This window comes from Gorillibacterium timonense (assembly GCF_001457415.1).
GTDB classification, from domain to species: Bacteria; Bacillota; Bacilli; order Paenibacillales; family NBRC-103111; genus Gorillibacterium; species Gorillibacterium timonense.
Window position 1 is genome coordinate 304,946 of sequence record NZ_LN881720.1, and the last position, 45,076, is coordinate 350,021.

Consider the following 45,076-nt stretch of genomic DNA (forward strand, 5'->3'; position numbering starts at 1 on the left):
CGCAGTCGCCAGTGATGACCGCGAACCACTGGCGCTGGGCAGCGTACTCGAGACGCCCGAGCGTTTCCTCAAGGATGACCGACTCATACAGCTCACTTGTCGGTACGTCCCGAGAGAATGGCGAACGGCCAAGGCTGTAGAAGGACTCAAACATGGCCGTCCTCCTTGTTCACCCGGCGGTAAGCTACAGCCGGAGCTTGCTGTGCCTTACGATCCCGGCTGCGTTCTTCTGCTGCCGTGAGCAGCCTTGATGCATCTGCCGGTAATGGACCCAGATGCTCCGGCAGCGGAGGCCGTTTGCCTGCCCGTTCGCCGATGACGAGTTCTCGGACGCGCCGTGGCGCATGTCCTTCGTACTCCATGATGAGCTCCGTAATGTCCGCCGGGTCGAACACCACATCCACCGTGCAGCCTATGAATGGCAAGCCAACCTCGTATTTGCGATCCATGAAGCTGATGCAGCCGGACTTGTCTACCTTGCGCGTCTCGCAGTGCAGGAAGGCATGGGCGAGCTCGTCCGGATCCACGAACCGGAGAGGCTTCTTGTCGCTGCGGTAGGCCGTTTCCGGGCTGCGCTTATTCTCCAGCGCGGAATGCGGTTTGTTCTGGTAACACTCCGACAGCCACACCGTAAACAGCTCATTCAGCCGTTCCAGTGTATTCGGTTTCTCCAGCGCTGACTCACTCAAGAACGCATCAACCACACGATTGAAACGCTCGACCTTGCCCGTGGCTTCCGGTGAGTAAGGCTTTGCAAACAAAAGCCGGATGCCAAGCTTGGAACACGCACGCGTCATCCATTTGGTTCGGTATTGCTTCCCATTGTCGAAGTACACGGACTCGGGGACGCCGAACTTCTGAATGGCTTGGCGGAAGCAGTCCTCTACGATGGTCTTGTCCATGACCGGGTAGAACTCACCGTGCAAGACAAACCGTGTCGCATCGTCGACAAACGTCACCAGGAACACTTGCTTCATGGCACCATTCGGACCGATGGGCAAGTACGGACCGTACTTGATGTCTGAGTGCCACAGACGATTGCGGTGCCGCTGTTGGAACCGCCTTGCAGCAACACCGGATTCCGTATACATGCGCATGTGACGTGTGCTGTAGCCGCGCTCCGCCAGTCTCTCTTGCAGCGTACTGCGCTTGATCTCCCCGGGCCTGATGCGACCTTCCCATTCGAGGATCTGAATGAGCTGCGCGACGCTTCGACTGGGCACCTCACGGCGCAGCAGGATCGCCTGCTCCAGCACTTCTGTCGGGATGGTTGTCTCTGACGGCTGGCGACCTTTGCTCTTGGGTTTTAGACCACCGAACCCGTCTTGGCAGTACTTCGCCAGATACCGGCGCAGCGTCCGCTCGGAGAGTCCCGTCTGTTCACAAATCCGTTCCTTGATTTCTCTAGCCTTGGCCGGGTCGAGCCCTTCTGCCAGCAGCGGAGACAGCAGTTGGACGCGCTCCGACGCGATGGCCTCGGCTTTCTTCTGATCTTTCATCTATTCTGCACCTCGCTTGGTAGACTTCGAGATGAGTCTACCGCAGAGCAAGGGTGGACAAGAATGCAGAACGGGTATGTACCCACAAATTTGAATTGACGACGGGGCGGACAATTCGTGCCAGCCAGCCGGGGGCGTCCCCGACGTAGTGTCCGATACAATGATGTGCAGACTGCGAAGGGACGGACAGCTTCTCCACAGGGTTCGGACGAAAGCGAATGGCGATGGATCTTAAGGCACCGAGCAAGTACGCGGACTGCTCTTGAAACCAGTTCTTCCAGCGCTGCAAAGTCGCGTCGTCTGCCGCGACCATGGATAACGCCACCGGCTCTGAAATGACTTGTTCCACACATGCCGATTCGTAACGCTTGTACGGCACCACACAATCCGGGAGTTCATGGTGAATCTTCCGGCACTGTGTACAACGCAGCCGGCGGATGACGAGCAAGCGGCGTTCTCCGTCCTCACTCGCTAGCTTCCGCTTCCGGCTTCCAATAACGCTAAGCTCTTCTCCACAGCAGGGAGAGGGAACCACTTCTGCACATCTAACGAAAAACGCCGGGCGACTTTTCATCCAACTCATACTTTGATACAATGACCATGTTGTTTGGGGGATGCATCCCGTGAGCCTGTTGCTGCAGGCCCACATCCATGGGAGGCATCCTTTTCCTTTTCTGGCGTGCCCAGCAAAGCACGCATCTTCTAGCCGGTGAAAGACCGGTCGCGGGAGGGGCCAAGCCCCCGCGTAGCTAGGGTGCCTGCGCATGGCGAAATCTGTGCGTAGAAGCGCATCGACGAAAGTACCTGTCAGAGACAGGGCGAGCAACAGACCAGGCCGTAACATGAAGTGAATCTTGCCGCGTCGACAAAAAGGCCTCACAAGAGGGAAAAGAGGAAGCCGAGCCTTGCAGAATTGGGCGAAGGCCATGGAAGCTGTTAGGACCTTGGAGCGACAGCGAAGAATCCTCCGGCGTAAAGGGAGCGGCATGGACTGAAAGAGGATGCAGTGAACTGGGGAGACCCTCCCCTGCACGAAGTTTTTTTTCGTAACGAGATGCTCTATAAGCCAAAAGGCGAAATGAGCCATCAGCAGGAAGGGAGTCCGAGGGGCTCATACTACCGAGGAGCGCAGGACAACACAACCTGCGGGAGGGAAGGAGCCCTGCTTTGTTCAAGCTTTTGGAGGAGGTACGAGTCAGTGAATGCCAAACGGCTAACGACACCAAAGGAAAACGTTCAACAACTCCGAGAAAAGCTAGGTCATGCGGCCAAGACAAGCAAGAGCAGAAGATTCCATGCGCTGTACGACAAGGTAAGTCGGGAGGATGTGCTGTGGGAAGCATGGCGATGTGTACGAGGCAACAAAGGAGCGGCAGGCGTGGATGGCGAGACGCTCGCGGATATCGAGAAGAAGGGTGAAGCCTTGTTCATCGAGGAATGCCGGGAACGATTGATACAGAAGCGGTACCGCCCCCAACCCGTACGACGCCACTATATCCCGAAGAAGGATGGACGAAAGCGTCCGCTGGGCATCCCGACGATTCAAGACCGCGTTGTACAGATGGCAGTAAAACTGGTGATCGAACCGATCTACGAAGCGGATTTTCAAGAAAGTTCCTTCGGCTTCCGCCCGAAGCGCAGTGCGAAAGGGGCGCTGGAGCGAATCCGGAAAGCATGCAACCGCAAAGGCAATTGGGTGGTCGATGTGGACATCCAAGGGTACTTCGACAACATCAACCAAGAGAAGCTGATGAAGCTGGTAGAAATGCGAATCAGCGACAGACGCGTACTCAAGCTAATCCGCCAGTGGCTCGGAGCCGGGGTGCTGGAGGAAGGGAAGGTCAGGAGGAGCGATCTCGGAACGCCACAGGGCGGCGTGATCTCACCTCTGCTTGCCAACATCTATCTGAACTACTTCGACCAGTTGTGGGAGAAGCATGGGAAGACGGTTGGAGAACTGACGCGGTATGCCGACGACTTTGTCGTGGTGTGCAAGACAAGGAAGGATGCCATCCATGCTCATAAGTTGATACAGGCGATCATGGAGCGGCTGGAATTGACGCTGCACCCGGAGAAGACGCGGATCGTGGGGCTGTGGACGGGGGAAGAAGGATTCGACTTCCTCGGCATGCACCACCGGAAGACGAAGGCGGAAACAGGACGAAGCCAAGTGTACTACACGACCCAGCAATGGCTCTGCAAGAAAGCAGAGCAGCATATCCGGGAAGTGGTGAAAGAACGACTGGCGCCGCCAAGCATGCGGCATGTCTCGTTCGAAGAACACGTGAAGTGGCTCAATCCGAAAATCCAAGGCTGGAAGAACTACTATGCGACCCCATACAGCAGCAGATGGATGGCCAAGCTAGATTGGTATATCCGACAACGGCTAACGAAATGGTATGCAAAGAAGCGTCAGCGAAATCGCTGGCGCAGCTCCGGCACCGAAGTGAGGTTTCACTGCCAACTGCATGGACTCAAGACACTCGTGTAAGTTGCATGCCCATGAATGACGAACATCGGAAAGCCGTATGAGGGAAAACCTCACGTACGGTTTGATGAGGAGGGGCTGAAGAAAAAAAACTCAGCCCTTCACTCTAGTGATACGGTCATTATATTCAGCAACTCTCGGACAGGCAATCCCACCAGCAATTGGACGTTATCTTTCAGCGGTAACATTATGACGCAGAAACCGGCTGGTATTACAACGGCTATCAATATTACGATTCGATCTCCAATCAATATATCACGGGAATTGAAACCACCGATGCGGCGACGAACCTCAAATTGTTTTCGGCTAAGGGTCAACAAATCTCTCCATTTGTCACCCAGGATATGGTCATCCAGATTACAAATTGGAAGAACACCCTGATGAGTGATGCAAACTTCGGAAAGTCGATCTCGTATTCTTCCGGATGGTATAATAGCTTGTCCGATGTTGAAGTCCTGACCCGACTGCTATACGGAGAAAATACGGTGAACGTCTCTGATCAAAATGCTGTGGCCTGGGTGGTGATCAATCGGAAGAGCAACGGCTCATTCGGAGGAAGCACCTATCGGGGAGTCGCCACCAGCTCCGGCGCGTTCGAGCCTATCACTGGAGGATCAAGCGGAACGACAAATGCCCGTGTTCCCGACAAAAGCTCGGCCAGATGGAGCAATGCGGTGTGGAATGCTTGCACACTTCTCTCCACATCCAGTGCATCCGATTATGCTTCGCTGGTCTCCAAGCCTGCAGGAATCTCCAGCCAATTGTATTTCGTAGGCTTGACCTACTTCCTCTTGCCAGGGAATGGTGCGGATACTTCACCCGCCGGCAGCGGCTTGCGTTACAGCTTTAATGGAGGAAGCAGCTACGTGGCCATCAAGGATGTTGTGATTGTGTTCGATTCCACATCGTCTTTGCAGAATCCGTCCTCCATTGCTACCATAACCAGCAACAGCAACCTGGACACCAACAGTGAGAGAAGCACCCATAATATTTTCTATAACCTAAAATAACCAAGCTCATGTCTTCCACATGGCGGAGGAGAAACGAATATGACAAGAAGCAAAGGGTGGATCCTCCTGTTGACGGCGGTACTCTTGCTGATGGGAGGATGCGCCACGACTACCAAGACTGGGGTCGGGATCACGACGACTGCCGTATCAAGCGAGCTTAAAGCTACCGACCTAGGCGCTGCCGCCGAAGCTGAACTCCCTGCCGGATACACCTTGGCCAAAATCCGAACCGCTCTGGAGGACTACATCAATCTGCGGTTATGGTTATACCCGGATCGAACGGAAGGCAAAGGAACTAACGAGTTTGAGCCCTATATCGGACAGGATCTTGAATTTGAGCTCAGGCTCTATACCGGTTCTGACGGACAGAAACGGATTTATGCACATGCGGATAAGGGAAAGAGTCTGGTGACGTTCACTCTGATGGACGGAATCGTTTATGCCAATGGCAAGGTAACCGAGGAGGAGAGCGGAGCGGATTGGCCGGGCCAGGACTTCCAGGCAAAGGGTACCCTCACCCAGCACATATCCGAACCGCATAAACCGGATTATGGCTCCACTCCGCACAAGGATAAAATGATCGCCGCAGCAAAGGAATATGCAAAAAGGATATGTGAAGACCTCAATGCCTCGAGTGAGCGGGACCAATGGAATAAAGCAGAGGTGTACATTCAAGACTTCTATGAATATGAAACTGGCACCGCTCTTTGGATAGTGCGGTCCGACGATTATGCCTGGTACAGCCCGTTATCATTTGAAGAGAGCGGAGATACCATCAAGGCCGTTGGAGTAAAGGGGTTTGAAGTAAAGAACATCCACGGCTTAGCTGCAGATCAACTCGAACGGTTCATGTTCGACCGGGCGGTTAGCGATTCGATCACGCACTATAGGTGCAGCGAGGGGAAGCTTAAGGAGATGACGAACCCGTAAAAGGAAAGCTCTGCCGCTAGGCAAAATAGGTGGTTGCTGCGGGTCGGCGGGATGGCATCAAAGAAAAGATAGAGAGCGAATCAAGCAGGGAAGGGCCCTTTGCTTGGTTCGCTCCTTTTTGTGGTCGTTCGCTGTCTTCATTAACAGAAGCTTCGAAGGAGGAGGGGCCAGCTCCTTTACTCCATGCTATCCTTCTTGTCGTTTGCCTTTTTGATTATGGTGACAATGAGCGAGATGAGCAGGGCGACAGCGGAGACAAGAAAGAGAATGAGCGCCGAGTTGTCGTTCGTCTCTGTCCCGGTGGCTGGGGTCGTACGTCCAAAGAGACGATAGGCGGCTATCGCAAGAACGACGGAAAATACGATTGCGAGGATCGCAGAAACGGTGGTTTTCCTGCCATGAGCCTTTGGAGGCAGATAGGCATCAGCTGCTATCGTTCGAATCAGGTAGATCCCCATGCAGGCTGTAATGATGACCAAACTATTTGCTGGATAGGGAAGCCAGTGAATTCCCGACCCGTAGAGGCCGGAATCTAGAAAAAGAGCATAGAACATCAGCATGAACATTTGATTGCCAATGCTATTACGCCTTTCTTTTTGACGTTCATCCAGTCCGTTATTCTTGCTCTTCATGCTCATCATCCTCCCAAAAAAGTTGGTCAAGGGTTTTACCCAGAGCCTGACAAATGGAAATGCATAGGTTGATTGAGGGGTTATAGTCGCCTTTTTCAATGGCGTTTATGGTTTGGCGGGCAACTCCGACTGCATCTGCAAGGTCTTTTTGCGTCATGTCCTTTGCCGCTCGTGCAGCTTTTATTCGTAAATTCTTTCCGATCGTTACCACCTCCTATATAAAAAGTACCATAACCCAGTCACTATGTCAATTATATAAGACATAAATGTGTGTATATAAGACATTGTCCTTGCGCTAATTCGACGTTGGGTCGATTGTAAATCCATGGTGGAGACCGGTTACATAGATCAAGGCAACCAGGGAGTATGTTACTTTCGACGGATCGTATGAACCATCAGGCACCCATTTACCAGGTTATGTCATGAGATTTCTGTCCTTATCTGGTACACTAGTCCTGCTGGAAATAGACGGATCACGTATCGTACATCCAGACATTACACCAAAGGAGTTTGTCCTCTTTGAAAAAGCTGCTTTTGACTTGCATCGCCTTCATCCTTATATCGGCGGTCTGGGTAACGCCCGCTCTTGCCGGGTTTAAGGATGTGGATGGTAACCGCCAGTATAATTGGGCCAAGCCGTCCATTGACGAAATGAGCCGGCGCGGCATTCTGAACGGATTTCCCGACGGGACCTTTCGGCCCGGTCAACCTGTTACCAAAGCGCAATTTACGGTGATGGTATACCGCCTCTTCCCGCTGCTTCGCAACCCCGAGCCCGCAACCATTCCTGGGGTGCCGAAGAACCATTGGGCCAGCAAGGAATTCGCCGAGCTGTACAGCACCACTTGGCCGATCTATGCGGCGGATGTCCAAGATTTCTGGAACGAAAGCTATACCTATAAACCGGAGAAGAACATGACCCGTTGGGAAGTGCTCATGACGCTGGACGCTCTATTCAGCAAGATCGAGGGTCCCTTAGAGCCGGAGGATTCGGCCTTGGCGAAGGAACTGGCCAAGGTGAAGGACATTCCACAACGGGAGTTTCTCTCCTACGAGAGCTTCGAAAAAAGCGGCTTACCCCTTTCCTTGATGTCGCCTAAGCTCGCCTTGATCCGTGAGAAGGGGGAGGTTTGGTGGGCCAGCGATCTAGACTATGTGAAAGCTAGTGCCCTCTACCGCTTCAGCAAGCTCGGAATTATTACGCCGGATGCCAAGGGATACTTCTACCCGGATCGGTCCGTAACGCGGGCGGAGATCGTCACCATTCTGAACCGGATGCTGATGGCAGCCGGTGAAGACTATGCTTACGTGAAGCCAACAGAGCCGGAAGAACCGATGTCTTATCAGACATTGGACGCCGGCGGAGAAACGGGGTTCGGCGCCAACCTCTTCAACGGTGGTCCGGACACCAATATTGTTCTGGCCCCTGCACCCGAATGGAGCACGAATCCGGGCCAGGTTGTGACGAAGGCAGCCATTCGGATTGAGGCGCGTCAGGTCATGGACATCTATATAACGATCAATGGGCAGACCGTGAAATACACGTACGAGCAATTCGCAAATAACGCTCAGGTCGAATTTGATGTAACGGGCGTAAAGAGCTTCCACGTCCGAGGAGAAGCGCGCTACCCCGAGCGAATGACGGAAGAAACTGATAATGAAGTGATGATTTACGTGAAGGATGCGAACGCACCTTGGTTTGAATGGGATGAATGAAAGGAAGAGCGGCCGAAGGGCTGCTTTTTTTTGGTGGGAGAGGATGAAGGAATAGGAATAGGGGATAACATATAATTTCGATCATGTGGTAAAGTAGTGGAAAATGAATCGGTGAGCCATCACATTGAAGTGAGCTTGATCCTGCTTTTGCTCTTCATGAATTTGCTCGCATTTTATGGCGCACCGCGTTTGTTATTCCTGGGAACCTCTGTTGCATCGGGAATGTTGATCCTCTATAAGTTTGGTGTTACTTATCAGATCAAGGATGATAAATTAAGCAAGTGGGTTTACAAGATGAGATGGTTTGAGATCGAAATAAGCGAGATTGAACTCATTGAGTTTTATCGTTATCGTGAAATGGGGACAATCCGAATTGCCAGCCGTGATGAGGATGAATACCGCTTATTGTTAAAGAACAGAGAAGTGATAAGGATCCCGCATTCCTATATGAACAAGAAGAAAACGGTTGGAGAATACCTGTGCAAGCGCTATAAGCGGAAGAAGAAAGAAACCAAGATCGTGGTCAATTTTTTGGGGAATCCTCGAAATGAAAGTGATGACAAGTAACAATTCATCGCTGTGATTAGACAGGAGAATGAGGTTGTTACGTGAATGGGGAAGGAGTGGCCGAGAGGCTGCTCTTTTTTTGCTGAAAGGATTTGAGGGTTTTGTCTCTGGATTGTCAGATGTATAATAATGGAATACGATTCAAGGGGGCAAATCCGTTGTTTCTTTACCTTGAGCTTGCAGAATGGGAAGTCATTATGAGTCAAGAACAATCGGATTATCGAGGCATCCCCATCCTAAAAACCGAATTCACACTAGCGTTTATCCAACCCTATTTAAATCAATTTGGTGTCAGAGGCACAAACACGCTGGCTGTTTTGGAGAAGGTTCCTTGGAAAGAAGGACAATGGTGGCCAAGGATATTATACTTCCCTAAAGGGTTTGATGAGGATGTGGAAACCCTGGGGAAAACGATCCCGTATGAAAGCTTTTTTTATGTGTATTATCGAACGTTTCATTGCTTTGATTGCGGTCTAGATCTCGATGCTTTCTGTTTTGATCGGGACGCCTATGTCTTTCATGATGCAGAATTAGAAGCAGCTCATCAAACCTTGAGATTCAAGAACGAATGTCCAAGGTGCAAAGGAGATATGAGAAGTCCGGGTCTTATCGAAATCATTAAGACTACTGCGCTGGGTTCATGTCTACCCACTTTGAAGAGCCTCCGGTAATGTTATAGATCAACCAGGGAGAATTCGTATCGGATGTCAACTGGACAAGGGTATACACTTCATAGCGGGGAGCATCGATCGGTAAGGCATCTCGCGGTTTTTCCTTCCAATCCCCTTGATACTCAACCAGAAACGTTCGGTAGTCCCAATAAGGCACACGTTCATCCATTTGATACTGTCCTTCGGTGCTTTCGGTCTTATCCCACATGCGAAGGTTGGTTTTACTCCTCAACAAGCTTTCTGGAACAGGGCCTCTTCGGTAATTCGGATTCTCTTGTCCACCCATAAGGAGCTCGGCAGCTTTATCGAATTTTTTCTCATTGGACAGTTGAGTAAAACGATTAATCACAGATGCATCTGGTCGAGAAGGGTCAACTGGGACAAGGTCACTTGTTAATGCTGAAAAGTATGGCATCAACCAATCCGATATGCTTTTGTCGGGGGTAAACCAAACCGATTCGCCCCCTGTTCCCGTGATGTTCTCGTACAATCCACGCGATCCTTTAAACTTGAAATAACAAGTCGAATAAGAGGTCCCTTCCCGAAACGTCACCCGGTAATCAGGATCGAACATACTCGTTTTCTCATCGACCTGTTCTTTTTGAATCGAGATGGACTTTGCCTCCTCTATCCACTTTTGAATTTCTTCAGGCTTCCGCAGATAGGTTTGTCGTTTCTCATGACCGGAGGCGATTTGAATATTGCCCGATTTAGCAAGGGAGTTGCGATACTGCTGTTGTTCAGATAGGCAAATACGCACCCTCGATATAGAAAACGCCGTTTGTCGATGACTGGTCCAAGCTGGGCTTTTCAAGCACATTTCTATGGATAAGCTCTTCCGTTACATATCCAGCAACGTTATGGACAAAGCACGAGACCCATTGATTGATTTGACTGTCCAGGCGTTTTGGAACAAAAGACTTGAAGCTCTTGTGGATGCTCAGAATCAAATCCGTAATTAGCTTGGTGATGGTCTCATCCTCTAATCGGAACAGTCCAGAAAATTCCGTAAACTGCTCTTGTAAAAAGCAAGCAAAGTTCAGCTTGTAGGTGTCGCCCGACTTTATGATTAGATTAGTTTGCAGAAGCCGAATGACGTCATCTTCGGACAGCAATCCGTCGGGAATCCAACCATTTGTACATTTTGGCGGAAGTTTATGCGCGTCTGCAGCAAGCCGTCGTGTTCCTTCGTTATCATATAGGTCAGTAAAATACTTGACGGTATGATAGTAGTAGATCAATCCCTTTTCGGCGTCTGTAACATTGCAACCGCTAGCGTATTCACTGCTTCTGTCGCGTTCATCTTGAGATTCCTCGACGATCGGAGCAAATTCTTTTTCCAAACGCTCTTTGTCTCCAAGTCGCAGAACAATAAAATTCGTCCCATATTTGCTACCGGTTTGTTCCATTGCATCCCCGTAAAGCAGATGAGGAAGCGCATCCTCGATGTACATCGTCGGAAGACCCGTTTTCAGGCTAATTTCTTCGATCGTAAGCGGTTTCATAAGCCGCCTCACAAATGGCGCGCGCGACCTGATTGTTCAGATAAGCACTTGCGTTCATGGAGCCGTTGCATGCGGTCGTTTCCCAGTTTATTCTAGTATAAACCTTATCCATTCGATTGCCTCCAATCCGTTCTCTGATTTTATTTCGGCTGACGTTCAGCCTCCATTTTACGGTGCTTTCGGGCAGAGAATATTTGTCGGAAAGACGCTTTACCGGCATTTCCCCGATATAATAGTCCACTAGAATGTTTTTATATTCGGAGGAAAGGGTGTGCAGAGAGTTAAACACCCTCTCGTATTCATCGGTGATGGTCAGCGCGTCAACAACACCATAATCAACCTCAATGGCAAACAGTTGGTCAGCGGAGCACACTTCGGCACGTGTCTTCTGGGCTTGGGCTTTACACCATCGTGCATATCGGTTATGAGCGATTCGCCAAACCCATGCTTCAAGCGATTCAATCTTGTATTTGGCTATACCGTCAAGGATGTGCACCATTATTTCGCTTGCAAGATCTTCCGCTTCATAACGGGAATGAATTCGTTTCAAACAAAAGAGATAGACGGGCTCGATAAATTTTACAATGGTGAACCGACAAAAGAAGATGGATTCTGAGCCAAGTAACTAATACGAAGGGAGACACACTCGTAATGGTAAGGTTAGAGAAAATAACACGCGACAATTATAGAGAATGTCTGGATTTAAAGGTGAAAGAAGATCAACATAATTTTGTTTCACCCAACGTGCTTTCGCTGGCAAAAGCATATGTTTATTATGATAAAGTGATGCCATTTGCCATTTATGCGGATCACCTAATGGTGGGATTTATCATGCTTCGATTTAATGAAGAATACAACCATTATTTCATATGGCAATTTATGATCGATGAGAGGTATCAATCGAAAGGATACGGGAGCAAAGCGCTTGGATTAGCAATTGAGTGGGTCAAAAAAGAAAGCGACTGCAGTGAAATTGTAACCACGTACATAGTCGGCAATGAAAATGTTAGGGAGCTCTATCTAAAACACGGGTTTCAGCAAATGGGTGAAATGGCGGATGACGAAATCGATATGGTTTTATCGATATAACCATCATGGATCCTGCAATTATGGAGTTGGCAGAAAATCGGATGAAATCGAGTAGGCCATTGTTGGAGGAGGATCGTACTACATGGATGTAATATTTCCATTAGAAGCGTCTGTATTATCATCACATGCACTTGGTACCTATATGACAGGACAATATTTCCCTGGCGCCACGCTAACATGTCGGTTGTTTTATAGAAGCTTGCATGATACATACAAGGTAGTAACAGACCATAAAGAGTATTTCTTTAAGGTATACCGTCAAGGGATAAGAAGCAGGGAAGAAATTCAAACCGAGATTGATTTGCTTCATCATCTTAAATCATCAGGTATTGAAACCGTAATCCCGGTTGCAAAATGGGACGGAACGTACATTTCAGATTTCCATACGGGAAATGGAATGAGGTACGGCGTTTTATACACCTCAGTCGGGAAATACGAGTTTACTCACCTAGAGGAAACGGTTGAAGTTAACGAAAGATTAGGCAAGTATATTGCTTCTATACATCGTGCTTGGGATGATTTCGAGTTTGGTATTAATCGATGGAGGTTAGACGCCCATTCATTTATCGATCGTTCTATGAACGCGATAAGAGAGTTTTCTACTGTTCATGAATTTGACGTCCATTTTTTAGAGGAAGTCGCAAAGGGTGTAAAAAAGAAGCTAGAAAGTCTAAGTACCGAAAGACCGCAATATGGTGTGTGCCATGGCGATATTTATAGTGGAAATATACGAGTCGATGATAACCATCAGCCTATCCTGATTGATTTTGATTTTTGTGGGATTGGATGGAGGGCCTATGATATCTCCATGTACGCTTTCCCGTTTGGCATGGGAAGTGATGTAACCAAATTGAAGGAGAGGGAGCAGCGTAAGAATCAATTTCTTAATGGATATAACAAGGTGAGAGCAATGAGCGGCAATGAAGTTGATTCGATTGCCCTTTTTATTCCGTTCAGGAGAATCTTTAATATAGGCACTCTATATATTTCTTATTTCCCAACTACTTGGGGAGATTATGCCGTCCTAAGAAATGTTGATGATGATATTGCTTTGCTGAAAAAATGGTTGGAAATAAACCCTGTACTTTAAGAGGAACCATCGGCAAGTTAGTAATCATCGAAGGGACACAATTGATCACCCGCTTAGGTACTTTTGACGTTGATGATCTTCTTTTAAATACATTAGGAGCGTTCATTGGATTTGGGCTGACAAGGGTTTTAGTAAAGACACTTCAGAAGAGATAATCGAATGGCAGGTTACCGGAATCAGATCACATCATTTGCAGGGCGGTGCAGGGATGTCAGACAATTGGAATACATACTTTACTTTCCTGGATGAAAAGCCAGCTTCCTTCTTGTTGGATATGGAGCCTTGGGCAGATGGTGCAAATGAGGGGCTCGTCCATTTGTTCCGGCTGAGCGTCACATTAAATGAACCGAACGCGGATGGACTTACCTGTGAAAAAGAAGCAGCTGTTTTGTATGAGATTGAGGATTCTATCCTGGATTCCTTGGATCATCATTATCTGTATGTCGGACGGATCACCGCGCATGGCAAGAGAGATTTCTTTTACTATACGGATTCTGCAGATGGAAGGGAATTGGAGAGTCTTGCCGAGACACTCGTCAAAACATATAAGTACAGCCTTACCCGTATTGAGGAACAGGAGCCAAGATCCTTCTATCATGAGGTTCTCTACCCCGATACAACCGATCGGCATCGAATGGCGAACAGACAGTTGGTAGATAAATTAATCGAGCTTGGAGACAATCTAGAAAGATCCCGACCTGTGAATCACTGGATTTATTTCAGCTCGGAGGAGTCCTGTGGTCTCTTCAAAGAGAAGGTTCAAAAAGCCGGATTTCACATTGAAGATCAGGTTGCCCAAGAAGATAAGTACTCGTTAAGAATTTCTAGAAATGATTTCGTTCAACTGGATTTCATCAATGAAGTAACGGACTTCTTGATAGGTGCGGCGGAAGAATTTCATGGTGATTATGATGGCTGGGAAACGAAGGTCATCAAAGGACCGGAAGGGTTAGCGAGTAAGCTGAAGGGGCTTTTTAAGCCAAAGAAATAGCCGAAATCGGGTAGGAAGGAGGAACCATGAAGCCAAAAGGGAAAATCATCTTTTTGAATGGAACTTCAAGCTCGGGGAAAACGACTCTTTCCTTGAACCTAAAAGAACTGCTAGATGAACCGTATGTGCACTATTCCGTAGATAAGTTCGACGCGGGGATATTCGGAATGTTTTATTCAACTTTTTCGTCAGAGCTTGATGGAACCAAGGTACCACTAGATTTCAACGAAGGAAAGCGCCTCATGAGAAACCCAATGACGGACTTTTATCATCAGACGATAAGTGTTCTTTCAGACTTGGGGATCAACCTTATTGTGGATCATATCTTCGGCAATAAGCAGTGGAGAGAGCAATGCGTCAGGTTGCTTCGCGATAAGCCCGTATTCTTTATTAAAGTTTCTTGCAACCTGGAGGAGCTGGAGAGAAGGGAACGGGATAGAAAGGACCGCACGCTCGGTAAGGCGAAAGGTCAGATCAATAGCATCCATGAGGATTGCATCTATGAGGATTGCATCTATGATCTCGTCGTACATACAGATCAACACACGTCTCAAGAGTGCGCGCTCCAGATCAAAAGCTATATGGAACGGACAGATTCAGGCCATGCTTGTAAAGAAATGATGGAGATCATTCAACATACAGGAGGATGAACTATGCTTCAATCGATTGTACATATTGCTTTGGTCGTGGAGGATTATGATGAGGCCATTGAGTTCTATACGAAGAAGCTCCATTTCACTTTGGTGGAGGACACTTATCAGCCCGAGCAGGACAAGCGGTGGGTGGTTGTGGCTCCCCCGGGATCGGTCGGGACGACCATCCTATTGGCTCGCGCCAGCAAACCGGAGCAAGAGCCTTTCATCGGGAACCAGTCGGGCGGGCGCGTTTTCCTTTTTCTCAATACGGATGATTTCTGGCGGGACTATCACGACATGGTGGCGAAAGGCATCGAATTTGTTCGAGAGCCGAAGGAACAACCCTACGGGATGGTCGCTGTCTTCAAGGACTTGTATGGGAACCAGTGGGACCTGCTTCAACTGAATGAGGACCACCCGATCGCGTTAAGAACGAAGTAATTCGCTGTATCCTTAGATGTTCGAGCCGATAGGCTAAGCATCTTACAAGAAGATCTCTATGAATAGGACTAGACGAGAGAGAGGAATGACCATGCAGGAATCGGACGTTATCCTAGAGCAGCTTAATCGCAGCTATCCCCTCAAGTTCGATGACATCGTCTTTCAGCGCGAGGGGGGCTGCCGTTCTTATGTCGTGTTCAGCGGGACCGAGAGGTATTTTCTAAAGGTGGTCTCGCCTGTTTTTCAAGATACGGTGAAACAGTCGCTTGATATTCTGATCTATCTTGCTCAGCACGACCTTTCGGTGCCGCCGGTCCTTCATTGTAATAACGGCTTGCCGTACCTGGAATCGAACGAGTCTGATGAAAGCCGACTCTTTGTCTTGTTTGGCTATGTGGACGGAAGAGAACCGGAAGCGGGCGAGGGTTTAGAGGAGATCGGCAGTTTAGTCGGGAGGCTTCATGATGCTATGGGAGGTTACCCCGGGAAGCTGACGGAGCGCGATAAGCCCTTTTTCATTGACCGCTACCTGAACATTTTGTTGCAAAAGAAGTACCCGGATTCCAAGCTGGCCAGATTCCGCGAATACGGCGATGAGCTGTGGGAGAAGGTGAAGGGCCTGCCTCGTGGGTATTCTCACGGAGATCTGCATCGGGGGAATTTGCTGCGTACGCTCAAGGGAAACGATGTTCTTCTTGATTTCGATACTTCATGCTGGGCCTATCCTAGCTTTGACATCGCGACGTTTTGCGACGAAACCGACTATTTCCAGTTTGACCCGGAAGGCTATAAAAGAACGACAGAGGCCTTGGAGCGGTTTCTCCGTGGCTATTCGAAGCAGCGAAGCCTCACGGACGCCGAGCTCCGCTCGTTTCCGGACTGGATTGCCATCCGGCATTATCAGCTTCAGGCGACCATTATCGAATTGTTCGGTCTGGACTGTGTGGATGAGGCTTTCCTGGATGGGCAGCTCGATTGGCTGATGAGATGGAGAGAGCAGTGTGGTTCTTGTTAATCGGAAGACGTTCGACACCCGTGTGCCAGAGAGCATGCGGGTTTTTTTTCTTTGAAGTGATGCCAAAGTCATCCAGTATTATGCTATATTTGAGCATATGGTCCCAGATTATAGAAGAGTGTGTAAGAAAATGTCGCTAAAAGACGGAGGATCACATGGCCAGAACGTATTATGCAGAAGGCAGACAAGTAGCAAAAGCGGTAACCGGTATCTCTTCTTGGTGGAATGGGAATTTACTTTGCGATACCAGGATTGCATTGGGGTTTTTTCTTCGGCATCCTGTTCGGTTCCGTGCTCATTGGTGAGATCTGTGGGAGTCGATGGACGACCAAACGACGCCAAGCCAAGAAAGCGGGCGGTTCTTCGGCAGCAGGAAGCCGTCCTCCCACTACAGCAGTCAAAACGAAAGGAAACCCCCGTACTAGTGCAACCCGGACAACCACTCGTAAGCTCACGGATGCGGAAATCCTAAAAGCCGATGTGCAGACCTTATCCGGCACTGACTTCGAACGGCTCATGGAGCTTTACTATATCGATCAGGGCTATACGGTACAACGTATCGGTGGGGCAGGTGATCATGAAGTGGACCTGATTCTGAAAGGAAAAGAAGGTTATAAGATCGCCGTCCAATGCAAAAGGTGGAAGCAAGATGTCGGTAACGACATTGTCTTGCGACTTAAGGCAGGCTAACAAGTGCATGGCTGCTATGACGCCTGGATCGTGACAACAAGCAACTTCACCAGAGCAGCCAAGGAAGCTGCGGAACGGCTGAATATCAAGCTGATCAACGGGCTGATCCTGGATGATAAGCTGAAAAGGTGGAAGAGCAAGAAGCTGGTGAGTAAGAGGTAGGGGTTGAAGTGATAGTTCGGAACATAAATTGGAGGTTTTTAAATGGAATTAAATTCAGAGATGATTAAGGTAACATCAGAATTAGCAAGTCATATTGGAAAGAAAAGCGTTGAAGCAATATTTGATAAAATACGAGCTGTTAAACAGAAGGGTAATCAGGGAGAAATCATTAGTAGTCTTGAAGAAATTATAAACGAGTTGATATCGGATAAAAATCAACTTATTCAAATAACTCAAGCCTATGAAGAAAAACTAATTGCGCAGAGGATTTCAGAAGAAGACATAGATTATATTACTAACAGTGTTATTCCAATATTGGAAACCCTCATTCAACAGAGCGGTAATGAAGATATTGATAAAATGAGGCAAAGCATTGATATGTTTAAACCGATCTTATCAAAAGAGACTTTAAATATATTGCAAATACTAGGTTTTAACTTTAAACAAGCTATAGGATTACCATTAACAAAGCTAATTGAAGCTCTAATATCATCTAAAATTCCTCCTAGTGGTGACAAAACCGTTGAACTGCAAATGTTAGTTGAACAAAGACAGATAGAATATTTAAAGGTTGCACAAAATGAGGAGACCTATCAAAGGATATTAAGAATTTACGGTCACAATAGTTAGAACCTCAGAGAGACTACAATCACATTAATACTTTGTCACTGACAACACTCTAAGATCTGTAAGGAAAAGCGCAGTAGACAATCCACAATACAGGTCATGAAGGGACAAAAAAATGAATGAGAAAGAAATATTCAAAATACTTGATTATATTTTGTTGATAAATTTAAGAAGTTAAATTTATACATTGTTCCGAAATACAGATAAAGAAGGAGGCTTTACCAATGATTAAAAAGCTCAAGCTGCTCATCATCTGCTCCCTGCTCGCTCTTTCCTTCGTCCAGCCAGTCTCTGCAGAAGGCGAGACGGTTACCGTCAAAGTGAAGCTGACGAATGTGGAGCTGGTCGAGAGCAAAGGTATGGCCAGCAACTGGAAAACGGAGATCTATGTAAATGAGAAGTCGATCAAAGAGGGTAACACGGTGAAGTTGACGCTCAAATCGACGGATAGCGTGAAGCTAAAGGCCGTAGCCAAAGAACAGGATAAACAGCCGTCTAGCGGATCGAAAACCAGCTCGGTGAAATTGTCGTCCTTCAAGGAGAAGACGAACGAGACGCTCAACTTCAGGGTTTCCAAGGGCACGAATTCAGACAAATATGCCAAATGGAAGGTTAAGTTTACGATTGTAAAGTCGTCAAGCTGATGTTCCCCATCCCATTCAGATGAATAGCGGATTGTGATCGATAAGGAGGAATGGCAATGCCAATCAGGCTAGGGGCGAAGGTCGCCGAGGGCGGTTGTTCAGAAGTGTTCGAATGGGAAGGCCCTGACAAAATCATTAAGCTGGCCAAACCCAACACAGACGATGAAGCGATGCGAAGAGAATACCGAAACACCCTCACGGCATGGGAATGCGGACTTCCTGTCCCGCGGCCCTATGAATGGACTAAGGTTGAAGGGCGCACAGGGATTGTTTTTGAGCAGATTAAGGGGGAGACGTTAGGGGATCGATTTATGGGGCAGTTGCAGCATCTGTCCGACGAAGCCTCGGAGGAGGGTGGCGAGGATATTCGGTTGACCGCGCGCATTCTATACGCCATACATAGCCAAGCCGCTTCCGACCATCCGCTGCCATCGCAAAAAGAGAGCTTTAAGCAGAGCATCCGGTATATCGGTCATTTGACCTCAGAGGAGAAGGAAGCGGTGATTGCTGCACTTGACCGGTTACCGGCTAAGCACGTGATCTGCCATGGCGATCCCAATCCCGGCAATATCATGGTAAAAGACGATGGGGAAGCGATCATCCTCGACTGGATGAATGCGGCTTCGGGCAATCCGGAAGGAGATATGGCCGAATACATCATCATGATTCGGTATGCCGTATTGCCCGATGATCTGCCTGACGAAATTCGAGAAGGCTTTGATTCCATACGAGAAGCGGTCATTGATATTTTCATGGACGAGTACACGAAGCTGTCGGGAATCACCTACGATGAGGTCCATCCCTGGATTGCCCCGGTAGCTGCGAGAAAGCTGTCGGCCGATGCAATTTCAGAGGAAGAGAAGGGCAGGCTGCTTCAGTTTATTAGGCAAAACCTATAGAGAGAGGCTCATGTCCCTCTCTTCTTTTTATGTAGGGAGCATACGCCGCGCTGGTTATCCGTTCGTTTATCGATTCTTTTGATAGATTCCCTCTGCGGTGACATTGTGCCCATAGATAGAGTCCCCGACTTCGACAATCTCAAAGGTGCCGTCCTGATAGAAATAAAAGGTCATCTCGTAGTCGTTCTCCTCATCCCGATACACGGCGGATTGGCCGCTTTCGGTTATGACTGCCTGTTCGTCTTCAAGTTTCCCCAGGCTCATATTTCCGAGTTTAAGCTCTTCTTCGCCTCCGTTAACGTGATAGCCATCGAATGCAAAGGAAACCTGGCTGTCGGTGACGGCTTTGATGGTGATCATCCCGGATTCGTAGTCAGAAGAACCTTCTCGTGTATAAGTCCCGACAAAGCTTGTGATGTCAACGGGCTCTGCCAGCTTGAGCACCTGCTTCACAGTGAGGGTGCGAGTTGTGGCGGAATGAGCGATCCGGTTCTCCAGTTCGGTATCCTCTACGAAGTTCCCCCATGAGTCATTCTTGAAAATGAAAGCCTTCGAGAAGGGCTCCATCCCCTGCGGACCTGCGCCTGTGACAAAATCAGCGATGACGATAATATCCGTATAGCCTGATTTAAGGCTGTGGGGGTCGATGTCGACAAAGGCTATCGCCTCAAACGAGTTCAACATGGGATACCGTTCCTCCCCCTCCGGCTTCAGCACTTGAATCTTATCCCCTCCCGATACGATCAGGACAAAGGGAGGCAGGCCCTCATCTACGGACGATATAGTTGCCGGAGTGATGGTCAGCTTGCCCATTCCTTCAAACTCTCTCACAAAGACATGCTTTGCCTCCACCATATATCCTTGCTGAATGTAACCGTCGATTACCGATTCCAGATCCGCTGGAGATGTGGTCGGATCACCAACAGGCGAGGCAACCGGGGGAGTTGTTGCAGGGGACGCCAAATCACTTTTCTCGGGAGAAGCTTCGATCGGAGAAGAAGAAACGGAAGGGGCGGTGCTTGCGGATTGGGTTGGTTGGGCCGTGGGTCCTTCCCCTTCTCCGCTGGTCTCCTTGCAAGCCGTAGCCACGGTTAAGATAAGCAACAGCAAGCACAGAAGCTTAAATTTGAATGGATTCATCCTGTGGGCTCCTTTCCTTTGGGCCTTTTCTATTATTCGGGAAGCTGCGCAAAACTTGAACGTCCTCGCCGCACCTGGGACATTTATTCTGGAAACCCCATTATTTTCCTCGTTTTAATAGTATAATCGGGAAAGATGACTCAGACAACATAAGCAAGCTAAGAGCTATCTAAGACGGAGAGAAAAGATCGAACGATCAACATAGTCAATCCCCATTAAGGTGCTGATACTCCTCGGTTGGGTAGTAGGAAACTACTTGTTGATCAAAGTGGATTGAACAATAACTCGTGAATATATCAACGTTAGGTGAAATGGTCGCAAGGGAATGAATAATCATGATCAAGGACTTTATGCAGTCAAAAGAAGCTCTTTTGAAAAAATTGGATTCAGTAGTTTTTTATATGGATACATTCTCATCAAACTATACAGAAATCGTAGAAAGACGACTGCTGAATTTTGCCTATCTATTAAATGAACTAGCGGATAGATCCGAATCCATATCAGATAACACGAACATGAATACCGATTTTGTAAAATCCATCCTCAAAGAGGGGGGAGATTTTAAAGACTATGAAGATATGGTATTGGATGAATCAAATAAAATAAATGCTTCATTTTCTCGTATGGGAGATGAAATACAGCATTCGATTAATGAAATGAATAGCTTCTTAGAACCGCAAGAAGCATTGCCAATATACGCAATCCAAAACACATCTATTTTTGTTTATATTTTTTCGATTTATGAGAGTTTTTTAAATGGCGATAGTGATGAGTTAGTTTATAAAACCATAAATGTTTACAAAAACGATAATTTCAACAGTGATGAGTGGAAAAGATGGGCAAGGAAAGCTCATAAGTTCAGAGACATAAGAAATACCTTGGTCCATAAAGATGTTGGTCTGAAGGTAACAAGAAAAAATATCCATGAACTAATCGACAACATTAAGGATTTCCTAAATCTTTATAGTATGAAGTATGTACCTTGATGGAAATTGAAATAGATCTCAAAATTACTTATATTGGAAGTGTGTGAACTTCGGAGAGTATATGGACCTATACATACCCCATCATGAATTTCCCAGGAGGATATATGAACACTTATCTGTACATGGTCAGACACGGTGAATCGCTGAAAACGGAAGGAAACGAGAGAACGCGAGGACTTACGGACAAGGGATGGGCCGATGTTGACCGAATCACGAACCTATTGAAAGAGGAAGGAATCGATGCGTTCGTTTCGAGCCCGTATCGAAGGGCCGTTCTGACCATTGAAGGCTTAGCCCAGTCCCTTGGCAAGGAAATCACTGTTTATGAAGAGTTAAGAGAATTGAATTTTATTAGTGAAAACCAGGGCATCGCCGATCAGGACATTTATCCCACTCTTCAGAAGATGTTCGCTGACCCGAGCTATTCATTGCCGGGAGGGGAATCCAACGCGGCTTGCCTGGAACGATCCGTCGCGGCGCTCAAAGATATTTTGCAGAAGCACAAGGGGCAGAAGATCGTAGTTGGAACGCATGGCTTGATCATGACGCTCATGATGGGGCATTTCGACAGTCAGTACGGCCTGGATTTCTTGCTGCAGATATCCAAGCCCGATGTGTACAGGCTGGAATTCAAAGAGGATATGTTCATCGGCGCAACGAGATTATGGAAGGTTTAGCTCCGTTTTTCCCGCATTCCCGCAGGGCCAGCAATGGTCCTGCTTTTCTTTTTAATTCCGCGGAATCAGCTTGCTGTACTGCTTGGAGAGAAACTGCAGATAGGTCGTCAGCGCCTTTCGGCTAAAATAAGCAATGATACCCAAAAAGGCTGTAACCACGAGGGAATAGGGAATGCTCCAGTTTAGGGGCACATCGTTCTCGCCTGTGAAGCTCATGCTGATCCAGGGGACGCCTAAGGAGCGCAGAATGCCGGCGATCGGGGTGATCACCGCGACAAAGCCGAACCCGTAAGCGATGGTTGCGAGTAGAGGGACAACTATGGCACTCAGCAGGCCCGTTGTGCTGTAGAAGCTAAGCATGAGCCAAATTCTCCTCAGAGAAAACGTCAACCCATCCTTCGTGAGATAATCACTTTGATAAGCCTTTGCCAGCTTGCGAGGGTCCCCTAGTCGGAGCAGAATCGCCCTTTCCGACAAGCCGCCGGTCATCCCATCCTCGATGGCGTCTTCGATCTCCCGTATGGCATCAAGCCGCTCCTCTTGCGGCAAATGGCGCAGCTGGGTGCTGAACATATCCAGATACGCTCGCTTGTTCCATTCCATTTCCTTCTCCTCCTAGTGCTATTGATTCAATTCCTCAATCGCCTGCGTGACCTTTTCCCATTCCGTAGACATGGAATCGAGCAGCTCGCGCCCGCTTTCCGTCAAGGTGTAGTACTTGCGCGGTGGGCCTGCTTCGGATTCCTTCCAATAGGAATCAATGCACTTTTCTTTGAGCAGCCTGCGCAAGAGAGGGTACAGTGTGCCTTCCGTAACGGCGAGAAATTCCCATCGGTTCAACGTGGTGACCAACTCGTATCCGTAGCGTGGCTGTGACCCGATCAAGCGAAGGATGCAAAATTCCAGAAGTCCCCGGCGAACCTGAGACTTCCATTCGGACATATCCATGAATTCCCACCTCTCGCGATTAATGTACCACAAAGTACCTTGCGGCGTACAGTACTATTTTTTGTTCATTTGCCTACTCCTTTCGGAAGGAATGGCTTCTGACATTTCCTCTCACGGCGTCTCTCCGTTCTCAATGTGATGCGAACGAATATTCTGTATCTGGATATGTTTGTATGATAAGCTGGATAAGGGTGATATGAGATGGGGAAAGTGAAAATCTACCGAAACGTTGCCAAGTTGAAGAGCATTGACTTGTTTTATTTCGATACAAAAACCGAGGGACCGACTATTCTATGCCTACATGGAAGAATGGGGAGGGCGGAAACCTGGTATGACTTTATCCAACGCTACGGCGAACAGTACCGAATTATCGCACCGGATCAAAGAGGGCACGGATTGAGCGGGAAGCCGATATCGAAATATACGGCCGAAGAAATGGCGGAGGATATGCTTGACCTTTTAACTTTCATTAAAGATCGATTCCGCTCTAGTCGTAGGTCATTCTATGGGTGGACGAGTGGCTGGACACTTAACGGCGTTATATCCCAAGCTCGTCAAAGCATTGGCTATCCTCGACAAATCCGCTTCCGGACCTGCCGAACCAAACCAATTGCCGTTAGATCAAATCCCTACCGTTGACCCGGTGACAAAAGATTGGCCGATGCCATTCTCCAGCTTAAGCGAAGCGGCAGCATTTCTCCGGCAAACGATGGATTCCGATTTGAGTTATCAATACTTCATGAATAGCTTGGTCGAAACGGTAGAGGGATATCAGATGATGTTCAGCTCACAGGCGATAGCCGCCAACATGGCATATGAGGAAAACTGGTTTCATCTCTTGCCGAACCTCACATGTCCCGTATTGGTCCTCCGAGCCAAAGGCAACGATGCGGTATCGGACGAGGATTTCCTGAGAATGCAATCTCTACTCCCGAACTGCCTCGCCCGCGAGGTAGATCATCCCGACCATAACGTACATTTGGGGAACAAGGAAGAGTTTTACCGTTATTTTGATGAATTTATCATGACGCTTTGAGGATCCAATTGCTTCGCCGTTCAGGGTGATTGGTTTTCTGTGATAGGGGCAGGCGCCTCTCGTTTAGAAGTCTCTCATGAGGGCAAGACTGGAAGGAGAGAGACTTAGAGGAGGCGGCAGAGATGAAACAGATCATCCTGATTACGGACGGATGCTCCAATGTGGGGGTCAGTCCGGTCGTGGCGGCGGCGCATGCGCTGTCGGAGGGAATTACGGTGAACGTGGTCGGCGTAGTCGACCAAGGCGAGATCGGGGAGCTCGGCTCGGAGGAGATCCGCGAGATTGCCCGGGCGGGAGGAGGCCTCTCGCGCATGGTCGGTTCGGCAAGTTTGTCGCAGACGGTGCAGATGATGACGCGCAAGACCGTCTCGCATACCATCCGCCAGGTGGTCGGCGCAGAGCTGAAGGCGATCATGGGGCAGGAGTCAATGGAGCTGACCGACCTTCCGCCGGACAAAAGAGCGCAGGTCGTGCGCGTGATCGATGAGATGGAGGAGACGGCTGCGCTCGAGGTGGCGCTCCTGGTCGATGCCAGCGCCAGCATGAAGCCGAAGCTGGCTGCCGTGCGCGAAGCGGTGCGTGATCTGATGAAAAGCCTGGAGGCGCGCTCCGGTGCGAGCCGGCTTGCGGTTTTGCGCTTTCCCGGAGCGTCCGGGGAAGAGGTTCGCGTCGAGCAGGCTTGGTCGGGTCGTCTTGCAAAAGTGGGAGAGTTATTTTATAACATTAACATGAAGGGTACGACTCCTACGGGGCCAGCGATCCTCCAAACTGTGAAGTATTTCGCGGGGGAGGGCAAGAGCGGCGGGCTGTTGACGGAGAAAACCACAGGGACTACCGCCGAACGCCGGCAGACGAAGGACGGGATTTGGAGTGACTACGTCGTATAAGCCTGAACCGGCCGCAGGGAGCGTCCTGACGGGCAAGTGGAAGGGACGCTCCTACCGCGTGCTCGGCAAGCTGGGTGAGGGAGCGAACGGAGCTGTATATCTGGTAGGCCGCGAAGGCCGGCGGTATGCGCTCAAGATCGGACTCGACCCGGCCGATGTGCAATCCGAAGTGAACGCGCTTTCCGCGATCACCGCCGGGCAAGGACCGCTTGCCGGGTTTCTTGTCGATACGGATGATTTTGTATGGAGAGGCGCGAGCTATTCCTTTTATGTGATGAAATATGTGGAGGGGCGCCAATCGGCGTTGTTCCTTGAGAAGGAGGGTCCCGAGTGGCTCAGCGTCATCGGGCTCAAGCTTCTTGTTCAATTGACCCATCTGCATGAGCGGGGATGGGTGTTCGGCGATCTGAAGACGGAGAATGTGCTCGTCTCCTCTTACGGAGAAGCCCAGCTCGTCGACTTCGGCGGCTTGTCGCCGGTCGGACGCTCGGTCAAGCAGTTCACGGAGATCTACGACCGCAGCTATTGGAATGCGGGGACGCGGACAGCGGACTCCGGCTATGATTTATTCGCGTTCGGGGTGCTCTGTCTGCGTCTGCTCGACGTGGGAGAGGATTGCTTCCGACGAGACTTGCTGCCACAAAACCGCAGCCCCGAGCTGCTGGTGAAGGCTGCTGAAGCTTCGCCGGCTTGCCGCGCTTATTTGCCATGCCTCCGCCGTTTGCTGACCGGAGGCTATTTGTCCAGCCGCGAAGCTTACGAGGACTGGCGGGCGATGGTCTATTCGCGCCGCGCCCGTCCGGCCAAGAAGAAATCGGCGCTCGGCAGAGGCTTCAAGGCGGGAATTGCGGTCTCCGCGATTCTATTTCTGTCCGTCGTGTATTTATATATACGAGACTTGCTGTAGGGGGAGTTCGGGAGCGGCTTCGTCGAACGAGCTCCCGATGGTGAAGTCTCGCGGAAATGGGGAAACGATTGGATGCTGTACCGGCAGGTGGAAGAACAAATCCGCGAGGAGGGGCTCCTTGCTCCAGGCGATTCGGTGGTCGTCGCGGTATCGGGAGGGCCAGATTCCATGGCCCTGCTGCATCTACTCTCGCGTTTCGCGCCAGGGCTGCAGCTTAAGCTGACGGTCGCCCATGTCAACCATGGGTTCCGCGGAGAGGAATCGGATGAAGAAGAGCGCATGGTGGAAGCTTACACCCGCAAGCTCGGGCTTCCCTTCCGGGTCGCTCATCTCGATATGCCCGCCTACATACGCGACACCGGGATGAACGGGCAGGCTGCTTCCCGAGAGCAACGCCGCGCGTTTCTGATCGAAGCCGCCGCCGGATGCGGCGCAGCCAAGGTGGCGCTCGCCCACCATGCGGGGGATCAGGCGGAGACGGTGCTCATGCGCTTCCTGCGCGGAGCGGGCCCAACCGGGCTGTCGGGCATCGCTGCGGAACGAACTTTTGCAAATGTGGAACTTATCCGCCCCCTCCTTCGTATAAACAAGGAAGCTCTTGTCGGCTATTGCGAAGCGGAGGGGATTCCTTACCGGATCGACAGCAGCAACGGCAAGCGCACCTACACCCGAAACCGGATTCGGCTCGATGTCATGCCCCTCCTGCGGGAATACAATCCACGGTTGGAGGAAACGCTGGGCCGCTTGGCGGATGTGATGCAGGCGGAGAATGCTTACCTGACCGAGGCGGCGGCGGCCGCCTTTTCCTCGCTCGTTCGCCCGCTGGACGGTGGTTTTGCCTTTTCGCGCAAGGCCTTTGCGGGGCTCCATCTCGCTTTACAAAGGCGGTTGATTAAACTACTATTAGATTATCTTGCCACCGGAACGGATCAGCAGGACGACTTCGGCTACTCCCTAACGGAGATTGTGCGCTCTGCCGTGCTCCGCGAGGGGCCGCCGAATTTCACCCTCGATCTTGCGGGAAACCTGCAGTTTTGCCGGGAATACGACCTTGTGAAGATCGCTTCACCCGATAAGCCGCTTCCTTTCCTTCATTATATAGCGGAGAAGGATGCAGGTTCTCTTTCGCTACCGCTGGAAGGCTTGGACAGGGCGCTCGGCGGGTTCACCGCGACAGAGCGAAGCGATATTCCGGATGAGGGCCGAAATGGTCGGGATTACGCCGTATTCGACTGGGAGACTCTTTGTTTTCCGCTCACCGTAAGGTCCCGCAGGGAAGGCGACCGCATGAACGTCATGGGACTAAAGGGCGTCAAAAAAGTAAAAGATATCTTCATTGACGAAAAGATCCCCGCAAGCAAGCGGGAAATCTGGCCGATTGTGGCCGACGGGAACGGCCGGATTCTGTGGCTTCCCGGCATTCGCCAAGCAGCGCATTCCGTTGTGACGGAGAAGACAGGGATCTTCTTCTGCATGACGTTTACCGGGCCGCAATTGTGAATACGGTCCGAATGCATACCAGCATCGATTCATAGGATAATTGTGGGAGGGGCAACTGTTGCAGAACGACATTAAGGAAGTCATGTACAGCGAGGAACAGATTCAAGCGAAGATCCGAGAACTGGGAGAACAGATCAGCCGCGAATACGAGGGGAAAAATCTGTTTGTGATTTGCGTCCTGAAGGGCGCGTTCATTTTTATGGCCGATCTGGTCAAAACGATCACCATTCCGCTTGAGCTCGATTTTATGGCGGTTTCAAGCTACGGCGCATCCACCCGTTCATCGGGGGTCGTCAAGATTATCAAGGATTTGGACGTGCCGGTGGAAGGCCGCGACGTTCTGATCGTGGAGGACATCATCGACAGCGGTATGACGCTCAGCTACCTGATCGACTTGCTCGAAGGCCGCGACGCCAAATCGGTGAAGGTGGTCGCCCTCTTCGACAAGCCGGCGCGCCGCACGGTGCCGTTGGAGCCGGATTACCGCGGCTTTGAAATTCCCGACGAATTCGTCGTCGGCTATGGCCTCGATTATGCGGAGAAGTACCGCAACCTTCCGTACGTAGGGATCTTGAAGGAAGCCATCTATTCGGAATAACAGCAGGCGCTATTATAACGTTAGGATTCATTCCTGCCGCGTCTTTCCAGGCATCCCGGTTCAGTTGAGAAGCCAAAAGGCGCTGTGGTAAAATAAAACAAGCATGAGAGGAGGTTGGGGATGAATCGAATCCTCCGCAGTACCGGGTTTTATCTGCTTATTATTTTGGTCATTATCGGAATCGTGCGCGTCATTGCAACCCAGAACGAGATCGAAGTGGCGAAGTCATACAGCGATTTCCGGAATGAACTGCAAAATATAGCCGACGAGAAGAAAGCCAACGATATCGAAAAGATCAGCGTGCAGCCTGACGGTAACATGTACGCCATTCGCGGACAGTACAAAGACGGCAAAACGTTCCGTACGGTTGCCCCGCCAACAGCAGATACCGATAAGCTGATCGATGCCGCTCAGCTGCAAGCCGAAGACCAGAACGTCAAGATTGAGATCAAATACGAGAAGCAACGGGAAGCCAGCATTTGGCTGACCTTCCTCACTTCGCTTTTCCCGCTTATCATCATCTTCATCCTGTTCTTCTTTATGATGAATCAGGCGCAAGGCGGCGGTGGCAAGGTCATGAACTTCGGCAAGAGCCGCGCCCGCCTCTATAATGAAGAGAAGAAACGGGTCACGTTCGAGGATGTGGCCGGTGCGGACGAAGAGAAGCAAGAGCTCGTGGAAGTCGTGGAATTCCTCAAGGACCCGCGCAAATTCGCAGCCGTTGGCGCTCGTATTCCGAAGGGCGTGCTGCTTGTCGGACCTCCGGGTACCGGTAAAACTCTGCTCGCCCGTGCGGTAGCCGGCGAAGCCGGTGTTCCCTTCTTCAGCATCTCCGGTTCCGACTTCGTGGAAATGTTCGTCGGGGTCGGCGCATCTCGTGTTCGCGACTTGTTCGAGAACGCCAAGAAGAACGCCCCCTGCATCATCTTCATCGACGAAATCGACGCCGTCGGACGGCAGCGCGGAGCAGGACTCGGCGGCGGTCACGACGAACGCGAACAGACGCTTAACCAATTGCTCGTCGAGATGGACGGCTTTGGCGCGAACGAAGGCATTATCATCGTCGCAGCCACCAACCGTCCGGATATTCTTGACCCGGCGCTTCTTCGTCCCGGACGCTTCGACCGGCAGATTACGGTAGACCGTCCCGATGTGAAGGGCCGCGAAGCCGTGCTCAAGGTCCATGCCCGCAACAAACCGCTTGCCAAGGACGTCCGTCTGGACACCCTGGCTCGTTATACGACCGGCTTCACTGGAGCCGATCTCGAGAACCTGCTGAACGAATCGGCGCTCATCGCCGCTCGCCGCAACCGCAAGGATATCTCCATGGCGGAAGTGGAAGAAGCGTATGACCGCGTAATCGTCGGGACGCAGAAGAAAAGCCGCGTCATCAGCGAGCGCGACAAGCGTACCGTCGCCTTCCATGAAGCGGGTCACGCCATCATCGGCTATTACGAGCGCAATGCTCATATGATCCACAAGGTGACCATCGTTCCCCGGGGGCGTGCAGGCGGCTACGTCATGATGCTTCCGAAGGATGCGGAGGATCCGCTCGTGGTGACCAAGTCCGAGCTGCTCGACCAGGTCACCGGCCTGCTTGCCGGGCGGGTGTCGGAAGAGCTGTTTATCGGCGAGATCGGCACCGGCGCTTACGATGACTTCCGGAAGGCGACGGACATCGTCCGCCGGATGATCGTCGACTACGGCATGAGCGAGAAGCTCGGGCCGATGCAGTTCGGCCATTCTCAAGGAGGCCAGGTCTTCCTGGGCCGCGATCTCGGCCACGAGCAGAACTACAGCGACGCGATCGCCTACGAGATCGACCAGGAAATGCAGCAGATGATCCGCCGCTGCTACGAGCGGGCACGCGAGCTTCTGCAGATGCATTCCGACAAGGTTCACTTGGTGGCAAATACGCTGCTTCGTCGGGAAACCCTTGATAAGGACCAGATCATTCAACTCATCGAGCAGGGTCATATCGAAGGAGACGAAGGCCGCGATGCGGAGGAAACTCCCACCGCCGCTCCGAGCTTTGCCGAGGATGTCAAAGTCAACATCCAAAGCCAAGACCAGGACAACAGCGCCAATAAGCTCGGCGATATCGCCCGAGGCACGGGAAGCCCATCGTCTGCCGATGGCGACAACGAGCCGACCGACAAGTAAGAATCGTACGTACCCATTACCAGCAAAGCCGGGCTCCCCTGCGGAGTTCCGGCTTTTCTTGGCAGAAAGCCCGCAAGAGCGACGTCATCAAGCGCCGACTTCGTTTCGCATATCCTCACCACGGAGTAAGCGGCAAGTTGGACTTTTTGTGCTTCTGTGTGATTTAGATCACTGAAAACCTCCTAAAAGCGGCTGCTTCTCGTTGACACCCGCCTTAAGTTTTTGTAAATTAGGTTTAAATTGATATCCCGGGGGATGGTCTTATGGAAGCTCTCGCACTAGAACGCAAGGAACAGCAGAATCGGGAGCTTAAAGAGCGGATTCTGCGGTTGAAGGAAGAGAAGAATGCCATTATCCTTGCCCATTACTATCAGCGGGATGAAGTTCAAGAGATTGCCGATTTTCGCGGAGACTCGTTCCTGCTCGCCCAGAAGGCGGCCAGCACAGACGCTGATGTCATCGTATTTTGCGGTGTGCATTTCATGGGGGAAAGCGCCAAGATTCTCGCCCCGAACAAGACGGTCGTCATCCCCGATGAACGCGCGGGCTGTCCGATGGCCGATATGGTCAATGTCGACGGCTTGAAGGCGCTGAAGCAACAGCATCCGAACGCGGCGGTTGTCGCATACATTAATACCTCTGCCGATGTGAAGGCGGAGACGGATATTTGCTGTACATCGGCAAATGCGGTCAAGGTGGTCAATTCGGTAGATGCCGACGAGATCATCTGGGTGCCGGATAAGAACCTGGGCAACTATGTCTCCAAATTCACAACCAAGAAGATGATTCTCTGGGAAGGCTACTGCAACACCCATGATATGCTGACCGTAAGGGATGTCATGGAAATGCGCGAAAAGTTCCCGAACGCGGAATTCGTCGTTCACCCGGAATGCCGTCCTGAGGTCGTCAAGCTGGGCGATTTCGTCGGAAGCACGACGGCGATCTTGAAGTACTGCAAGGAATCCGCCACGAAGCAGTTCATCGTCGGCACGGAGGACGGAGTCGGCTATCAGCTCCGGCTCGACAGCCCGGACAAGGAGTTCCACTTCGCTACGAAGTACCTGGTCTGCCCCAACATGAAGGTGAACAACCTGAAGAAGGTGGCCCAGTGCCTGGAAACCCTGTCCCCGCAAATCTATGTACCGCCGCAGGTGGCGGATAAAGCCAGACAATCTCTCGAGCGCATGCTGCAGGTGAAGTAGCATGCGCTGCTTCATGTCCCCGGTCCCGGGACGTAAAGCGGAATGGATGAAGTCGGACGAGGAATAGGAACAAGCAAATACATGTCATTCTACTATAGTAAAGACAGGTGAAGGCAATGATTCCACGTTATTTGACGGATGTTTCCTGGCAGGACTTGCCCCGGTATGAATTCGAGACGATCATCATCGGCTCCGGCGTGGCCGGGCTGTACACGGCGATCAAGGCGGCCAAGACCGGCAAGGTGCTGATGATCACCAAGAAGGCTTTGGACGAGAGCAATACCCGCTACGCCCAAGGCGGCATTGCAGCGGTGATCGCCGATGAGGATTCGCCGGATTTCCATCTGCAGGATACGCTGATGGCGGGCGCGGGCCTCTGCGACGAGGACGCGGTCGATGTGCTCGTGCATGAAGGACCGGCCCGGGTGAATGAATTGATCCGACTCGGGACCGAGTTCGATCTCGAGGACGGCGTGCTTGCGCTTACTCGGGAGGGGGCGCATAGTCAGCGGCGGATTCTTCATGCCCATGGCGATTCCACTGGGGCCGAAATCGTCCGGGCTCTTGCTCAACAAGCGTTGGAACAGCCAAACCTGGAGATTTGGAACAACCATTTTGCGATCGATCTGCTGACGTCAAACGGCGAATGCTTAGGCGCGCTGGTTCAGCGGCCGGACGGCAGCCGGGTCGCCGTGTTCGGCAAAGCCACCATTCTGTGCTCCGGCGGCGCGGGTCAGCTGTACCGCTATACGACCAACCCCGAAATCGCTACAGCCGACGGCATCGCGATAGCTTATCGGGCGGGGGCTGAAGTTCGCGACATGGAGTTCGTGCAGTTCCACCCGACCTCTCTCTGTTATCCAGGCGCTCCCCGATTTCTCATCTCCGAGGCCGTGCGCGGAGAAGGAGCGGTGCTGCGCAACAGCACCGGCGAACGCTTTATGGAGAACTATCACCCGCTGCTCGAGCTCGCTCCGCGCGATGTCGTGGCCCGGGCGATTGTAAGCGAGATGGAACGGACCAAGTCTACCTTCGTCTACCTCGATATTACTCACGAACCGCGCGAGAAGGTGCTGCATCGGTTCCCGATGATCTATGAAACCTGCCTGCATTACGGACTCGATCTTACTGCGGACTGGATTCCGGTCGCCCCGGCTGCCCACTATATGATGGGTGGGGTCAAGACGGGACTGGATGGGGAGACTTCGCTTAAGCGCTTGTTCGCTTGCGGTGAGGTGTCCTCGACCGGGGTGCATGGAGCGAACCGGCTCGCCAGCAACTCTCTCTCGGAAGCGCTCGTCTTTGGCAGGCGGATCATCAAGAAGCTCGCGGAGCTGCCGGAGCTTGATCTCGACAGCCTGCAGGTGGGTTCGTCCGATCAGGTTGCGCTTGCTCTGCGCAAGGACATCCCCATGACTCCGGTCGTGGAGAAGCGGCTGAAGCTGCAAAAGGTGATGCTCCGCCACGTCGGACTCGTCCGCTCGGACGAGGGGCTGGAGCGAGGGATCGACGAGCTGCGACGGCTGATGTCCCTCTTCGAATCCCGCTTGACCAAGCGCGAGGAATACGAATTCGCCAACATGTTGACGGTTTCCCTGCTGGTCGCGGTTGCCGCGCGGATGCGCCAGGAAAGCCGAGGAGGCCATTTCCGCAGCGATTATCCGGCTTCGAACGAAGAATGGCGCCGTCACATTGTCTTTCACCGGGAAAGCGGTACGGTCACGGAGACAGTCCGCCGAATGCCAGTGGAGCACGGCCAGGAAGAGGCAGCAGCCTCTAAGGGCTGAAGCTTCTAGCGCTTATCCAGCGAGCGAAACATTTGCAGCGCGTGACGAATCGACAGTGGCCGCATGCGCGGCAAAGCCAAGATGAAACCAACCGATGCAGGAGTGAAACCGATCATGCACCCTACCGTAATGGAACTGAATAAGAGCAAGCTCGCGGAGTCCATCCGCTGTTGGTTAGATGAAGATATCGGCACCGGCGACGTCACGACGCTGTCCACCATTCCGGCGGACAGCGTCTCGTCCGGTATCATTCACGTGAAGGAAGACGGCATTCTGGCCGGTCTTCCGATTGCCGAGGAGGTATTCCGCGTCGTTGATCCGCGACTCACCTTCGAGCCTCGCGCCGTCGAGGGCGGTCCGCTGCGCAAGGGCGATCTCATCGCCGTCGTGAGCGGCAGCACCCGCAGCATCCTGCTCGGGGAGCGGCTTGCGCTCAATCTGCTGCAGCGTTTGTCCGGCATCGCCACCCGCACTCGCGGATTCGTCGATGCGCTGGATGGCCTTCCCACGCGGCTCGTGGATACGCGCAAGACGACACCCGGCCACCGGATGCTGGAGAAGTATGCGGTTCGGGTCGGCGGCGGCCATAACCACCGCTTCGGGTTGTACGATGCGGTGATGATCAAGGACAACCACATCAAGGGAGCGGGCGGCATCACCCGGGCTGTGCAGGCGGCTCGCGAGCAGATCCCACACACGATGAAGATCGAGGTGGAGGTCGAGAGCTTCGGCGAGCTGGAGGAAGCTCTAACCGCCGGAGCCGACATCATCATGCTCGACAACATGAGCGTCGAAGACATGACGGTTGCGGTTCGGCAGGTGAAGGCGGCGGCTCCGCATATCGTGGTGGAGGCTTCCGGCAACGTCAGCCTCGATACCGTTCGGGCGATCGCTTCGTCCGGGGTCGATGTCATCTCTGTCGGACGGCTGACCTATTCCGTGCATGCGCTCGACATCAGCCTGGATCTAAACGAACGAAAGGGGAGCCTTTCGTGATTCTTGTCATCGACGTAGGCAATACCAACATTGTTCTCGGGATCTACCGGGGCAAGGAACTTCTGTACCATTACCGGATCAGTACGGATCGCTCCTCCACCACGGACGAATATGGAATGATGGTGCACAGTCTCTTTCAGCACGCTGGCATTCGGATGGAAGACATAGAAGGGGTCATCATCTCCTCGGTCGTTCCTCCACTTATGCATGTGCTGGAAAACCTGTGCGTGAAGTACATCAAACGCACCCCGCTCGTCGTCGGCCCCGGCCTGAAGACCGGGCTGAACATCCGCTACGAGAATCCCCGCGAGGTGGGCGCCGACCGTATCGTGAATGCCGTCGCCGGCATTGAATTGTACGGAGCGCCGCTGATCATCGTGGATTTCGGAACCGCCACGACCTTCGATTACATCGACGAGCAAGCCCGCTACCTGGGCGGGGCGATCGCGCCGGGGATCGGCATCTCAACGGAGGCGCTCTATCAGCGCGCTGCGAAGCTTCCCCGCATCGAGCTGGCCCGTCCCAAGAGCGTGGTTGGACGCAACCCGGTGACGTCGATGCAGGCGGGAATCATCTTTGGGTTTGCCGGGCAGGTGGATGGGATCGTCGAGCGGATTCGCGAGGAATTCAACACGGACCCGCAGGTCATCGCCACCGGCGGGCTTGCCAAGATGATCGCTTCGGAATCGCGCACCATCCAGGTCGTGAATCCGCTGCTGACACTCGAAGGGCTGCGGCTTATCTACGAGCGCAATGGGTAAAGCTAGAGAGAAAGACATTCAAGGGGAGTGACCTTACTTACTATGAAGGACGAATTGATTCGAGCAACAGCAAAGGACGGCAAGTTTCGCGCATTTGCCGTTCACACCACAGCACTGACGGAAGAGCTGCGCCGTCGCCATTCGACGACACCGACCGCTACGGCGGCACTTGGACGGACCCTGGCAGCCGGCGCCATGATCGGCGCCATGATGAAAGGCGAGGAAAAGCTGACCATTCAAATTAAAGGCGGAGGCCCAATCGGGCAGATCGTCGTCGACGCCAACGCCAAGGGAGAAGTGCGCGGGTATGTCGATAACCCGGCCGTCGACCTGCCGCTGAACGAAAAGGGCAAGCTCGATGTAAGCGGAGCGGTCGGAACGGACGGCTTCATCTATATCATCCGGGATCTTGGCATGAAGGAGCCGTACCTCGGCAGCACTCCGATCGTTTCGGGCGAGCTGGCGGAGGATTTCACGTATTATTTTGCCAAGTCGGAGCAAACTCCCTCTGTGGTGGCGCTGGGCGTGCTTGTCGATAAGGACTACACGGTCAAAGCGGCAGGCGGCTTCATCGTTCAACTGCTGCCGGGAGTAAGCGAAGATGAGATCGCACAGCTGGAGGAGAAGCTGAGCAAGATCACTTCCGTAACTTCGCTGCTGGAAAGCGGCGCAACCTTGGAGGACATTCTCGCGTCTATTCTAGAGGATGTCCGTATTCTGGACCGAATGGATGTGTCGTTCCGCTGTAAATGTTCGCGGGAGCGGGTTGAACGCACCTTGATCAGCCTGGGGCGCGAGGAGCTGACCTCCATCTTAGAGGAAGACGGAAAAATTGATCTCGTCTGTCATTTCTGTAACGAAACGTATCATTTTACCGATAAAGAAATTGAGGGCGTTATAACCAAGATCGATTCTTAAAGAGAACAACGGAAGCCTGGGCCAAGGGCGAAGAGGGAATCCGAGGGGATAGAGATGAGAAATGTTAAGCTGCTGTGGGGGATTATCGTATTATTGACGGGAGTCGGGCTGGTGCTGTTCCGGATTGCCATAACCGAGCCGCATGCGTCGGTGCCGGATCCCTCCGCCAGCAGTGGAGAAGAGAGCCGAATCGTCGCCAAGATCGGTGACAAGGTCATCACCTCCGAGATGGTTCGGCAGAAGGTATACAGCAAGTATGGGCTGGAAGTACTGAATCAGATGGTGGATCATCTCGCCATCCAGCTTGAGGCCGATGACCGGGGACTGCGAGTCGAGGAGAAGGAGATCGCCGCGGAGCTCACACGCATGCAGCAGGGATACGGCAGCGAGGAGCAATTTTATCAGTCGATGAAGGAGCAGGTCGGCATGACCCGCGAGGAGCTTCATGAAGATGTTTACTTCAAGCTGCTGGTGGAAAAAGCCGCAACCTCCGACATCGTGGTAGGAGAAAACGAGATCAGCGATTACATCAAGCAGAACCCCGAGGAATTCGCCGATACCGAGCAGCTGCATCTGCAGTTCATCCTCAACGAAACGTTGGAGCAGGCCAATCGCACGTACCAGCTGGCAACAGCCGGGGGCGACTTCGCTACCCTTGCCCGCGAGCGCTCCTTGGATATCAACACGGCGAGCGAAGGAGGCGATCTCGGCTGGATTGAAGAGAACGATCCGTTCGTTTCGCCGAATATCCTGAAGACGGCTAAGGAGCTGACGGTCGGCGAGATCGGACAGCCCGTTCAGACGGAGTCCGGCTATGCCGTGGTAAAGCTGCTCGACCGCAAGGAAGACAAGAAGAGCGACCCGGAAGCGATTCGGGAAAGCGTCCGCAAGCAGTTGGCCTTGCAGAAGGCTCCGGCTATCAAGGATTACATTTTGGCCCTGCGCGATAAATGGAAGGCGTCGCTGATTGGAGCCGACAGCGAATTTGGAGCTTCCCCGACTCCAAGTCCGAGTCCGGCTTCCGGGCAATAACAGGGAATACGAGGATTCCGGCGGAACCGATTCGCTTCGGAATCCTTTTCATATTCCAGTTGACAAGGAAGAATGGGATTGGTAAGATGATAGCATAATACCAACCGGATTAGTCGGAAATATGAACGGAACATTTAGAGGAGGTTTTATCCATGGCCAAAATCGTAGACAGCGTTACCGAATTGATCGGCGGAACTCCGCTTGTACGGCTGAATCGCGTTGTGCCTGAGGACAGCGCAGAAATTTACGTGAAGCTCGAATACCAAAACCCGGGCTCCAGCGTCAAGGACCGGATCGCCATCAGCATGGTAGAGGTCGCCGAGCAAGAAGGGAAGCTGAAACCCGGAGATACCATCATCGAACCGACGAGCGGGAACACCGGGATCGGTTTGGCCATGGTAGCCGCAGCGAAGGGCTATAAAGCCATTCTTGTCATGCCGGAAACGATGAGCATTGAACGGCGCAACCTGCTTCGCGCTTATGGAGCCGAGCTCGTGCTGACTCCGGGAGCGGAAGGCATGAAGGGCGCCATCAAGAAGGCGGAGGAGCTGCAGGCTGAGAATCCGACCTACTTCATTCCGCAGCAGTTCAAGAATCAAGCGAACGTGAAGATTCATCGCGAGACGACGGGTCCGGAGATCGTCGAAGCCATCAACTCCAAGGACGGCAAGCTGGATGCGTTCATCGCCGGGATCGGAACCGGCGGCACCATCACCGGTGTCGGTGAAGTGCTGAAGAAGAACTTCCCGGACATCGAGATTTACGCGGTCGAGCCAGCGGCTTCCCCGGTGCTCTCCGGAGGCAAGCCCGGTCCCCACAAGATTCAAGGCATTGGCGCCGGCTTCGTTCCGGATATCCTCAACACGGAGATCTACAAAGAGATCATTCCGGTAGAGAATGACGAAGCCTTCGAGACCGCTCGCCGCGTAGCGCGCGAAGAAGGCATCCTCGGAGGTATTTCCTCCGGTGCTGCGATCTTCGCCGCCCTGAAAGTGGCGAAGAAGCTGGGCAAGGGCAAGCGCGTCATTGCCGTTTTGCCGAGCAACGGCGAACGCTACTTGAGCACGCCGCTCTACCAATTTGACGAGCAATAAGAGCTTTCTTGACCATGTGAGCGATTAACGACAGCCCCTTCCTGGAGGGGCTGTCTTGTTGTGTTTCCGGCGGCAGGATTGACGGGGAGCGCAAGATATCCTTAAATAGAGGGAAGATAGTCGGCCGCATGAGGCGGAACGCACGGCCGGATTCAAAGACAAAGGAGTGATTTGCCGTGATTCTGGTCATCGATAATTACGACTCGTTTACGTACAACCTGGTTCAGTATTTAGGCGAGCTGGGCGAGGCTGTCGAGGTTCGTCGCAACAATGACATTACCCTTGCCGGAATCGAAGAGCTTGCCCCGGACCGGATTTTGCTGTCACCCGGGCCGTGCACTCCGAATGAAGCCGGGATATGCCTCGATCTGATCGAGCATTTTAAGGAGAAGCTGCCGATCCTCGGAGTCTGCCTCGGCCATCAGGCGATCGGCCAAGCCTTCGGCGGCGAGGTCGTACGCGCCGAGCGGCTGATGCACGGCAAAACCTCAGCCATCTATCACGATGGCAGGACGCTGTTTGCCGAAATCGAGTCGCCTTTCACGGCAACGCGCTATCACTCTCTGCTCGTCCGCCGGGAGACGCTTCCCGACTGCCTGGAAGTGAGCGCCTGGACGGAAGAGGGAGAGATCATGGGCCTTCGGCATAAGGACTATGCCATCGAGGGCGTACAGTTCCATCCGGAATCTATTCTGACCGATCATGGCCGGAAGCTGCTGCTTCATTTCTTGGAGATGCAGCCGGGTCGCGTGGTCGGGTAACAGTCTGCTGACAAGGAAGTGCTTGTCTTTATGAAACACAATGAACCTTATTCTGTGTGGCTAATGGGGGGAGCTGATCGGCGTAGCCTGACCGACCGGCGAAGTCTGGACTGCCGCGGACTCACGCTTGAACTGGGCGCAAAAACGCAGATTATGGGTATTTTAAATGTAACGCCGGATTCCTTCTCTGACGGAGGACGCTATACGGACCTCGAAGCCGCGGTGGAGCATGTCAAAGCGATGGTAGCGGCTGGAGCCGACCTCATCGACATCGGGGGCGAATCGACGCGTCCGGGCTCCGTGCATGTCCCGGAGGAGGAAGAGATCCGTCGAGTTATCCCCATTATTGAAGCGCTGCGGGAGGCGGTGTCCGTCCCGCTGTCCATCGATACGTACAAGCCGGGAACTGCGAAGCGGGCTCTGGAAGCGGGCGCTCACCTGCTGAACGATATCTGGGGCTGCCGCCGAGACTCGCGGATGGGTGAATTGGCAGCGGAATACGGGTGCCCGATCATTCTCATGCACAACCGCCCGGAGCCGGTCTATGCCGACTTCCTGGCCGATGTCGTCTCCGATCTGGAAGAAAGCGTACGGATCGCTAAGCGGGCGGGCGTACGTGACGAGCAGATCATCCTCGATCCCGGAATCGGCTTCGCCAAATCTCAGGAGCAGAACCTTCAGCTTCTCGGGAACCTGAAGCGATTGACCGCGCTAGGCTACCCGGTTCTGCTGGCGGCATCGCGCAAACGCACGCTGCGCAATGTGCTCGACCTGCCTGCGGACGATGTGATCGAGGGAACGGTAGCCACGACGGTGCTCGGCATCGCCCAGGGCTGCGAGCTGGTGCGGGTGCACGACATCAAGGAGAATGCGCGGGCGGCGCGAATGGCGGATGCCATCGTTCGCTGCGGCGCTTGACGGGGGACTGCCGCATGGATAAAATGACGCTTAACCGAATGGAATTCTTCGCGTATCACGGAGTTTATGCCGAGGAAAATAAACTAGGGCAGCACTATTATGTCGATCTGGAGCTCTTGCTCCCGCTGTCCCGCGCCGGCTTCGGCGACGAGCTGACCGAGACGATCAATTATGCTGAGCTGTACGCCCGGGTGAGAACCATTGTCGTTGAACGGACGTTTCGGCTGATTGAGGCTTTGGCGGAGCACATCGCGCAGGATTTGCTCGGCTTTTACCCGGAGCTTCAAGAAGTTCTGGTGCGGGTGACGAAGCCCCATCCGCCATTTGAGATTCATTTCGCGGGTGTGAGCGTGGAGATTCGGCGCAGCCGTCCGGTCGAGGTTTATGTGGGGCTTGGCTCGAACCTGGGCGAGCGGCACGAGCTGTTGGCCGAAGCCATTCGGCTTTTGTCGGAGCATCCGCGAATTAAGCTGCTTCGGCAAAGCCGTCTGTATGAGACGGAGCCAGTTGGGTTCGTCGAACAGGGGAAATTCCTCAATCAGGCAGCGGCCTTCGCCACCGACCTCCCTCCGGAGGAATTGCTCGTCGAGCTGCAGCGAGTCGAGAACCGGCTCGGCCGGGTTCGAGACAAGCGCTGGGGCCCGCGAACCGTCGATCTTGATCTGCTGCTCTACGGGCAAGTCGAGCTGCGCCTTCCCCGCTTGACGGTTCCTCACCCTCGCCTTGCAGAGCGGGCTTTCGTATTGGTTCCGCTCGCCGAAATCGCCACGGACGACGCCGTGCCGGGCCTGAGCTCGCTGTCTGCCCGAATCGAAGCCATGCCGGCAAGAAATGAGGTTGTGCCATGGACACGCTAAAAATCGCGCTGCGCATCCGCGCCTTCCGTAAGCTGAAAGGGCTGACGCAGCTGGAACTGGCTGAGCGCATGGGGGTTTCCGTATCGGTTCTCGGTTCATTGGAGCGAGGAACACGCAAGGTGGACGGGAAGCTGATCCGTCGAATTGCCGAAGTGTTGGATGTGAAGGAAGAAGAGCTGCTGGATGTCGGTCAGGAGAGACGCGCTTAACGCCGTTTGAAGTGAATATGCCTTTTTGAGAAAGCCAACGCTTTATAGGCGCATTATCGATTTACATGGTTTAGGGTTTGCCATAGAAAGGAGCTTTATATGCTGAAAATAGGGAATGTAGCCGCCCCGAACAACGTTGTGCTGGCCCCGATGGCTGGCGTCTGCAACCCCGCCTTCCGGCTCATCGCCAAGGAATTCGGCACCGGGCTTGTCTGCGCCGAAATGGTGAGCGACAAGGCCATCATGAACGGCAACAAGCGAACGATGGAGATGCTGTACGTGGACGAGCGCGAGAAGCCGCTCAGCCTGCAGATCTTCGGAGGCGATATCGAGACGCTGGTCGAGGCGGCCAAAGTGGTTGATCAGCAGACCAACGCCGACATCATCGACATCAACATGGGCTGCCCGGTGCCCAAGGTCACAAAGAGCGACGCGGGCGCCCGCTGGCTGCTCGCTCCGGATAAGATTGAACAAATGGTGGCGGAGGTTGTTGCCGCTGTCTCCAAGCCGGTTACGGTGAAGATGCGGATCGGCTGGGATGACGAGCATATCTACGCCTTGCAAAACGCAAAAGCTGTCGAAAACGGGGGAGGGTCCGCCGTCTCCGTCCACGGGCGCACCCGGGTACAGATGTATAGCGGTACCGCCAATTGGGATATGATTAGAGAAGTCAAGCAAGCGGTGGGCATTCCCGTCATCGGCAACGGCGATGTCTTCACGCCGGAGGACGCCAAGCGGATGCTCGAAACGACCGGCTGCGACGGCGTGATGATCGGCAGGGGAGCGCTCGGCAATCCTTGGATGCTGTACCGGACCGTGCGCTATCTGACGGAAGGGGTGCTCTCTCCAGAGCCCTCAGCGGAAGAAAAGATTCGCATCGCCATCCTCCACATGGACCGCTTGATCGCGCTCAAGGGAGAGACGGTCGCCGTCAAAGAGATGCGCAAGCATCTGGCTTGGTACTTGAAGGGGCTTACCGGCGCCGCCCGCGTGAAGGATGCCATCATGGAGATGGTGGGCCGCGACGAGATCGTGCGTTCGCTGACGGAATTTGTCGATAAGCTTGCTTCCGGTGAAGGGGAAGAGGAGCCTTCCGCCGAACTGACGGTCCACTAAAGGCGCGCTGATGTCTTTATAACCGCTGGTTAACCCTATTTTGGCTGCGATTGACAATTAGTTGGGGTTGCAATATAATCAGTCGTAAACTTGAAACCAACGCCATTGTCATGACGTAGTAACGTACACCATATAGTAATGAGGAAGCCGCGGAGCTTATACGCCTCTGCGGCGACTTTTATTGAATTCACACGACAGGAGATTTGTTGGAATGAGCGAAAAAGAAACGATTCTGACTCAGGAAGGTCTGAAACGGCTGGAGGAAGAGCTGGAAAACCTCAAGTCGGTCAAACGCCGCGAGGTCGCGGAACGGATCAAGATCGCCATCGGCTACGGGGACATCAGCGAAAACTCCGAGTATGACGATGCCAAGAACGAACAGGCATTTATCGAAGGCCGTATCCTGCAGCTGGAGAAGCTGCTGCGTAACGCGCGGATCATCAACAGCGAAGAAGTGGACATCAACACGGTGAGCATCGGCTCGATCGTGACCTTGAAGGATCTGGAATACGGGGATACGGTGGAATATACGATTGTCGGGACGGCGGAGTCAGATCCCTTCGAGAATAAAATTTCCAACGAAAGCCCTGTAGGTCGTTCCATTCTCGGCCAGAAGAAGGGCTCCACGGTTGAAGTCAGCGTCCCCGCCGGTATTATCCAATATCAGATCATCGATATTAAGAAGTAATCTTCTCTTCAGACGGCAGGCACGATCCATCCATAGCAGAACGGGAAAGCTTCCTGGTAAAGGAAGCTTTTTTCTGAACGATGGGTATTGAACGATGGAAGAACCGGAATGATTGGAATGGTCGGAATGCGAGAAGCTGCTGTGTGAATCGGCACGCTTATCGTCATGAGGAAACGGGCGCATCCCTTATCTTTATGGAGGGAATAGCGGTGCCGTTTCTTCTTGTTCCACCACCCATGAGCAGAAGCGCAATTTCACGGTCTTTTCGGGAAAAATGCTTTTGTTTGCGGGTATTTATGAGTACAATGAAGAAATGGATTCAAAAAGGTGAAGGAGATTGTGCGATGAGTCAGGAACTCGAACTAAATGATTTGCTGGTGATCCGCCGGGACAAGCTGAACGACTTGAGAAACCTCGGTATCGATCCCTTTGGACACAAATTTGTGCGAACTCACGCGGCGAAGGATATTTTGAACACTTATGATGCCATGGACAAGGACGAGCTTGAGGCGCTTGCCCCGACCGTCAGCATCGCCGGGCGCATCATGCAGAAGCGGAGCATGGGGAAAGCATCTTTTGCCCATATTCAAGACTTGACCGGCAAAATTCAAATCTACGTGCGCAAGGATTCCGTCGAGGAGGCGCAATACGAAGCCTTCGATCTTCTCGATATCGGCGATATCATTGGGGTGACGGGTGAAGTCTTCAAGACCAAAACCGGAGAAACGACCGTCAAAGCGACGAGCTTGGACGTTCTTACCAAATCGCTCTACCCGCTTCCGGACAAGTTCCACGGCCTGAAGGACGTCGAGCTTCGCTATCGTCAGCGCTATGTGGATTTGATCATGAGCCAGAGCGTCAAAGAGACGTTCATCACTCGCTCGAAGATCATTCAATCCATCCGCCGTTACCTGGATACTCAGGGCTATCTGGAAGTGGAGACCCCGACGCTCCACGCCATCGCAGGCGGAGCCGCGGCTCGTCCGTTTGTCACTCACCACAATGCGCTCGATATGCCGCTGTTTATGCGGATCGCCATTGAGCTTCATCTGAAGCGCCTCATTGTAGGCGGCATGGAAAAAGTCTATGAGATCGGCCGCGTCTACCGCAACGAGGGGACTTCCACCCGGCATAACCCGGAGTTTACCCTTCTCGAGCTGTATGAGGCTTATGCCGATTACAAGGATATCATGAACCTGACCGAGAACCTATTCGTGCATGTTGCCCGCGAGGTACTCGGCAAGACCGAAATTGAATATCAAGGCCAAACCATCGATCTGGCAAAGCCGTGGCGCCGTGTGTCCATGGTCGAAGCGATCAAGGAAGTCGTTGGCGTTGACTTCCTCGTGGATATGTCTGACGAGGAAGCGATCCGACTCGCCAAGGAGCATAAGGTTCCAGTGGAGCCGGGCATGACGTTCGGCCATATCGTCAACCAATTCTTCGAGAGGTTCGTCGAAGAGACGTTGATCGAGCCGACCTTCATCACCGGTCACCCGGTTGCCATTTCACCGCTTGCCAAGAAGAACGCCGAAGATCCGCGCTTTACGGATCGCTTCGAGCTGTTCATCGTGGCGCGGGAGCATGCCAATGCCTTCACCGAGCTGAACGACCCGATCGATCAACGCGAACGGTTTGAGGCTCAGCTCCATGAGCGCGAGCTCGGCAACGACGAAGCTCATATGATGGATGAAGACTTTGTACGTGCGCTGGAATACGGGATGCCGCCGACGGGCGGGCTTGGCATCGGCATCGACCGCATGGTCATGCTGCTTACCGACGCAGCCTCTATTCGCGACGTCCTGCTGTTCCCGCTGATGAGGGAACGGTAAGGCTCATTTGCCTTTTAAACAAGAAGCCCGCTGCGGCTTCTTGTTTTTTTATCCCCTTTGCTGGGACGAGGTGGGAGGCAGCTATGGCTCCTTCAAAGGGGGGGGGAGGCCTCCTGAGGCCATTCTGAGCTTTTTTAAATTTCCTCTTGCATTCCCTCAACGATCTGTGGTACATTAGTTCTCGCCGCTCCGAAGGCTAACACCGGACGAGCAGTGCAGAGCGGTTCCGAGCTTCCTGGAAAAACTTGAGGGTTGCAACGAAGAAGGCCGCTGTGCTATAGTATGAGAGTCGCACTGAACGCGATGAATGCCCTTTGAAAACTGAACAACGAGTGGTAAGGACGCGACTTTCGGACTTCGGTTCGGAAGGAGCACAAACAAACACGCAAGTGTTAAAGAATGAGCTTAATGAAACGATCTATAAACTTTTATGGAGAGTTTGATCCTGGCTCAGGACGAACGCTGGCGGCGTGCCTAATACATGCAAGTCGAGCGGAGTTTACTGGAATCTTCGGATGAAGGTAAGCTTAGCGGCGGACGGGTGAGTAACACGTAGGCAACCTGCCCTCAAGACTGGGATAACCTCCGGAAACGGAAGCTAAGACCGGATACGTTCTTTCTGCCGCATGGTGGGGAGAAGAAAAGCGGAGCAATCTGCTACTTGAGGATGGGCCTGCGGCGCATTAGCTAGTAGGTGAGGTAACGGCTCACCTAGGCGACGATGCGTAGCCGACCTGAGAGGGTGAACGGCCACACTGGGAC

Annotated in this window: 48 protein-coding genes, 1 rRNA gene and 3 pseudogenes (1 of these 52 only partly in view); 41 read left to right on the top strand and 11 right to left on the bottom strand. The window is 52.4% G+C overall.

All coding sequences use genetic code 11. The features are described from left to right. The 3 genes in view from BN2684_RS01885 to BN2684_RS25215 are tightly spaced (at most 37 nt apart) and all read right to left on the bottom strand, a layout consistent with a single transcriptional unit that may run on beyond the window. Positions 1-154: the start of an ExeA family protein gene (locus BN2684_RS01885; protein ID WP_058300472.1), read on the bottom strand. The gene continues 647 nt to the left of window position 1, outside the view; only the first 154 of its 801 coding nucleotides appear in the window; the start codon lies at positions 152-154; its stop codon lies off the left edge, out of view. Next, entirely contained in the window at positions 147-1,499 is a 1,353-nt protein-coding gene (locus BN2684_RS01890) for a DDE-type integrase/transposase/recombinase (RefSeq protein ID WP_058300473.1), read from the bottom strand. Before BN2684_RS01890 ends, BN2684_RS01885 begins: the two co-directional genes overlap by 8 nt. 37 nt (positions 1,500-1,536) lie before the next feature. Beyond that, positions 1,537-2,586 (bottom strand): DUF6431 domain-containing protein, encoded by a 1,050-nt coding sequence (locus BN2684_RS25215; RefSeq protein WP_316245494.1) that lies wholly within the window; start codon positions 2,584-2,586, stop codon positions 1,537-1,539. Positions 2,587-2,697: 111 nt separating this feature from the next. Between BN2684_RS25215 and ltrA the strand changes: the two genes are divergently transcribed. From ltrA to BN2684_RS01915, 3 genes are all read left to right on the top strand, one after another. Next, positions 2,698-3,990 carry a group II intron reverse transcriptase/maturase gene (gene ltrA / locus BN2684_RS01900; protein WP_058300475.1) on the top strand — a complete coding sequence of 431 codons (1,293 nt, stop codon included), beginning with the start codon at positions 2,698-2,700 and terminating at the stop codon, positions 3,988-3,990. 377 nt (positions 3,991-4,367) lie between these two features. Further along, positions 4,368-4,997 (top strand): cell wall hydrolase, encoded by a 630-nt coding sequence (locus tag BN2684_RS01910; protein WP_058300477.1) that lies wholly within the window; start codon positions 4,368-4,370, stop codon positions 4,995-4,997. Positions 4,998-5,036: 39 nt separating this feature from the next. Then, positions 5,037-5,927 carry a hypothetical protein gene (locus tag BN2684_RS01915; RefSeq protein WP_058300478.1) on the top strand — a complete coding sequence of 297 codons (891 nt, stop codon included), beginning with the start codon at positions 5,037-5,039 and terminating at the stop codon, positions 5,925-5,927. Between the two features lie 176 nt (positions 5,928-6,103). Here BN2684_RS01915 and BN2684_RS01920 read toward each other — a convergent pair whose 3' ends face one another. Together BN2684_RS01920 and BN2684_RS23745 are read right to left on the bottom strand one after the other, a co-directional pair. Then, entirely contained in the window at positions 6,104-6,559 is a 456-nt protein-coding gene (locus BN2684_RS01920) for a DUF6773 family protein (RefSeq protein WP_058300479.1), read from the bottom strand. Further along, positions 6,543-6,761 (bottom strand): helix-turn-helix transcriptional regulator, encoded by a 219-nt coding sequence (locus BN2684_RS23745; protein ID WP_082651697.1) that lies wholly within the window; start codon positions 6,759-6,761, stop codon positions 6,543-6,545. Before BN2684_RS23745 ends, BN2684_RS01920 begins: the two co-directional genes overlap by 17 nt. 317 nt (positions 6,762-7,078) lie before the next feature. Between BN2684_RS23745 and BN2684_RS01925 the strand changes: the two genes are divergently transcribed. From BN2684_RS01925 to BN2684_RS01935, 3 genes are all read left to right on the top strand, one after another. Further along, positions 7,079-8,275 carry an S-layer homology domain-containing protein gene (locus BN2684_RS01925; RefSeq protein ID WP_058300480.1) on the top strand — a complete coding sequence of 399 codons (1,197 nt, stop codon included), beginning with the start codon at positions 7,079-7,081 and terminating at the stop codon, positions 8,273-8,275. Between the two features lie 96 nt (positions 8,276-8,371). Further along, complete coding sequence (locus BN2684_RS01930) at positions 8,372-8,842, top strand: hypothetical protein (RefSeq protein ID WP_058300481.1); 471 nt, start codon at positions 8,372-8,374, stop codon at positions 8,840-8,842. 158 nt (positions 8,843-9,000) lie between these two features. Beyond that, positions 9,001-9,513: a hypothetical protein gene (locus BN2684_RS01935; protein ID WP_058300482.1), complete on the top strand. Its 513-nt coding sequence runs from the start codon at positions 9,001-9,003 to the stop codon at positions 9,511-9,513. On the opposite strand, the gene BN2684_RS24390 is transcribed toward BN2684_RS01935, so the two are convergent. The 3 genes from BN2684_RS24390 to BN2684_RS01945 are packed head-to-tail and all read right to left on the bottom strand — an operon-like array spanning position 9,467 to position 11,625. Continuing rightward, on the bottom strand, positions 9,467-10,333 hold the full coding sequence (locus BN2684_RS24390) for a hypothetical protein (protein WP_159065747.1): 867 nt from the start codon (positions 10,331-10,333) through the stop codon (positions 9,467-9,469). The genes BN2684_RS01935 and BN2684_RS24390 overlap by 47 nt on opposite strands. Next, on the bottom strand, positions 10,254-11,018 hold the full coding sequence (locus BN2684_RS01940) for a hypothetical protein (RefSeq protein WP_058300483.1): 765 nt from the start codon (positions 11,016-11,018) through the stop codon (positions 10,254-10,256). The genes BN2684_RS24390 and BN2684_RS01940 overlap by 80 nt, the downstream gene beginning before the upstream one ends. Continuing rightward, the gene (locus BN2684_RS01945) at positions 10,990-11,625 is read right to left on the bottom strand and encodes a sigma-70 family RNA polymerase sigma factor (protein WP_082651687.1); all 636 of its coding nucleotides are present in this window, start codon (positions 11,623-11,625) and stop codon (positions 10,990-10,992) included. The genes BN2684_RS01940 and BN2684_RS01945 overlap by 29 nt, the downstream gene beginning before the upstream one ends. A gap of 44 nt (positions 11,626-11,669) precedes the next feature. Between BN2684_RS01945 and BN2684_RS01950 the strand changes: the two genes are divergently transcribed. From BN2684_RS01950 to BN2684_RS01995, 11 genes and pseudogenes are all read left to right on the top strand, one after another. Further along, positions 11,670-12,107: a GNAT family N-acetyltransferase gene (locus BN2684_RS01950; protein ID WP_058300485.1), complete on the top strand. Its 438-nt coding sequence runs from the start codon at positions 11,670-11,672 to the stop codon at positions 12,105-12,107. A gap of 82 nt (positions 12,108-12,189) precedes the next feature. Further along, complete coding sequence (locus tag BN2684_RS01955) at positions 12,190-13,197, top strand: phosphotransferase enzyme family protein (RefSeq protein WP_058300486.1); 1,008 nt, start codon at positions 12,190-12,192, stop codon at positions 13,195-13,197. 26 nt (positions 13,198-13,223) lie between these two features. Further along, a pseudogene (locus tag BN2684_RS25305) lies at positions 13,224-13,322 on the top strand (VanZ family protein); the annotation flags it as partial. A gap of 83 nt (positions 13,323-13,405) precedes the next feature. After that, positions 13,406-14,188 carry a DUF695 domain-containing protein gene (locus BN2684_RS01960; protein ID WP_058300487.1) on the top strand — a complete coding sequence of 261 codons (783 nt, stop codon included), beginning with the start codon at positions 13,406-13,408 and terminating at the stop codon, positions 14,186-14,188. 26 nt (positions 14,189-14,214) lie between these two features. Beyond that, positions 14,215-14,838, top strand: coding sequence for a phosphotransferase-like protein (locus BN2684_RS01965; protein ID WP_058300488.1), 624 nt, complete (start codon positions 14,215-14,217; stop codon positions 14,836-14,838). Between the two features lie 3 nt (positions 14,839-14,841). After that, the gene (locus tag BN2684_RS01970; RefSeq protein ID WP_058300489.1) at positions 14,842-15,264 is read left to right on the top strand and encodes a VOC family protein; all 423 of its coding nucleotides are present in this window, start codon (positions 14,842-14,844) and stop codon (positions 15,262-15,264) included. Positions 15,265-15,355: 91 nt separating this feature from the next. After that, on the top strand, positions 15,356-16,279 hold the full coding sequence (locus tag BN2684_RS23755) for a phosphotransferase enzyme family protein (protein WP_082651689.1): 924 nt from the start codon (positions 15,356-15,358) through the stop codon (positions 16,277-16,279). Between the two features lie 225 nt (positions 16,280-16,504). Further along, a pseudogene (locus BN2684_RS25295) lies at positions 16,505-17,131 on the top strand (restriction endonuclease). A gap of 42 nt (positions 17,132-17,173) precedes the next feature. Then, on the top strand, positions 17,174-17,761 hold the full coding sequence (locus BN2684_RS01985) for a hypothetical protein (protein WP_058300490.1): 588 nt from the start codon (positions 17,174-17,176) through the stop codon (positions 17,759-17,761). A gap of 221 nt (positions 17,762-17,982) precedes the next feature. Next, positions 17,983-18,402 carry a hypothetical protein gene (locus BN2684_RS01990; RefSeq protein ID WP_058300491.1) on the top strand — a complete coding sequence of 140 codons (420 nt, stop codon included), beginning with the start codon at positions 17,983-17,985 and terminating at the stop codon, positions 18,400-18,402. Positions 18,403-18,458: 56 nt separating this feature from the next. Further along, complete coding sequence (locus BN2684_RS01995; RefSeq protein ID WP_058300492.1) at positions 18,459-19,301, top strand: phosphotransferase family protein; 843 nt, start codon at positions 18,459-18,461, stop codon at positions 19,299-19,301. A gap of 66 nt (positions 19,302-19,367) precedes the next feature. Here the strand turns inward: BN2684_RS01995 and BN2684_RS02000 are convergent, their stop codons facing one another. Then, positions 19,368-20,441 (bottom strand): hypothetical protein, encoded by a 1,074-nt coding sequence (locus tag BN2684_RS02000; RefSeq protein WP_058300493.1) that lies wholly within the window; start codon positions 20,439-20,441, stop codon positions 19,368-19,370. Between the two features lie 335 nt (positions 20,442-20,776). Between BN2684_RS02000 and BN2684_RS02005 the strand changes: the two genes are divergently transcribed. Further along, positions 20,777-21,427, top strand: coding sequence for a hypothetical protein (locus BN2684_RS02005; RefSeq protein WP_058300494.1), 651 nt, complete (start codon positions 20,777-20,779; stop codon positions 21,425-21,427). Positions 21,428-21,531: 104 nt separating this feature from the next. Beyond that, the gene (locus BN2684_RS02010; protein WP_058300495.1) at positions 21,532-22,104 is read left to right on the top strand and encodes a histidine phosphatase family protein; all 573 of its coding nucleotides are present in this window, start codon (positions 21,532-21,534) and stop codon (positions 22,102-22,104) included. 51 nt (positions 22,105-22,155) lie between these two features. Here the strand turns inward: BN2684_RS02010 and BN2684_RS23760 are convergent, their stop codons facing one another. Continuing rightward, positions 22,156-22,707: a DUF1700 domain-containing protein gene (locus BN2684_RS23760; RefSeq protein ID WP_082651690.1), complete on the bottom strand. Its 552-nt coding sequence runs from the start codon at positions 22,705-22,707 to the stop codon at positions 22,156-22,158. An 18-nt stretch (positions 22,708-22,725) separates the two neighbouring features. Next, complete coding sequence (locus tag BN2684_RS02020) at positions 22,726-23,052, bottom strand: PadR family transcriptional regulator (protein ID WP_058300496.1); 327 nt, start codon at positions 23,050-23,052, stop codon at positions 22,726-22,728. 201 nt (positions 23,053-23,253) lie between these two features. Between BN2684_RS02020 and BN2684_RS25310 the strand changes: the two are divergent. The 22 genes and pseudogenes from BN2684_RS25310 to BN2684_RS02125 form a co-directional block, all read left to right on the top strand. Further along, positions 23,254-23,514: pseudogene (locus BN2684_RS25310) on the top strand (alpha/beta fold hydrolase); the annotation flags it as partial. A 13-nt stretch (positions 23,515-23,527) separates the two neighbouring features. Then, positions 23,528-24,088 carry an alpha/beta fold hydrolase gene (locus BN2684_RS24655; protein ID WP_262360855.1) on the top strand — a complete coding sequence of 187 codons (561 nt, stop codon included), beginning with the start codon at positions 23,528-23,530 and terminating at the stop codon, positions 24,086-24,088. A 122-nt stretch (positions 24,089-24,210) separates the two neighbouring features. After that, positions 24,211-24,975, top strand: a complete 765-nt coding sequence (locus tag BN2684_RS02030; protein ID WP_058300497.1) for a vWA domain-containing protein — start codon at positions 24,211-24,213, stop codon at positions 24,973-24,975. Beyond that, on the top strand, positions 24,959-25,882 hold the full coding sequence (locus tag BN2684_RS02035; protein ID WP_058300498.1) for a protein kinase domain-containing protein: 924 nt from the start codon (positions 24,959-24,961) through the stop codon (positions 25,880-25,882). Before BN2684_RS02030 ends, BN2684_RS02035 begins: the two co-directional genes overlap by 17 nt. A gap of 72 nt (positions 25,883-25,954) precedes the next feature. Continuing rightward, positions 25,955-27,382, top strand: a complete 1,428-nt coding sequence (tilS, locus tag BN2684_RS02040) for a tRNA lysidine(34) synthetase TilS (RefSeq protein WP_058300499.1) — start codon at positions 25,955-25,957, stop codon at positions 27,380-27,382. 58 nt (positions 27,383-27,440) lie between these two features. Further along, positions 27,441-27,980, top strand: coding sequence for a hypoxanthine phosphoribosyltransferase (gene hpt / locus BN2684_RS02045; protein WP_058300500.1), 540 nt, complete (start codon positions 27,441-27,443; stop codon positions 27,978-27,980). 120 nt (positions 27,981-28,100) lie between these two features. Further along, the gene (gene ftsH / locus BN2684_RS02050; RefSeq protein ID WP_058300501.1) at positions 28,101-30,143 is read left to right on the top strand and encodes an ATP-dependent zinc metalloprotease FtsH; all 2,043 of its coding nucleotides are present in this window, start codon (positions 28,101-28,103) and stop codon (positions 30,141-30,143) included. A gap of 263 nt (positions 30,144-30,406) precedes the next feature. Then, entirely contained in the window at positions 30,407-31,345 is a 939-nt protein-coding gene (nadA, locus tag BN2684_RS02055) for a quinolinate synthase NadA (RefSeq protein WP_058300502.1), read from the top strand. A 116-nt stretch (positions 31,346-31,461) separates the two neighbouring features. Continuing rightward, positions 31,462-33,132: an L-aspartate oxidase gene (gene nadB / locus BN2684_RS02060; protein WP_058300503.1), complete on the top strand. Its 1,671-nt coding sequence runs from the start codon at positions 31,462-31,464 to the stop codon at positions 33,130-33,132. A gap of 114 nt (positions 33,133-33,246) precedes the next feature. Then, a complete protein-coding gene (gene nadC / locus BN2684_RS02065; RefSeq protein WP_108722142.1) occupies positions 33,247-34,128 on the top strand; it encodes a carboxylating nicotinate-nucleotide diphosphorylase in 882 nt (293 codons plus the stop codon). Further along, positions 34,125-34,889, top strand: a complete 765-nt coding sequence (locus BN2684_RS02070) for a type III pantothenate kinase (RefSeq protein WP_058300504.1) — start codon at positions 34,125-34,127, stop codon at positions 34,887-34,889. Before nadC ends, BN2684_RS02070 begins: the two co-directional genes overlap by 4 nt. Positions 34,890-34,931: 42 nt before the next feature. Next, the gene (gene hslO / locus BN2684_RS02075) at positions 34,932-35,807 is read left to right on the top strand and encodes an Hsp33 family molecular chaperone HslO (RefSeq protein WP_058300505.1); all 876 of its coding nucleotides are present in this window, start codon (positions 34,932-34,934) and stop codon (positions 35,805-35,807) included. 54 nt (positions 35,808-35,861) lie between these two features. Beyond that, the gene (locus BN2684_RS02080) at positions 35,862-36,839 is read left to right on the top strand and encodes a peptidylprolyl isomerase (RefSeq protein WP_058300506.1); all 978 of its coding nucleotides are present in this window, start codon (positions 35,862-35,864) and stop codon (positions 36,837-36,839) included. 152 nt (positions 36,840-36,991) lie between these two features. After that, positions 36,992-37,933 (top strand): cysteine synthase A, encoded by a 942-nt coding sequence (cysK, locus tag BN2684_RS02085; protein WP_058300507.1) that lies wholly within the window; start codon positions 36,992-36,994, stop codon positions 37,931-37,933. A 176-nt stretch (positions 37,934-38,109) separates the two neighbouring features. Beyond that, positions 38,110-38,694: an aminodeoxychorismate/anthranilate synthase component II gene (gene pabA, locus BN2684_RS02090; protein ID WP_058300508.1), complete on the top strand. Its 585-nt coding sequence runs from the start codon at positions 38,110-38,112 to the stop codon at positions 38,692-38,694. Positions 38,695-38,847: 153 nt separating this feature from the next. Next, positions 38,848-39,612, top strand: coding sequence for a dihydropteroate synthase (folP, locus tag BN2684_RS02095; protein WP_234340136.1), 765 nt, complete (start codon positions 38,848-38,850; stop codon positions 39,610-39,612). Positions 39,613-39,626: 14 nt separating this feature from the next. Continuing rightward, positions 39,627-40,469 (top strand): 2-amino-4-hydroxy-6-hydroxymethyldihydropteridine diphosphokinase, encoded by an 843-nt coding sequence (folK, locus tag BN2684_RS25220; protein ID WP_058300509.1) that lies wholly within the window; start codon positions 39,627-39,629, stop codon positions 40,467-40,469. After that, the gene (locus BN2684_RS02105; protein WP_058300510.1) at positions 40,457-40,678 is read left to right on the top strand and encodes a helix-turn-helix domain-containing protein; all 222 of its coding nucleotides are present in this window, start codon (positions 40,457-40,459) and stop codon (positions 40,676-40,678) included. Before folK ends, BN2684_RS02105 begins: the two co-directional genes overlap by 13 nt. 99 nt (positions 40,679-40,777) lie before the next feature. Further along, positions 40,778-41,794, top strand: coding sequence for a tRNA dihydrouridine synthase DusB (gene dusB, locus BN2684_RS02110; RefSeq protein ID WP_058300511.1), 1,017 nt, complete (start codon positions 40,778-40,780; stop codon positions 41,792-41,794). 211 nt (positions 41,795-42,005) lie between these two features. After that, on the top strand, positions 42,006-42,482 hold the full coding sequence (greA, locus tag BN2684_RS02115; protein ID WP_058300512.1) for a transcription elongation factor GreA: 477 nt from the start codon (positions 42,006-42,008) through the stop codon (positions 42,480-42,482). A gap of 344 nt (positions 42,483-42,826) precedes the next feature. Continuing rightward, positions 42,827-44,314: a lysine--tRNA ligase gene (gene lysS / locus BN2684_RS02120; RefSeq protein WP_058300513.1), complete on the top strand. Its 1,488-nt coding sequence runs from the start codon at positions 42,827-42,829 to the stop codon at positions 44,312-44,314. 427 nt (positions 44,315-44,741) lie between these two features. Further along, a 16S ribosomal RNA gene (locus BN2684_RS02125) occupies positions 44,742-45,076 on the top strand; the annotation flags it as partial.

Excerpts from the sequence above, each read along its gene's own strand:
- BN2684_RS02000 (WP_058300493.1), bottom strand. The coding sequence starts at position 20,441 with ATGAATCCATTCAAATTTAAGCTTCTGTGCTTGCTGTTGCTTATCTTA.
- folK (WP_058300509.1), top strand. The coding sequence starts at position 39,627 with ATGGATAAAATGACGCTTAACCGAATGGAATTCTTCGCGTATCACGGA.
- BN2684_RS01920 (WP_058300479.1), bottom strand. The coding sequence starts at position 6,559 with ATGAAGAGCAAGAATAACGGACTGGATGAACGTCAAAAAGAAAGGCGT.
- BN2684_RS01940 (WP_058300483.1), bottom strand. The coding sequence starts at position 11,018 with ATGAAACCGCTTACGATCGAAGAAATTAGCCTGAAAACGGGTCTTCCG.
- BN2684_RS23755 (WP_082651689.1), top strand. The coding sequence starts at position 15,356 with ATGCAGGAATCGGACGTTATCCTAGAGCAGCTTAATCGCAGCTATCCC.
- BN2684_RS01915 (WP_058300478.1), top strand. The coding sequence starts at position 5,037 with ATGACAAGAAGCAAAGGGTGGATCCTCCTGTTGACGGCGGTACTCTTG.
- BN2684_RS01965 (WP_058300488.1), top strand. The coding sequence starts at position 14,215 with ATGAAGCCAAAAGGGAAAATCATCTTTTTGAATGGAACTTCAAGCTCG.
- BN2684_RS02080 (WP_058300506.1), top strand. The coding sequence starts at position 35,862 with ATGAGAAATGTTAAGCTGCTGTGGGGGATTATCGTATTATTGACGGGA.
- hslO (WP_058300505.1), top strand. The coding sequence starts at position 34,932 with ATGAAGGACGAATTGATTCGAGCAACAGCAAAGGACGGCAAGTTTCGC.
- BN2684_RS24390 (WP_159065747.1), bottom strand. The coding sequence starts at position 10,333 with ATGTGCTTGAAAAGCCCAGCTTGGACCAGTCATCGACAAACGGCGTTT.
- BN2684_RS01950 (WP_058300485.1), top strand. The coding sequence starts at position 11,670 with ATGGTAAGGTTAGAGAAAATAACACGCGACAATTATAGAGAATGTCTG.
- BN2684_RS02030 (WP_058300497.1), top strand. The coding sequence starts at position 24,211 with ATGAAACAGATCATCCTGATTACGGACGGATGCTCCAATGTGGGGGTC.
- BN2684_RS01990 (WP_058300491.1), top strand. The coding sequence starts at position 17,983 with ATGATTAAAAAGCTCAAGCTGCTCATCATCTGCTCCCTGCTCGCTCTT.
- BN2684_RS01970 (WP_058300489.1), top strand. The coding sequence starts at position 14,842 with ATGCTTCAATCGATTGTACATATTGCTTTGGTCGTGGAGGATTATGAT.
- BN2684_RS02005 (WP_058300494.1), top strand. The coding sequence starts at position 20,777 with ATGATCAAGGACTTTATGCAGTCAAAAGAAGCTCTTTTGAAAAAATTG.
- nadB (WP_058300503.1), top strand. The coding sequence starts at position 31,462 with ATGATTCCACGTTATTTGACGGATGTTTCCTGGCAGGACTTGCCCCGG.
- greA (WP_058300512.1), top strand. The coding sequence starts at position 42,006 with ATGAGCGAAAAAGAAACGATTCTGACTCAGGAAGGTCTGAAACGGCTG.
- BN2684_RS01995 (WP_058300492.1), top strand. The coding sequence starts at position 18,459 with ATGCCAATCAGGCTAGGGGCGAAGGTCGCCGAGGGCGGTTGTTCAGAA.
- dusB (WP_058300511.1), top strand. The coding sequence starts at position 40,778 with ATGCTGAAAATAGGGAATGTAGCCGCCCCGAACAACGTTGTGCTGGCC.
- nadC (WP_108722142.1), top strand. The coding sequence starts at position 33,247 with ATGCACCCTACCGTAATGGAACTGAATAAGAGCAAGCTCGCGGAGTCC.
- BN2684_RS25215 (WP_316245494.1), bottom strand. The coding sequence starts at position 2,586 with ATGGCTCATTTCGCCTTTTGGCTTATAGAGCATCTCGTTACGAAAAAA.
- cysK (WP_058300507.1), top strand. The coding sequence starts at position 36,992 with ATGGCCAAAATCGTAGACAGCGTTACCGAATTGATCGGCGGAACTCCG.
- BN2684_RS02020 (WP_058300496.1), bottom strand. The coding sequence starts at position 23,052 with ATGGATATGTCCGAATGGAAGTCTCAGGTTCGCCGGGGACTTCTGGAA.
- BN2684_RS23760 (WP_082651690.1), bottom strand. The coding sequence starts at position 22,707 with ATGGAATGGAACAAGCGAGCGTATCTGGATATGTTCAGCACCCAGCTG.
- nadA (WP_058300502.1), top strand. The coding sequence starts at position 30,407 with ATGGAAGCTCTCGCACTAGAACGCAAGGAACAGCAGAATCGGGAGCTT.
- folP (WP_234340136.1), top strand. The coding sequence starts at position 38,848 with ATGGGTATTTTAAATGTAACGCCGGATTCCTTCTCTGACGGAGGACGC.
- BN2684_RS02105 (WP_058300510.1), top strand. The coding sequence starts at position 40,457 with ATGGACACGCTAAAAATCGCGCTGCGCATCCGCGCCTTCCGTAAGCTG.
- ftsH (WP_058300501.1), top strand. The coding sequence starts at position 28,101 with ATGAATCGAATCCTCCGCAGTACCGGGTTTTATCTGCTTATTATTTTG.
- BN2684_RS01910 (WP_058300477.1), top strand. The coding sequence starts at position 4,368 with ATGAGTGATGCAAACTTCGGAAAGTCGATCTCGTATTCTTCCGGATGG.
- BN2684_RS01955 (WP_058300486.1), top strand. The coding sequence starts at position 12,190 with ATGGATGTAATATTTCCATTAGAAGCGTCTGTATTATCATCACATGCA.
- tilS (WP_058300499.1), top strand. The coding sequence starts at position 25,955 with ATGCTGTACCGGCAGGTGGAAGAACAAATCCGCGAGGAGGGGCTCCTT.
- BN2684_RS01985 (WP_058300490.1), top strand. The coding sequence starts at position 17,174 with ATGGAATTAAATTCAGAGATGATTAAGGTAACATCAGAATTAGCAAGT.
- BN2684_RS02010 (WP_058300495.1), top strand. The coding sequence starts at position 21,532 with ATGAACACTTATCTGTACATGGTCAGACACGGTGAATCGCTGAAAACG.
- BN2684_RS01960 (WP_058300487.1), top strand. The coding sequence starts at position 13,406 with ATGTCAGACAATTGGAATACATACTTTACTTTCCTGGATGAAAAGCCA.
- BN2684_RS01890 (WP_058300473.1), bottom strand. The coding sequence starts at position 1,499 with ATGAAAGATCAGAAGAAAGCCGAGGCCATCGCGTCGGAGCGCGTCCAA.
- lysS (WP_058300513.1), top strand. The coding sequence starts at position 42,827 with ATGAGTCAGGAACTCGAACTAAATGATTTGCTGGTGATCCGCCGGGAC.